The 57671-nt window shown below is 43.7% G+C and carries 54 protein-coding genes (2 of these 54 only partly in view); 19 read left to right on the plus strand and 35 right to left on the minus strand.

The annotated features are described in order from the left end of the window. From FM019_RS03275 to rimK, 7 genes are all read right to left on the minus strand, one after another. On the minus strand, nucleotides 1–136 hold the beginning of the coding sequence (locus tag FM019_RS03275) for a group 1 truncated hemoglobin (protein WP_185969170.1). 284 nt of this gene lie to the left of the window's left edge; the window shows 136 of its 420 coding nt (coding positions 1–136); its start codon is at nucleotides 134–136; the stop codon falls past the left edge of the window. A gap of 5 nt (nucleotides 137–141) precedes the next feature. Then, nucleotides 142–987: a DUF3034 family protein gene (locus tag FM019_RS03280; RefSeq protein ID WP_143834473.1), complete on the minus strand. Its 846-nt coding sequence runs from the start codon at nucleotides 985–987 to the stop codon at nucleotides 142–144. Next, on the minus strand, nucleotides 984–3224 hold the full coding sequence (locus tag FM019_RS03285) for an EAL domain-containing protein (protein WP_260681537.1): 2241 nt from the start codon (nucleotides 3222–3224) through the stop codon (nucleotides 984–986). The genes FM019_RS03280 and FM019_RS03285 overlap by 4 nt, the downstream gene beginning before the upstream one ends. A gap of 87 nt (nucleotides 3225–3311) precedes the next feature. Beyond that, a complete protein-coding gene (locus FM019_RS03290) occupies nucleotides 3312–4007 on the minus strand; it encodes a methylamine utilization protein (protein WP_143834475.1) in 696 nt (231 codons plus the stop codon). Nucleotides 4008–4015: 8 nt separating this feature from the next. Continuing rightward, nucleotides 4016–4459, minus strand: coding sequence for an ATP-dependent zinc protease (locus tag FM019_RS03295; RefSeq protein WP_143834476.1), 444 nt, complete (start codon nucleotides 4457–4459; stop codon nucleotides 4016–4018). A 5-nt stretch (nucleotides 4460–4464) separates the two neighbouring features. Next, a complete protein-coding gene (locus FM019_RS03300; protein WP_143834477.1) occupies nucleotides 4465–5502 on the minus strand; it encodes a succinylglutamate desuccinylase/aspartoacylase family protein in 1038 nt (345 codons plus the stop codon). Beyond that, the gene (rimK, locus tag FM019_RS03305) at nucleotides 5502–6407 is read right to left on the minus strand and encodes a 30S ribosomal protein S6--L-glutamate ligase (RefSeq protein WP_143834478.1); all 906 of its coding nucleotides are present in this window, start codon (nucleotides 6405–6407) and stop codon (nucleotides 5502–5504) included. The genes FM019_RS03300 and rimK overlap by 1 nt, the downstream gene beginning before the upstream one ends. 95 nt (nucleotides 6408–6502) lie before the next feature. Here rimK and FM019_RS03310 point away from each other — a divergent pair, with 95 nt between their 5' ends. The 5 genes from FM019_RS03310 (at nucleotide 6503) to FM019_RS03330 (ending at nucleotide 15113) form a co-directional block, all read left to right on the plus strand. Then, nucleotides 6503–7330 (plus strand): mechanosensitive ion channel family protein, encoded by an 828-nt coding sequence (locus FM019_RS03310; protein ID WP_143834479.1) that lies wholly within the window; start codon nucleotides 6503–6505, stop codon nucleotides 7328–7330. Between the two features lie 196 nt (nucleotides 7331–7526). Then, nucleotides 7527–8393, plus strand: a complete 867-nt coding sequence (locus tag FM019_RS03315) for a mechanosensitive ion channel family protein (RefSeq protein ID WP_143834480.1) — start codon at nucleotides 7527–7529, stop codon at nucleotides 8391–8393. A gap of 5 nt (nucleotides 8394–8398) precedes the next feature. Beyond that, complete coding sequence (locus tag FM019_RS03320) at nucleotides 8399–9385, plus strand: zinc transporter ZntB (protein WP_143834481.1); 987 nt, start codon at nucleotides 8399–8401, stop codon at nucleotides 9383–9385. Between the two features lie 296 nt (nucleotides 9386–9681). Then, nucleotides 9682–11385: an autotransporter assembly complex protein TamA gene (locus FM019_RS03325; RefSeq protein WP_143834934.1), complete on the plus strand. Its 1704-nt coding sequence runs from the start codon at nucleotides 9682–9684 to the stop codon at nucleotides 11383–11385. Continuing rightward, nucleotides 11382–15113: a translocation/assembly module TamB domain-containing protein gene (locus FM019_RS03330; protein WP_143834482.1), complete on the plus strand. Its 3732-nt coding sequence runs from the start codon at nucleotides 11382–11384 to the stop codon at nucleotides 15111–15113. Before FM019_RS03325 ends, FM019_RS03330 begins: the two co-directional genes overlap by 4 nt. Here FM019_RS03330 and FM019_RS03335 read toward each other — a convergent pair. Next, nucleotides 15105–15530: a DUF2177 family protein gene (locus FM019_RS03335; RefSeq protein ID WP_143834483.1), complete on the minus strand. Its 426-nt coding sequence runs from the start codon at nucleotides 15528–15530 to the stop codon at nucleotides 15105–15107. The genes FM019_RS03330 and FM019_RS03335 overlap by 9 nt on opposite strands. 171 nt (nucleotides 15531–15701) lie before the next feature. Here FM019_RS03335 and FM019_RS03340 point away from each other — a divergent pair, with 171 nt between their 5' ends. Next, the gene (locus FM019_RS03340; RefSeq protein ID WP_143834484.1) at nucleotides 15702–16640 is read left to right on the plus strand and encodes a phospholipase A; all 939 of its coding nucleotides are present in this window, start codon (nucleotides 15702–15704) and stop codon (nucleotides 16638–16640) included. A 5-nt stretch (nucleotides 16641–16645) separates the two neighbouring features. Here the strand turns inward: FM019_RS03340 and FM019_RS03345 are convergent, their stop codons facing one another. The 5 genes from FM019_RS03345 to FM019_RS03365 form a co-directional block, all read right to left on the minus strand. Further along, nucleotides 16646–17998: a CoA transferase gene (locus FM019_RS03345; RefSeq protein ID WP_143834485.1), complete on the minus strand. Its 1353-nt coding sequence runs from the start codon at nucleotides 17996–17998 to the stop codon at nucleotides 16646–16648. 3 nt (nucleotides 17999–18001) lie between these two features. Further along, nucleotides 18002–19432, minus strand: coding sequence for a hypothetical protein (locus FM019_RS03350; protein WP_143834486.1), 1431 nt, complete (start codon nucleotides 19430–19432; stop codon nucleotides 18002–18004). Nucleotides 19433–19618: 186 nt separating this feature from the next. Further along, nucleotides 19619–20971, minus strand: coding sequence for a DUF2254 domain-containing protein (locus tag FM019_RS03355; RefSeq protein WP_143834487.1), 1353 nt, complete (start codon nucleotides 20969–20971; stop codon nucleotides 19619–19621). Nucleotides 20972–21176: 205 nt separating this feature from the next. Then, a complete protein-coding gene (locus FM019_RS03360; protein ID WP_143834488.1) occupies nucleotides 21177–21371 on the minus strand; it encodes a hypothetical protein in 195 nt (64 codons plus the stop codon). A gap of 51 nt (nucleotides 21372–21422) precedes the next feature. Beyond that, nucleotides 21423–21599, minus strand: coding sequence for a DUF1328 family protein (locus FM019_RS03365; RefSeq protein WP_143834489.1), 177 nt, complete (start codon nucleotides 21597–21599; stop codon nucleotides 21423–21425). A gap of 256 nt (nucleotides 21600–21855) precedes the next feature. On the opposite strand from FM019_RS03365, the gene FM019_RS03370 reads away from it, so the two are divergent. Further along, entirely contained in the window at nucleotides 21856–23064 is a 1209-nt protein-coding gene (locus tag FM019_RS03370) for an MFS transporter (protein WP_143834490.1), read from the plus strand. A gap of 50 nt (nucleotides 23065–23114) precedes the next feature. On the opposite strand, the gene hemB is transcribed toward FM019_RS03370, so the two are convergent. The 7 genes from hemB to tatA are packed head-to-tail and all read right to left on the minus strand — an operon-like array spanning nucleotide 23115 to nucleotide 28705. Further along, nucleotides 23115–24116: a porphobilinogen synthase gene (hemB, locus tag FM019_RS03375; RefSeq protein ID WP_143834491.1), complete on the minus strand. Its 1002-nt coding sequence runs from the start codon at nucleotides 24114–24116 to the stop codon at nucleotides 23115–23117. A 19-nt stretch (nucleotides 24117–24135) separates the two neighbouring features. Beyond that, nucleotides 24136–26034, minus strand: a complete 1899-nt coding sequence (locus FM019_RS03380; protein WP_143834492.1) for a diguanylate cyclase — start codon at nucleotides 26032–26034, stop codon at nucleotides 24136–24138. Beyond that, nucleotides 26021–26818: a TatD family hydrolase gene (locus FM019_RS03385; protein ID WP_143834493.1), complete on the minus strand. Its 798-nt coding sequence runs from the start codon at nucleotides 26816–26818 to the stop codon at nucleotides 26021–26023. The genes FM019_RS03380 and FM019_RS03385 overlap by 14 nt, the downstream gene beginning before the upstream one ends. A gap of 1 nt (nucleotide 26819) precedes the next feature. Then, nucleotides 26820–27380 carry a hypothetical protein gene (locus FM019_RS03390; protein ID WP_143834494.1) on the minus strand — a complete coding sequence of 187 codons (561 nt, stop codon included), beginning with the start codon at nucleotides 27378–27380 and terminating at the stop codon, nucleotides 26820–26822. Then, nucleotides 27377–28123, minus strand: a complete 747-nt coding sequence (tatC, locus tag FM019_RS03395) for a twin-arginine translocase subunit TatC (RefSeq protein ID WP_143834495.1) — start codon at nucleotides 28121–28123, stop codon at nucleotides 27377–27379. Before tatC ends, FM019_RS03390 begins: the two co-directional genes overlap by 4 nt. Beyond that, nucleotides 28116–28448 (minus strand): Sec-independent protein translocase protein TatB, encoded by a 333-nt coding sequence (tatB, locus tag FM019_RS03400; RefSeq protein WP_143834496.1) that lies wholly within the window; start codon nucleotides 28446–28448, stop codon nucleotides 28116–28118. The genes tatC and tatB overlap by 8 nt, the downstream gene beginning before the upstream one ends. Before the next feature lie 20 nt (nucleotides 28449–28468). Then, nucleotides 28469–28705: a twin-arginine translocase TatA/TatE family subunit gene (gene tatA, locus FM019_RS03405; RefSeq protein WP_143834497.1), complete on the minus strand. Its 237-nt coding sequence runs from the start codon at nucleotides 28703–28705 to the stop codon at nucleotides 28469–28471. A 118-nt stretch (nucleotides 28706–28823) separates the two neighbouring features. Here tatA and FM019_RS03410 point away from each other — a divergent pair, with 118 nt between their 5' ends. Both FM019_RS03410 and FM019_RS03415 read left to right on the plus strand, forming a co-directional pair. Then, the gene (locus tag FM019_RS03410) at nucleotides 28824–29741 is read left to right on the plus strand and encodes a hypothetical protein (RefSeq protein WP_260681512.1); all 918 of its coding nucleotides are present in this window, start codon (nucleotides 28824–28826) and stop codon (nucleotides 29739–29741) included. A 98-nt stretch (nucleotides 29742–29839) separates the two neighbouring features. Beyond that, entirely contained in the window at nucleotides 29840–30682 is an 843-nt protein-coding gene (locus FM019_RS03415; RefSeq protein WP_185969171.1) for a cytochrome c, read from the plus strand. A 68-nt stretch (nucleotides 30683–30750) separates the two neighbouring features. Here FM019_RS03415 and nhaR read toward each other — a convergent pair whose 3' ends face one another. Beyond that, nucleotides 30751–31647, minus strand: a complete 897-nt coding sequence (nhaR, locus tag FM019_RS03420; RefSeq protein ID WP_143834499.1) for a transcriptional activator NhaR — start codon at nucleotides 31645–31647, stop codon at nucleotides 30751–30753. Nucleotides 31648–31774: 127 nt separating this feature from the next. On the opposite strand from nhaR, the gene FM019_RS03425 reads away from it, so the two are divergent. Both FM019_RS03425 and FM019_RS03430 read left to right on the plus strand, forming a co-directional pair. Beyond that, the gene (locus tag FM019_RS03425) at nucleotides 31775–32242 is read left to right on the plus strand and encodes an HPF/RaiA family ribosome-associated protein (protein WP_143834500.1); all 468 of its coding nucleotides are present in this window, start codon (nucleotides 31775–31777) and stop codon (nucleotides 32240–32242) included. 172 nt (nucleotides 32243–32414) lie between these two features. Beyond that, a complete protein-coding gene (locus tag FM019_RS03430) occupies nucleotides 32415–33386 on the plus strand; it encodes a glutathione S-transferase family protein (protein WP_143834501.1) in 972 nt (323 codons plus the stop codon). A gap of 14 nt (nucleotides 33387–33400) precedes the next feature. On the opposite strand, the gene FM019_RS03435 is transcribed toward FM019_RS03430, so the two are convergent. The 6 genes from FM019_RS03435 to prlC all read right to left on the minus strand — a co-directional run bounded on the left by FM019_RS03435 (nucleotide 33401) and on the right by prlC (nucleotide 39987). Then, the gene (locus FM019_RS03435; RefSeq protein ID WP_143834502.1) at nucleotides 33401–33766 is read right to left on the minus strand and encodes a VOC family protein; all 366 of its coding nucleotides are present in this window, start codon (nucleotides 33764–33766) and stop codon (nucleotides 33401–33403) included. Between the two features lie 17 nt (nucleotides 33767–33783). Beyond that, entirely contained in the window at nucleotides 33784–35412 is a 1629-nt protein-coding gene (ubiB, locus tag FM019_RS03440; protein ID WP_143834503.1) for a ubiquinone biosynthesis regulatory protein kinase UbiB, read from the minus strand. A 6-nt stretch (nucleotides 35413–35418) separates the two neighbouring features. Further along, a complete protein-coding gene (locus FM019_RS03445; RefSeq protein ID WP_143834504.1) occupies nucleotides 35419–36042 on the minus strand; it encodes an SCP2 domain-containing protein in 624 nt (207 codons plus the stop codon). After that, nucleotides 36042–36869 (minus strand): bifunctional demethylmenaquinone methyltransferase/2-methoxy-6-polyprenyl-1,4-benzoquinol methylase UbiE, encoded by an 828-nt coding sequence (gene ubiE / locus FM019_RS03450; protein WP_143834505.1) that lies wholly within the window; start codon nucleotides 36867–36869, stop codon nucleotides 36042–36044. Before ubiE ends, FM019_RS03445 begins: the two co-directional genes overlap by 1 nt. Before the next feature lie 339 nt (nucleotides 36870–37208). Continuing rightward, nucleotides 37209–37910 carry a DNA-3-methyladenine glycosylase I gene (locus tag FM019_RS03455; RefSeq protein ID WP_143834506.1) on the minus strand — a complete coding sequence of 234 codons (702 nt, stop codon included), beginning with the start codon at nucleotides 37908–37910 and terminating at the stop codon, nucleotides 37209–37211. Between the two features lie 22 nt (nucleotides 37911–37932). Then, entirely contained in the window at nucleotides 37933–39987 is a 2055-nt protein-coding gene (prlC, locus tag FM019_RS03460; RefSeq protein WP_143834507.1) for an oligopeptidase A, read from the minus strand. Between the two features lie 284 nt (nucleotides 39988–40271). Here prlC and gorA point away from each other — a divergent pair, with 284 nt between their 5' ends. From gorA to FM019_RS03480, 4 genes are all read left to right on the plus strand, one after another. Beyond that, complete coding sequence (gorA, locus tag FM019_RS03465; RefSeq protein WP_143834508.1) at nucleotides 40272–41618, plus strand: glutathione-disulfide reductase; 1347 nt, start codon at nucleotides 40272–40274, stop codon at nucleotides 41616–41618. 270 nt (nucleotides 41619–41888) lie between these two features. After that, nucleotides 41889–42683, plus strand: a complete 795-nt coding sequence (locus tag FM019_RS03470) for a hypothetical protein (RefSeq protein WP_143834509.1) — start codon at nucleotides 41889–41891, stop codon at nucleotides 42681–42683. A 314-nt stretch (nucleotides 42684–42997) separates the two neighbouring features. Continuing rightward, nucleotides 42998–43822: a helix-turn-helix domain-containing protein gene (locus FM019_RS03475; protein WP_185969172.1), complete on the plus strand. Its 825-nt coding sequence runs from the start codon at nucleotides 42998–43000 to the stop codon at nucleotides 43820–43822. Nucleotides 43823–44058: 236 nt separating this feature from the next. Further along, a complete protein-coding gene (locus tag FM019_RS03480) occupies nucleotides 44059–44412 on the plus strand; it encodes a hypothetical protein (protein WP_143834511.1) in 354 nt (117 codons plus the stop codon). A gap of 124 nt (nucleotides 44413–44536) precedes the next feature. Here the strand turns inward: FM019_RS03480 and FM019_RS03485 are convergent, their stop codons facing one another. The 7 genes from FM019_RS03485 to FM019_RS03515 all read right to left on the minus strand — a co-directional run bounded on the left by FM019_RS03485 (nucleotide 44537) and on the right by FM019_RS03515 (nucleotide 52390). After that, nucleotides 44537–45526, minus strand: a complete 990-nt coding sequence (locus tag FM019_RS03485; RefSeq protein WP_143834512.1) for a haloalkane dehalogenase — start codon at nucleotides 45524–45526, stop codon at nucleotides 44537–44539. Continuing rightward, complete coding sequence (locus FM019_RS03490) at nucleotides 45516–45851, minus strand: DUF1330 domain-containing protein (protein ID WP_185969173.1); 336 nt, start codon at nucleotides 45849–45851, stop codon at nucleotides 45516–45518. Before FM019_RS03490 ends, FM019_RS03485 begins: the two co-directional genes overlap by 11 nt. 76 nt (nucleotides 45852–45927) lie before the next feature. Continuing rightward, a complete protein-coding gene (locus tag FM019_RS03495; protein WP_143834514.1) occupies nucleotides 45928–46512 on the minus strand; it encodes a TetR/AcrR family transcriptional regulator in 585 nt (194 codons plus the stop codon). Nucleotides 46513–46704: 192 nt separating this feature from the next. After that, nucleotides 46705–47988 carry an acyl-CoA dehydrogenase family protein gene (locus FM019_RS03500; protein ID WP_143834515.1) on the minus strand — a complete coding sequence of 428 codons (1284 nt, stop codon included), beginning with the start codon at nucleotides 47986–47988 and terminating at the stop codon, nucleotides 46705–46707. Between the two features lie 18 nt (nucleotides 47989–48006). Then, nucleotides 48007–50502: a TonB-dependent receptor gene (locus FM019_RS03505; protein WP_185969174.1), complete on the minus strand. Its 2496-nt coding sequence runs from the start codon at nucleotides 50500–50502 to the stop codon at nucleotides 48007–48009. 34 nt (nucleotides 50503–50536) lie between these two features. After that, nucleotides 50537–51718, minus strand: coding sequence for a thiolase C-terminal domain-containing protein (locus FM019_RS03510; RefSeq protein ID WP_143834517.1), 1182 nt, complete (start codon nucleotides 51716–51718; stop codon nucleotides 50537–50539). A 96-nt stretch (nucleotides 51719–51814) separates the two neighbouring features. Further along, nucleotides 51815–52390, minus strand: a complete 576-nt coding sequence (locus FM019_RS03515; protein ID WP_143834518.1) for a TetR/AcrR family transcriptional regulator — start codon at nucleotides 52388–52390, stop codon at nucleotides 51815–51817. A gap of 124 nt (nucleotides 52391–52514) precedes the next feature. Between FM019_RS03515 and FM019_RS03520 the strand changes: the two genes are divergently transcribed. From FM019_RS03520 to FM019_RS03535, 4 genes are read left to right on the plus strand one after another with little or no spacing between them, the layout of a single operon-like run. After that, nucleotides 52515–54074, plus strand: coding sequence for an AMP-binding protein (locus FM019_RS03520; RefSeq protein WP_143834519.1), 1560 nt, complete (start codon nucleotides 52515–52517; stop codon nucleotides 54072–54074). Nucleotides 54075–54083: 9 nt separating this feature from the next. Next, a complete protein-coding gene (locus FM019_RS03525; protein WP_143834520.1) occupies nucleotides 54084–54560 on the plus strand; it encodes a DUF3237 domain-containing protein in 477 nt (158 codons plus the stop codon). A gap of 25 nt (nucleotides 54561–54585) precedes the next feature. Continuing rightward, nucleotides 54586–55698 carry a DUF5938 domain-containing protein gene (locus tag FM019_RS03530; RefSeq protein WP_143834521.1) on the plus strand — a complete coding sequence of 371 codons (1113 nt, stop codon included), beginning with the start codon at nucleotides 54586–54588 and terminating at the stop codon, nucleotides 55696–55698. Continuing rightward, nucleotides 55698–56465 (plus strand): glucose 1-dehydrogenase, encoded by a 768-nt coding sequence (locus FM019_RS03535; protein ID WP_143834522.1) that lies wholly within the window; start codon nucleotides 55698–55700, stop codon nucleotides 56463–56465. Before FM019_RS03530 ends, FM019_RS03535 begins: the two co-directional genes overlap by 1 nt. A 158-nt stretch (nucleotides 56466–56623) precedes the next feature. Here the strand turns inward: FM019_RS03535 and FM019_RS03540 are convergent, their stop codons facing one another. Next, nucleotides 56624–57671, minus strand: partial view of an NAD(P)/FAD-dependent oxidoreductase gene (locus FM019_RS03540; RefSeq protein ID WP_143834523.1) — the 3' portion only. It continues 356 nt past the right edge of the window; 1048 of the gene's 1404 nt are visible here — the last part of the coding sequence; its start codon lies off the right edge, out of view; it ends in the stop codon at nucleotides 56624–56626.

Below are 57671 nucleotides of genomic sequence, written 5' to 3' on the forward strand. Positions count from 1 at the left end.
TTTGAATCACGAAATTTTCAACAATTTGATTGACTTTTTCAGCCCCTCCTAATTCCTCATAAAGAGATTGTTGCTGAGTTGCGCAACCACTGATAAACAAGGTAGTTGCCATAAACACGAAAAAAGTCCTAAACATGATTTTCACCACAATTGGCCGTTAACCGATAGATATAAACCTGATTGATCGGGCGCTCCGGCAATAGATCCCAGATTTGCGTAAGCAAGAGTAAAATTAAAGTTCTTACTTGGTATATAGCTAATGAAAAAGTCCATCCAATCATCTTCACCCAATCCTAAGTTATCAGGTTTTTGTCTGTACTCAGCGCCAACAGCGAGATGTCTTGATAAAAGTATTCCAAAACTCGCTTCAAGCATAAGCTCATAATCTTGCTGAACTGGACCTCCAAATCCTAATAAACCTAACTCGTTGGCCTTTGTGGCTCTTGCAGTGAGATTCCAAACGGCATTGAAACCGGCAATAGCACCAAGATGTACCTTAGTTGCAGCGATATAAAAATCAGTGCCACTTGAGCTTGATCCTGCTCCTAATGCACTAGCAATCGTGCCATCTTCGAGTTTTTTGTGTTGAATTCCCAGACTAATCTGAGGTAATTGAGAGAAAACTACATCTCCATAAAGCTTGAATTTTGCTCCGACAACATTCTGCTTTATCTCTCCCCCTAAACTTTTTAAATCAAATCGCTGGTGAGCAATGCTAAGTTCAACCCTGTCATATAAAGAAAATGCCCCAGCTAAAACGTTTAACCGGTAATCATCAACATCTACTTGAGTTGTCGCAACTGAAAATGAGGTTTGATCTTGACTGTCATACCCTGCAAGTGTTGCCCAAGGAACAATACCACCGCCACCACTGCCCTCTACTTGCATCAGGCCAGCGGTACCTATTAATTTTCCTTCGGCAGCAAACAGGTCAAATGACAAAAGCAAAAACGTGACCAGGCTGATGACACATTTAATTTGTCTCATATTTCAAACCAATTTTTATCTTTGTTTTCTTTGCACCACGGCAAAAGCTTATCCAACGGCATTGGACGCGCAACATGATAACCTTGCACATAGTCACACTTCCAAGTTTTGAGCATCATTAACGCCGATTGATTCTCTACCCCTTCGGCGATAATACCTAAATCAAAATTATGCGCCAAATCTATGATAGTTTTAACAATTTGCTGATCACTATCATTGCTATCCAAAGCTAATACAAAACTCTTGTCAATCTTAAGGTGCGAAACCGGTAAGGATTTAAGATAAGCCAAAGATGAATAACCGGTGCCAAAGTCATCAATAGCCAGTGTAAACTTTGCATCTCTGAATTTTTGCAATACTTCCACAGCTTTTTGTGGATCCGAGACAAGATCACTCTCTGTAATTTCAAATGACAGCTGAGCGGCATTGACACCAATATCAACCAAATATTTGTTGATAATCGACAACAAATTTTCATTCAATATATCTTTAGCTGACAAATTTATCGCTATACATATATCTAACCCATTATCTTGAAGACGTTTGGCATCAAATATGGTGTTGCGAATGACGTAATCGGTGACACTTCCAATAAGCCCGGCTTGTTCTGCAATCAAAATAAATTCATCGGGAGGAACAAAACCCAGTTTACTGCTGTGCCAACGAATTAATGCTTCTACATGCGAAATATCACCGATTTCCAAGTCAAGCTTGGGTTGATACGCCAAGCTTAACTCTCCGTTGTTCTCAACCAGGGCTTTCTTGAGTTCAGATATGATTGATAGCCGTCTCGTATACCTGGCCTCAAATTCTTGTTGATATTTAGCCAACCTTCCTCGAGTTTGGCGCGCTTCATCCAAACAAATATTTAACCGTTTTAATAGGCTTTCGGTATCGCTGCAATCTTGGGGGCAGTTTAAGACAGCTAGACTAATTTTAATATTCATCACCACGTCATCGACATGAATTGGGCGCTCAAGCTCTGTTTGAATATCCCGTAATGTAGAAAGTGAAACTGGTTCTTTGGGTAGCCATATAAATTCCCCGCCGTTGAGGCGAGCGGCTTCTCCACCTAACGTTTTAAAACGTTTAGCCACTTCAATTAAACACAGGTCGCCATTGCCATAACCAAAAACATCATTAACGCCTCGAAATCCGAGAATATTGGCGCCCACCGCCTGAAAACGATGATTTTGCGAAAACCGTTCGTCAATAAGCTCACTAATACGATAGCGATTTTGTAAGTCGGTCAGTAGATCATGACGAGCTTGATAACGGATGCGTTTTTCCCTTTCCTGCACATTGTTGTGCATAGATTCGAAGGATTCAGCAAGCTCCTTGACCTCAGTCGTTTTGGACTTCACGACGATTTCCTTATCATAACTACCACGGCTGATTGTATTGGCAATGGCTGCCAGTTTTTTCAAAGGGTCAGCTAGATTTTTTGAAAAAACAGCACCTACTAAAATAGATAAAATGACACTTAAAAATGCAATCAAAGTAATTTTTATTTGTAGTTGGTTAAAGTCGCCCAGAATCGAATTGATGTCTTCGAAAAGCACAACCTCAACGACTTCTTCGCCATATTTGTTTAATAAAAATGACCGAGAAATAAATCCTTTTTGAGTAAAAAGTGACAATTGTAACCACGAAACGTCTTCATTTAGGTCGATTGCATTTTGCTGTTCCAGGGGATTCAAGGACGATGCGGAAAAAACAAGTTGGTTGCCGACAGACGCTTTTACAGTGGTATCGAGAAGCGTGATATTTTTACTGCGCTCAAGCAAGTCTCTGTTCATTTCGAAGCCAATGACAGCAATAGTCGGTGCACCGGGCACGTCAACGGCGACTAATATTGTTTGATAAAGCTTACCGTTCAACAAGATAATCTCACTTGCTCCTCCCTCAAGCAAAGTTCGCTCGATCAAGGCTTGATGGGGAAAGGATTGTGCTGGTGATAAATCTTCTGTTGTAGAATTTAAAACCAAGCCATCTGGGGCAAGCAAGATCATTAAATCTGCGTCGATACGGTCTGACTGGTTTAACAACGCGCTGTCAATCGTCGGTGCGTCTTGACTGCCTATTGCCGCTTTAAACCCAAAGTCAGCCGTGAGAACTTCTGCTGAGTTAAACAGCTCGGCCTCTCGGGAAGCCAATACTTGAATAAATACCGACTGTGCAATCCTTAAGGTTTGTTCTAGTTGCTTTTTCGCATGGTTGGTGGTTGACGTCCACACGTTCAAAATGATTACGGAAGAGCAAAGTAAAATCAGGCTCGTTGTTAGCCAAAAAATATTTTTATTTAATGTGCGTACCGACAATTTTTAACCTTTACTGCCAAATTTTCGCGAGCCAAAGGACCGACTCTTAGCCTCGACACGACGAACTAACTCTACGGTCACCACAGCTTCACTATCAACCCAGCTTACTGGCACCGAAACCCTTTTGGTTTGTTCAAAAGACAGGTCTTCATGCCAAATTTGAATGGTCTTCGGCAATGTCTCATCAAACATAATTTGCCCTGACGCATTAGTCACTTTTGCGATTTCATTGTCCGTAACGTAAATATAACCCACCATACCATCATGAATGTTGCATCCCAATACACCAATACCGGCTTTATCATAGAGAACCGGGGGCTCATCTGATCCTTTATAGAGTTTTATTTCAAAGGGCTTGATGCTAGAAAAGCTATAAACATGGTGGCGAATGTCGTCACTATTTGGAAACGAGACATACTGTCCTTTGTCAACAACGAGTACCCTTGGAAGAAACTGTTTATTGACCTGATCCATGATGGCAATTCCCTTGCTCTTGGGTAAAGCATCGTTCGACATTGGAAAGCTGACAACAGCGTTTTCAACAGGTTTACCATGTTGATCGACAACAGTTAGTGATTGTGCGAACGCTGGGCAGCACAAGAACAATATCAGCAAAGAACTTACAAGCTTTCGCACTAAATATTGCAAACCAAAGACATTCTTTACAATAAAATAACGACGCACTACGGGATATCTCAAAACTTCTCCTAGTTGCCTTTACCCAATAGGTACTCATGTTCTGGATCAACAACAAATTTGCCATTCATAGCTTCACGGCCAAGTAACATTAAATAAGTCATCTCTGATCGGTCGGTTAAGGTTATGTGAATGTCCCAAGTCATGCCCGCTATACTTATTGGCGTTTTAATAACATAACGACGCTCACGAGTTGCAGTCGAGCTTTTTACTTTTTTTACCGCTTCGACTTTGGCGTCACGACGGACAATTTCAGAAACATCGTGTATATCTGGATGAATGTCAAAACTCACCCAGGCAGCCCCATCTTTTTCATATTCTTCTATGTTGTCTACATGCAACGAAGAGGTAGTGGCTCCGGTGTCTACGCGTATGTTTAAGTTCTCAATCTCCAAGTCCGGCAAATCGCAAAGCTCCAAAGCTCCCACAACCGGTTTATCCTCAAATTTAATCATCGAATTTACTCAGGTTTTACAGTGGCGTTGTTTTCTTCCGAAACCAGATTGTCTTGAAGCAATTCAACATGCTCCGCGACTGAATTAGGCGTCTTAAAATAAGCAAGGTGGTACATTGCCTCACCTTCTTGTGCAAGAGGAATATTTTGTTTGCCGATCACCACACTTTCCGCTGGGCAAAGGACTTTGCCCAGCTCCGTTCCATAGGGGTCTGAAATAGTGGCCAACACATCGCCTTTCATTACATGATCACCCAATTGCGCTTGATGATGCACAAAGCCGCTCTCGTGGGCGCGGATCCAACCACTTTGATTGGCAATAAATGGTTCGATGGCATGCCCCTTTTTGCTATTTCGCTTGTTCAACATACCGACTTCGCGCATGACGTTAATGATGCCTTTGAGGCCAGCGCGAATTGAAAATTCGTCATAACGCAGTGCCTGACCCGCTTCGTATAAAATAACTTTTACACCCAAGTCCGCTGCAGCCTGGCGTAACGAACCATCGCGAATGTCCGAGTTTAAGATCACGGGTAATCCAAACGCTTTACACAATGAAAGAGTTTGTTCATCGTTTAGATTGGCGCGCAATTGTGGCAAATTACTGCGGTGAATTGCACCTGTGTGCAAATCAATTCCGACATCACATTTGGCAACGATTTCGTTTAAAAAAGAATGCGCCAACCTACCTGCTAGCGACCCTTTTTTGCTGCCTGGGAAGCTACGATTTAGGTCTCTGCGATCGGGAAGATAACGACTTTGATTGAGCACACCATAAACGTTAACCATAGGCACCGCAATCAAGGTTCCGCGCAAGTTTTTAATAGATTTGCTATTGAGTAAGCGCCCGACTATCTCTATCCCGTTTAACTCATCTCCGTGAATGGCTGCACTTACAAATAGCGTAGGGCCAGGCCGTTTACCTCTTTGCACATGCACAGGAATTGACATGTGCGTGTCTGTGTACAGCGGAGGCATGGCAATTTCTAAGCGTTTGGTCTCACCAGGTTTAATACTTTCGCCTGCGATAATTAATTCTTCCATTAGCCTTTACCCTTGGTACGCGTTCGATTCGGCTTAGCATTTTTCTCAATAAATTCGAATATCATGCCCGCGACGTCCTTTCCTGTTGCAGTTTCGATTCCTTCCAGCCCAGGAGACGAATTAACTTCCATTACCATCGGGCCATTTTTTGAGCGTAACAAATCAACACCACACATATTCAGCCCCATGGTTTTTGCTGCATCGACGGCTGTTTTTCGTTCTTGCGGAGAGAGTCTTACAATTTTTGCTACGCCACCGCGATGCAGATTAGACCTGAACTCTCCCTCTGCGGCTTGTCGTTTCATTGCAGCAATAACTTTGCCTCCAACAACTAGACAACGAATATCCGCACCACCAGCCTCTTCAATAAATTCCTGCACTAGTATGCTGGCATTCAACCCCATAAAGGCTTCAATAATTGCCTCAGCGGCTTTTTGAGTATCAGCTAATACCACACCTATCCCCTGTGTCCCCTCCAACAATTTAATGACAACGGGTGCCCCGCCAACATTTTTAATCAAGTCGTCTATTCTGTCAGGATGGTTTGCAAAACCTGTCCTTGGCATACCAATCCCTTTTCTCGACAAAAGCTGCAAAGAGCGCAATTTGTCACGAGAGCGACTGATGGCAACAGACTCATTAATGGAAAAAGTCCCGGTCATTTCAAATTGCCTGACAACTGAAGTGCCATAAAATGTAACCGACGCTCCAATACGCGGGATCACTGCGTCATATTTAGGAAGCGCTTTACCTTTGTAGCGTACAGAGGGTCGACTGCTTGTAATGTCCATGTAACAATGCATGGTATCGACAACATCGACGGTATGCCCTCTCGCCATTCCGGCCTCTACCAGACGTTTTGTTGAATATAAATTGGGGTTTCTTGACAATATAGCTATACGCATGATGTTCTTAAATATCCTATGTTGAATGACAGTATTGCTCCGCAAAAAGAAAACTACAATCTGAATCCATATAAAATATTGCTAAGGCCAAGACTATGATCGAACTGATCTATCAACATCGCTTGATCGCGACCCTTTCGATTTCGACGTTGATTATCTCGTTCAAATACTTGCTGGTAACGTTAATCCGGTCACGAGCTAAAAAGAAAAGGCAGGACAAACGTTACTTAGTTAGCAATGTAAAAAATTTGCTGAATTTTATATTGATCGTGCTTCTGCTAAGCATCTGGATAAACGAAATACAAAATTTTGCGTTATCTATTGCCGCTTTTGCTGTAGCAATCGTGCTGGCCACCAGAGAATTCATACAATGCATTATTGGATTTTTTTATTTGATGTCGAGTCGACCTTTTAGAATAGGAGACTGGATTCAAGTGGATGGCTTTGCAGGCGAAGTATCGGCGACAGACTGGATTAAAACAACACTTTTGGAGGTCGATATTTCCCGCTACGAGTACACGGGAAAAACCTTGTTTTTACCTAACAATAAATTAATAAACAGTCCAATTAAAAATCTTAATTTTCTTAAGCGCTACGTTACTCATCACTTCAGTATTACTCGAGATGAAGACGTCAATCCGTATCTGATTATAGAAAAGCTTAGGCAAACGGCAAAAGAGCATTGTGCCGACTTTTATGACGTCGCAACCCGTTACAATCAGATCATAGAACGTAGGTTGGACGTGAAAATTTCTGGGCCGGAACCTCATATTGAAGTAACAACCAGTGAAATTGGTCACACCGTAATTAAATGCACAATTTTTTGTCCAACGGAACGCGCCATTGAAATTGAGCAGAGCATTATGGCGGCTTTTATGGAACTGTGGTTCACGGAGTTCAATAAACCTTCCCGCGTCGATTAGAGTAAATACGAAGTAAAACCTTTTATGAAAAACAACCGTTTTAATCTTCAAGTAAGTTATTATACCAATCCACACAAAGAAGTGATCAGTCAGAATGCGCCCAGCGGTTTTTGACTGATCACTTCTTTGTGTGGATTGGTATTATATTGCAAACAAAAGAGCTTACGCCTGTTGTAACTTTTAACTGGGATTGAATATGGAATCTTTGTGGACGTTTTTAAATTCGGACGCGTTCTCTATTGCTGGCCAAGCGTTCACGTATGGTGAATTAGTTTATGTTCCGATCATTGTTCTTTTTGGGATATGGCTGATCCGCAAACTTGCGAATATTGTAACCACCAAACTTATTTCGCAAGGTACCAATCCAGATGTTGTGCATCTGATAAAGCGCGTCTTATACATTCTTGGTTTAGTCGTTCTCATCATTACTACCCTTGACTTTCTTAGTGTGCCGATTACCGCTTTCGCGTTTCTTTCTGGTGCAATTGCGATTGGTTTTGGCTTTGGCGCGCAAAACATCATCAATAACTTTATTAGTGGCTGGATTTTGATGTGGGAGCGACCTATACGTATTGGGGATTTTCTCGAGGTTGATGGGGCCAGAGGTCGGGTTGAAGCCATCAATACTCGCTCCACCCGGATCCGGCGGGTAGATGGCGTGCATATGCTAATTCCCAATAGCAAGCTATTAGAGAACACAGTGGTCAATTGGACGTTGGTAGACCGTCTAACCCGCACATCAGTGCGAGTTGGTGTCGCCTATGGCTCTGATTGTAAAAAGGTTGCCGAGCTGATTTACCAAGCAGTTAAAGAACAAGAGGAGGTGTTGCCCGACCCCGATCCTTTAGTAGTATTTGACGATTTTGGCGACAATGCTCTGATGTTCGAGGTTTTTTTCTGGATTAACGCCACCATTGAACGAGATCTGCGTAAAATACGCAGCAATATCCGTTTTAGAGTTGACGAATTATTCGCCCAAGATAGTGTAGTGATCGCCTTCCCACAGCGCGATGTACATATTGATGGCGCGATTACACTTAACCGCAAAGCGCCAAATGGGTAAATTGCATGCAAACAGATACTACGAATACGCTACCACGTAGCCTTCTCTGGTCAATAAAAGTAGATGACTCAGGAGAGGCAGAAACTATTTCACACCAAGACTTTAGTGATACGGATTTTGCATCGGGCTACAAATGGGTACACATGCAATCCGACATGGCTGACTCTTGGGATACTATGACGTCAATGGGTTTGAGCGACTCTATCTGCGATGCAATGTGCGCGCTGGAAACTCGTCCAAGAGCTTTACAAGTGGATAATGGCACTTTGATCTATTTGAGGGGGATCAATCTCAATCCTGATGCCGACCCCGAAGACATGGTCTCGTTGAGGATCTGGTTTAACGAAAGCAAAGTGATTTCGGCACGTCGTAAAGATCGCAAGCTGCTCTCCATTCAAGATACAAAAGCGTTAGTGGATGAAGGCAAAGGTCCACTAACAACGGCCGATTTTGTCTTGCAATTAATTGACAAGGTCGCACATCGCATTAGTGAAGTGGTTGATGCGCTAGATGATGAGTTAACTGAATTTGAAGCTGCTGGTGCCACACAAGAAGATGCAAGATTAACGTTGAGTTTGATTCGTCGCAAAGCTGCAGCCGTTAGGCGTTATTTGGCTCCGCAACGTGACGCATTAGATACACTTTACAGGTTCACAAAGATATTCGACCAAAACCAAGCATTCGAATTGCGCGATTTGACTGACCGAATGACGCGATATGTCGAAGATTTAGATCTCGCTAAAGAGCGCGCCATGGTTCTTCAAGACGAATTACGCAACCGAATCGCTGAGCAACAAGGGATGCGGATGTATGTATTATCTCTAGTCACCGCAATCTTTTTACCCTTGTCGTTTCTAACTGGCGTTTTTGGCATGAATGTCGCAGGGTTACCAGGCACAGAAAATCCTGACGCTTTTAGTTACCTTGCAACAGGAATGGTTGGTTTAGCCGTCGCTATGTTCATAGCAATGCTTTGGAAAAAGTGGTTTTGATTTTTTAACTAAACGCGGCATGGCAAGGCAGTATTTGGAACGTATTCGAATAAATCTCTGGCATAAAATAAATAGCATCAGCACCCCGACACTTCAATGCGGAGTATCGGATAAAGCAAACAATTTAGAGCTGGGTACTAGCTCAAGGCATTTTAAGACGTGATTAGGATAATATTTTTTATCGGCATATTTACTTTCCAAGGATTGGGGGCATTATTTTTACTTTGAATTCGACTGCTATTGTCAGTTGCAGCCTTCGTTATTTGAAAAACACCCTCAAAGTTACGTCAATTGTGATGATATTGTGCGGGGTTTCATCTGCTTATGCTGCTATCGATGTTGAAATTCTTGGCGTCAGTGACACACAAGTTAAAGACAACATCAAAATCCACTTAAGTAATTTAAGTCTTCCTAAAAATTGTCGAATGAACAATGATCTGAGTTCAACTCTCGATGAAAAAATCTCTGAAGCATCTCGCGCATTTGGTTATTACAACGTCGATGTGCTATCAACACAAATCGCAACGATGGAAAAATGTAAAAAGTTACGTGTCTCACTGAACATGGGGCCCAGAGCCACTATTGCTAAATTAAACCTCAAGGTTGAAGGAGACGGTGCTTCCGACCCTGATTTTATCAAGGCATTGAACGCAACTTCATTACGACTCGGCGCGCCACTTGAGCACAGCAATTACGAACGTTTAAAAAGCACTTTGCGATCGATTGCGCTAAACAAAGGCTATTTCGATAGCGCCTTTACAAAAAACGAAATGTTGGTTGATGTCAGCTCGAATCAAGCGACGGTCAATTTATTGTTTGATAGCAAAAAGCGATACCAATTTGGCGAGCTAAAGATCCCCGATGACTTAATTGCTGCTGAGCTCGTCAAAGATGTTGTGCCTTTCAAATTTGCCGAACCATATCGTGCCAGTAAGCTGGGTGAGTTCAATCAAAATTTAGGACAGACCGGCTATTTCCAACAAGTCGTTGCGCGCCCCTTGGTAGTTGAATCGGAAGATTTAAAAGTTCCCATAGAAATTGTTGCGGTGCCAAAACCACGAGATATATTTGATGTCGGTGGTGGTGCCTCCACTGATACAGGTCCTAGATTTCGCTTTGGCTGGCATCGGCCATGGGTAAATCGCCATGGGCACAGTATGCAAGCCGATGCTTACGTCTCGGCGCCCAGACAAACGGCCAGTCTCGAATACAAAATACCTGTTGAGGATCCGCTAAAAAACTATATCAATATGCAATTGGGCTACGAAGCCATCGACGATAATGATTCGAATATCGACACCGTCTCGTTGGCGATACAACGGCATTGGGCAAACCCCGAAAGCCCATGGAACAAAATTGGTTCTCTACAGTACCGCCAATCAACCTTTGTTCAAGCCAGCGAACCTGAAGTCACTACCCGTTTGTTGATGCCAGGCTTCACCCTATCGCGATTGCGTTCTAGAGGTGGGCTTGACATCAATTGGGGCGATTTACAACAAGTGACCATCGAAGGTGCCTCGAAAGATTTGTTGTCTGATATTGATTTAGCGCGTATCACATACCAAACCAAGTGGCTTCGCAGTTTTGGCGAGCACCGATTTTTGGCTCGCGCCGAGTTTGGCGCGTTGATCACTAACGAATTTGACAGTGTTCCTTCAGATTTGCGTTACTTTGCAGGCGGCGATCAAAGTGTTAGAGGACATAAGTACCGAACTCTGGCCCCAAAAGAGCAAACTGGAGACATGGAATTGTTGGGTGGTAAATACTTAAATGTCGCTAGCCTTGAATATTCATACCCGGTTGCCGATGAATGGCGTGCTATCGTCTTTTCAGATGTTGGTGGTGCGAGTAACGAGCCATTTGAACGTCTGGCTTACGGATTTGGCATAGGTGCCAGTTGGTTATCCCCTGTTGGCCCCATCAGATTTTACTTAGCAAGAGGCACAGGCGATTTTGGCAATGACACGCAATTTCACTTTTCGATGGGGCCGGCATTATGAGTTGGCTAAAACGTATAGGCATAGTACTAGCAGGACTGCTTGTCTGTTTTGCACTGATGCTGACCCCTTGGGGAACCGCGTTTTTGCTCACGATTGCCGATGGAGTGTCTGACGAATTATCCATTGAGCATGAGAGCGGTGGGCTGTTAGGTACACTAAAATTGGCTGCGCTGCAGTGGCACTCAGATGATATAGCCATAGATGCTACTGACGTGGTGCTCGACATTGATTGGACGTGTTCCCTATCGTTTAATGTCTGTGTAGAGCGCGTTGATACCCAGAAATTAACGGTCAATGTATTGTCTAAACCGCAGGCAGACAATCCGCCGGCTGACCCAATCGCAAAAATCACTTTGCCAATCAGTGTCAATGTTCAGCAAATTAACATCGAAGATTTTAATTTAAACATCGACAAACAAATATCGGTCAGTTGGGGATCGTTAAATACGGGTTTCACTTTTTATGAGTCTCTGGTGATTGACCACTTTGACTTGACCCAATTACAGGTCAAGTTGCCGGATGGACCTGAAAATGAGCCGCAAGCCGAACTCGATATCGCGGCAATTTCAGGGTGGCAATATCAGGTTCCAGAGCTTCCTCGATTTGTTATCCCTATTGATGTCAGAGCCAAACAGTTGAGTTTCACTGAAGTATTTGTTTTTCAAGGAGACGCTGAGACTTTTAGCTTTAATAAGCTTAACTTAGATTTAAGCATATTTGACAACCAAATCGACATCACAGACATGCAATTGCAACACGAGCTGGCGAGCGTGCAACTTAAGGCCCGGGTAGATAACAATTACCAAGTTGATCTCCAGTTGCAAGCGCAAAGTTCCCAAACGCAAACTCGTGCGTTTTCACTTTCTAGCAATATCATTGGCTCACCGGAACAATATGAATTTAGTTTGACCTCAACTGGCATTTTAGAAGCTACCGGTGATGGGAAAATTGGGATTAACTCTACAAATTTACCCATGCAAATGAATTTGTCTTGGTCGGAATTTGAGGTTCCCACGGACCAAACTATATTCATACAGCAAGGAAAACTGTCCTTAGCAGGAAACCTGGAAGAATATCGGCTTAAGATGGAATCAGGTGTTTCGTCTAATGAATTGCCCGACGCCGAGATAAATATCGATGCAAGGGGCAACAATAAAGCGGTGATGTTAGACAGGGCATTGCTCTCGTTGCTCGGGGGCGAAATAGATATCAATGGGCGGCTGGCACTCACCGACCAGGCATCGTGGAATGGGCAAATCACCGCAAAAGACATCCAACCTAATATGCAATGGCCACAACTTAATGCATTACTTAATGGTAGAAGTACCCATTCTGCCATATACAGCAAAGACCGGATAACGGCTGAGCTAACGCAATTGAAGGTTCAAGGAACTTGGCAGTCTTTCCCCGTGCAGGTTGACGCATCGGCGAAATATGACTCAAGCAAGGGGTTTACTCTATCGCGGTCTGTAATGACAACCGGTGACAATCAGCTTTCGGTAAGCGGAACCTTAAATGAACAACACGAAATTAGTGCAAAAGCTGACCTCAAGGCAAACGACTTTTCGCAACTCTACGCTACGTTGCAAGGCTCTGCTTTGGGCAATGCGCAGCTGTCCGGCACACTATCTCAGCCACTTGCCTCGTATCAATTGCAGGCGCAGCAGCTCAAGTTTGAAAATCTTGCTCTAAATGCTTTAACCTCTGATGGTACAGTCAATTGGGACGAAAACAAAACCGTTGAAATCATCACAACATTTGAGCAGCTTGATATCAACGAACAAACTATTGAATCTGCGCGCATAGAATTGTCAGGGACTCAGGACAACCACAAACTGGTGACTAAAATCTTCTCTGACGCAGTCAATCTGGACTCATTGTTGGTGGGTAAATTATCCGAACATTCATGGCAGGGAGAATGGCAAAGCGCTGAGTTTCAAAGTGCATACGGCGATTACGAATTATCAAAACCCAATACCGAGATGTTAGTTGATTGGCAAAATCAGCGCTATCAAATCTCACCTCACTGTTGGCAAGAAGACATTTCAAAACTTTGTATTAATCGCGCGCAACTCGTTGAAGAGCAAATCGACGTGGATATAGAAGGAAACGACCTTGCCTTGTTGCAATGGATCAACCAGTTTGCGCCACAAACCCAACGTATTGAATCGGATACGAATTTATTTTTCAATATTAAAGGCCAATGGCATAAAGACGCCCTACCAGTAGCGCAAATTAACGGCTATTTAACTCCTGCTTTGATCAATATGGAGAAATTCGCCAGCCCGATCGATATGCAAAAATTAGTGTTTAGTGGGCAGGTAGACGGCTCAACTGTAAACACTCGTTTTGAGTTAGTTACTCGAAACACTGGCAACGTAGAATTGGAATTGGCCATATTAGATATCGCTGAAAATCGAAATCTTCAAGGTCAACTTAGCATCGAGAAATTTTTGCTCGCTCCATTTGCCCCTTTTGTCGCAGAGTTGTCTGAACTGTCTGGCGAGATCAACGGTAAATTAGAGCTGCATGGCACTATCAAAGAACCTCTTCTTGCAGGAAGTTTAGCGCTCAATCAAGTGGCTATTGCCGGAGATGCAATCCCAGGTAAGTTGGAACAATGGGATCAGAAGATTGAATTCAAGAACCAATCTGCCCGCATGGCAGGACAATTTAAATTCGGCGGTGGAGTTGGGCAAAGCGACGGTGAATTTGATTGGTCTAATGATGTTATTGGTCACTTGAATTTGTCTGGTGAAAAAGTTGAAATCGAATATCGCGATACGGTTAGAGCGAGGTTTTCGCCTAAAATTCGTTTGAATTTGCTGGCTGACGCGATTGAGCTAGGTGGTAACGTCGATGTTCTGTACGCACGAGTAAAGGTCAAGGAACTACCGCCTAGCGCCCAATCTCCGTCCGACGACGAAATCATTGTTAACCAGCCAAAGCAAGATAAACAATCCTCGAGTAGACCATTACGAATGGCAATTCAGGTCAACATTGACCCGAATCAAATGAACGATGTAAAGCTGGATGCATTTGGGCTAAAAGCAGATCTTAGAGGCTCATTAGAACTGAGGAAACAAAAATCCCTGGAGGGCTTTGGTGACTTGCAACTGGTAAATGGCACCTACCAAGCCTACGGACAAGATCTGGTGATCCGAACAGGCGACATTTTGTTTTCAGGCCCTATGGATAATCCACAGCTAAATATCGAAGCTATTCGTTCCCCAGAGAAAACTAAAGATGATGTCATTGCAGGGATCCGCGTATCTGGTCCGGCGGAAATACCTCAAATCGTAGTCTTTTCTGAACCCGCTTTCAATCAGTCGCAAACCTTATCTTATTTGATTAGAGGTCAGGCCTTAGAAGATCAAAGCGCACAGAATTCAAACGGGCAACTGCTGGCAAATGCTCTGATCAGCGCTGGATTGGAACGTGGTGAAAATCGTGTTGATCGGCTCGGACGCAAGTTAGGGATAGAAGATTTGACACTCGGCACGGCAAGTTCAGACGACGGTACTCAGGTCTCTGTATCCGGTTATATTGCCCCTGGCGTACAACTTATTTATGGCGTAAATGTTTTCGATTCTACGTCGGAAATATCGTTACGTTATCAGTTACTTCCTAAGCTATATTTTGAGGCCACCAGCGGGGTAGAAAGTGCCCTTGATCTGTATTATCAGTTTACCTCGGGCACAGTCGAAGGGACTGCTAATTCAGACTGAGCGGTCGTTACTTACAAATTTTTTCACCACTAAAGCCCCTACCCCGGCGGTTGTTGCGGTTAAGCAGGTTCCCCAAATCCAATCTATTAACGTGATTGGCAAAGGCCATCCAGCGAGTATTGCATAGTTGGTAAGATTGTAGGCGCCATATGAGGCGAGTCCAAGCAGTGCGCCGTCACGAATACTCGCCCCTACTCCCTTATTGAGGTTAGACATTACAACGAGGTGGGTAATGACAAAACTATACATGATGTAAAAGGTAACCCAGGGTGCTACCGGATATTCATCGCGCAACATTCCTTGCATTGATTGGATATAAGTATCTTTTGCAACAAGTCCGAGCCAGATGCCGTCCAGGATAAGATATGCGATCATTACCGAGGCCATCGCGACAATGTATAGGTTAACTTTTTTCATGTTAAGGTCCTTATAAGGTCACTCCATTTCGATATGCGATTGATGGAATGGTTTTACCTATCCGCCTGAAATTGATTGAAAAAGTGCGTAAAAAATAATTTTGAGCGAATACTAATAGAAAACAAATCGGTATACTAATAACGCCCATTTTGCCAACCGGATCAGAATATTATGGATATTGTGAGAAAATTAGCCGTATGTTTTTTATTGTTAAGTGTCCCTCAATTTGCCGTTGCAAAGGTTCAAGAACAAGAGACGACCGAGCAGGAAGAACAATCAGCCTCTTCTCAGCAGACAACAGCAACGGATAGCGTTTTAGAGGAACGAGAAAAAGCCGAAACAAAAGCGCTACAAAATCCGTTTTCTATTTCCCAGTATCGTCCAAACTATATACTGCCCATTTCGTACATAAAAAATCCTAACCCCATTGGTGTTACCGAGCTGGACTTTGAAAATGTCGATAACAAAGAAGCCAAATACCAAATCAGTATGAAGTTACCCGTGTATTTGAACGACGATCACGATTCGGGTTTATATGTTGGCTTCACTGCCGTATCATTTTGGCAGGTCTACAACAGTGAGGTATCTAAACCTTTTAGGGAGACCAATTACGAACCTGAAATATTTTATTCCTGGCAAACTGATTATCGTTTTATAGGTATCAAGTTTAATCAGGTAAATCTAGGATTCAATCACCAATCTAATGGGCAAAGCGGGCTGAAATCGCGAAGTTGGAACCGTTTATTTGCCTCCGCCGTTTTTAGTGATGAAGACTCCGTTTATTATCTAAAAACGTGGTACAGAATTAAAGAAGACGAAAAAGAAACACCGACCAGCCCAACCGGAGATGACAACCCTGATATCACCAACTTTTTGGGTCACTTTGAAATTGGTTATGGTAAGAAGGTAGGTAATTTCAATGTTATGACTTTGGTGCGGAACAACTTAAAGTCCGACAACAAAGGGAGCTTTGAGCTTAATCTGACCTACCCCGTTACAGATAGGTATGATATCACCTTGCAGTATTTCAATGGCTATGGGGACTCACTAATTGACTACAATCGACATCAGCAGAGAGTGGGTTTGGGCATACAGTTAAAATTCTTGTAACGCTGTTACCAATTCAATGGATAAGCGCCTAATTCACTGGCTGGTCGTTTCCAATGCAGCTTCACGTTAGACATCTTTAGTGGACTTTTGAGTCGATTAGCCCTTCCCCACGGCGTGTGTTCAACGACTTCATTGGCATCATCTGGAGTAAAAGTTGGGTCAAGCTGCTCACACTCGCACTGAGCAAAAGCTTTTAGCAGTTCAGCTGTTTTAGCTAATGACAAACGTGCTCGATTGTATTCGCCATGAGTAATGGCTAACTCAAGCGCTTTGATGACAGCTGCTGCCATCAAATAACCCGTTGCATGATCTAATGCTTGAACAGGTAAGGGGGTGGGATGCTGTGATTTGGCCCACTGCATCCCTGCTTCAGCAATGCCACTGCTCATTTGAACTAGGCTATCGAACCCCCTTCGATTTGCCCAAGGACCAGACCAGCCGTAAGCATTCAAACTGACTTCGACCAATTCAGGATTCAATAACTCCCTGTACTCCTTTGTAAAACCCAATCCATCCAAGGCATCTGCACGATACCCATGAACAAAAACATCGGCTTCAGTGATAAGATCTGACAATATTTTCATTCCATGCGGTTTGCCAAGATCCAAAAATCCCGAGCGTTTGCCCAGCATAATGTCGGGAACCACATTATCTTCCTGCCAGTTTGGTGGATCGATACGCAGTACGTTTGCGCCTAAGCCAGCCAACGTTCGGGTAGCAACCGGCCCTGCCAAAACCCGCGTCATATCCAATACTTTTAATCCTTTGAGCGGCCTTTGTGGGGTTCCTTTCCAAGCTTTAGAACGCCCACTTGTGCCGTGCCAATCAACTAAAGGTTCGTCTTTGAGACAACTTCCATGAGGATGATTCTGCCATTGAGCATTGCTGCGCATAGCTGCGGCAACGCCGCCTTTTTCAACAATGGCAGATTCCAGCGCGTCTTTCTTCCAGTTTAACAAAGCCTGCTGGACATCATCTCGAACGGCTTTTGTGCCAATCACCTGAAGCGCCGCTTGTCGATGATGAGCCAAATTGGTGTGCAGCCTTATCCAGCCATCGCTACATTGATAAATTCCTGCGATTGCATCCCATACCGGTGGTAGTGGCCAACCGATTGGATACAAGGATTGAGCAAACCACATAGATGCTAATCGACGGTCGACCCCGGGTGGTCCTGAATCAATTTGTGCAACAGATTGCAGTAAATCGCCCAAGGCACAACCCACTGCCGCAATTGAAGCGACGGCCAAATCAGTGACGGCAAAACAAGAGTGTAATGACGGTCCAGGCGAGAGCTGAAAATCTTGTTTGATACCCAGCGCAGAAAAAATCGCTTGCTCGATTTTTACAGTGCTCATCAATCACAAATCGCCAGAAAATGACGTGAGGTTTAAGGCTTGGCGAAGTTTAACAATATGCTCAGGACTACCAAGTTGATCATAACTGCTGTGCCACTTCCAGTAATTCGTATGAGTGAAAAAACCAGGCATGGAGCCAGGTTTGTTAGCCTCTACCGCAATATCTAATACTGGCGTGACCGGTTGGGACTCGGCTTTTTGTTCAGCTTTGGTAATTTGAGGATTGGCAAACGCCCGACTAACTGGGCCAGAAATGATATCCCCGCAAAATATCTTGCTTGATGGTGAATAAATATTGGTCCACCGCACAGGTGCAAACACTGCGCCGTGATGAAGGAACTGTTTGTTATCCGTCTGATAATAATAGTGCTGGTTTTCTTTTACCGGTGGCGCGGTTGGATATTCTCTGTCTAACTTGCGTTCTACAAAATGTTTTTTGTCTTTAAACAACATAAAGTCGGCATAGGTCAAAGGACTGCCCAGAGTCACTAAGTCGGAAATTAACCAGGGACTGTGTTTTACCCTCGTTGAAGCCGCTTGTGCTACATCTTGTTGCAGCAGCAAAAATAGCTGGTGTTGAAGCTCGCGATAGCGCGCCATGTTTGCTGACCCATCAATAGATTCCATTTCGTGGATCAGGGCCAACGCCTCTTTCGACAAAGGGAGCGACTTGCCAGTATTACTTTTAAACTTATTACTTCGTGCCCAATATTGGGTCAAAACGTCATAGGCAATGACTGAACCTAAACTGTGCCCAACCAGCACGATACGGTCATATTTCCCTGTAGCGACTATGCTTTCAAGTAATTTCACTCCACCATCACGTATGGCTTGTCGTACTTTTATATTCGATGGGGAGGCTGTGATATATCGCGCTACATCACCCAGATAATTGACGATAATGCCTAGCAGTGCACCTAAACCTAGAATGAGTACAGGTTTTAATATCGTGAAATAGAACCAAGACAACTGATTAACAGACTCGGATGTCGCCGTTGGGTCGGCAACATCATCGTTACCAGACGTAAACCAAAACAACATGGCGATAGCAAAAATTAGCGTCCATACAAGGTAGATAATAGGCCGTAGCGCAGAAGGAAAATCAGAAGGTTTACGCAGCAACATCGACACCAGCCAGGATTTAACTTGATCGATGGTTGTGCCAACGGTGTGATGGGCCCAATAGTATTCGTAAAAATCCACCCGTGAGGTCTTTTGAGCTGATTCAGAGCTTTTAATGACCGCGTAATCGGTGGTCAGACGGCGGTGTTCAAAAGACTCAGATACCTCGCTAGGTTTGTTCCAAAATCGCGTGTTCTGCAAACTCTCGTCTTTAACCCAAACGGATTTGACAAATTCCCTTACCGTTTCCATGGGCCGCTGTTCGCCAATTCCATGCACTAAGATTACAGCTTGCTTTTTTGGGCTATTCATTGGCACCTCAATGTTTTTATCTGAACATCAGCAATTGGACTGCACAGCTCTCGCCAAACCATTTAACGTTATTGTTACCCATGCTACTGCAGCTGACAACAATAGTTATCCTGGTCGTATCAGACTTATACCAATCCACATAAAGAAGTGGTCAGGTTTCGTTTACCAGTGAGCTTTAATGGAGTTTTACTCAGGTTTGGCGTTCAATTGATGTAACGATAACTCGAGGGACTCTACGCAACATTGAAAATCGTTTAGATCGACGCCTTGGTATGGCTGGAGTGCATGAAGGCGCTTAATTGCATCAAGTTGTTCTTGGGCAAATTGCCGGGTAGCAGATCCACTTCTAAGTTCAACCAGATGAGTCAAACCCTCTATTAGTCTAATTGTTACCGCTACTGAGGAAATTCCATATTGACGAATCTGATCATAGGCAGTACTCGCCAACCCTGCGAAGGAGTGTGGGCACCCCTCTAAACGACGTACTCCGTTGTCATCACAACTAATCTGTTGGTCTATGTCAATTTGGGCAATTTGGCATAGGATTGTCGTCAATTTGTCTACACAAGTTATTGCGGTATAAGGATCATTAACCCCAGGAGATAATGCCCTCACCGCAACTTCTACCAACTGGTGGATGGCATATTCTGGATCTTGAATAGGGGTACGTTGGCTGCCGATGACCATGCTTTCAGTCAAATCGTGCTCATCTTGAGATGAAAGGCTATGGTTTGATCGTATTTCGGCCAAAATCATTCCCTCGATAATCAAATTTCCAGGTCGCTTTTTAAGTTTAACGAATAAGCCTTGTTCAACAGCTTGTTTAAATAGGCTGTCTCGGTTCACCACCTGAAGATAACCATTTTTAGTTGCCGAAATGAATGACAGCTCAGTAAAGGCAGGTTGTACTTTAGCTGGTGTTCTTTCACTTTCTTGCAATGCTGTTTTATTGCCAGTTGAATCTTCGCCTTTAAGCTGGCCAATTGTGTGATCAATTTCACAATAAACGTCATTGACCACATGATCTGCACGAATAGACAACGCTACGTGATGGATAAAAAATATTAATACTAGGACACAAAACGCGGTTGACGCTAAGCACCAAAGTACACCAAGGCGAAAACCGATGTCTTGGTTTGATGCCAAACTCATAGCGTAGAGTAAAATAACGCAGTATGAGAAATTGGAAATAAAAGTGCCAAGGACAAACTGGGTGCCGGGATCGTTCATAAAATTTCGGATGAGGCGCGGTCCGAATTGTGAAGACGCTAAGGTCAACACAACGATCGTGATCGAGAATGCAATACTAGTGACAGTAATCATAGATGCCGCCACCGTGGATAAAAGGGTTTGCACGGTTTCGTGATCTAACGCGGACAGTGCATTGTACCAGCTAGCGTTTTTGCTATGCATCACCCCATCGACATGAACAAGAACCCACGCAACAAAAACTGACAGAATGACCATTAACACAGGTATAAACCAAAAGCTGGTTTTAACTGCATCGATCGTTTTGATTAGTCGATTGGATAGCTTCAAATCGAGTCCACGAGTATTAACATTAGATTGCTTCCGATAGAAACGATAAATAAACAGTAGCGCACAAATCTTTTTTCAGCATGTATTTTTAGAATCTAGATTATGAAGAAAGAGGAGAAAAGCGCTGCTTCGGTGTGCCTTAGAGAGTTTTGCCCAATACGCCCGCAGCGCAAAAAGAGAGCCGAAGCTCTCTTTGCAACGAGACTTAACAGTCTTTATCTTTAGCGTCTACGCCTTCTTTGACCTCTTCACAAGCATCTTCGACAGCATTCCCGGCGTCAGTCACGAGTTCATCTACAGTTTCTCCCGCCTCCTCTGCGCTGTCGTCTCCGCAAGCAGCTAAAGATAAAGTGAAAAAAGCGACTAGTGATAACTTTGATAATAAATTTAGATTTTTCATGACGATTTCCTTATTTAGTAGAAATTTACTTATATAGAGTTTTTACTGCATTTAAATTCTAGGCGATTTTCCGCGAATAGCCTGCGCAATGAGTGAAACAACCAGCAGGACAACAAACAAAAAGAATACAAACTTTGCAATTCCTGCGGCGGCACCTGCGATACCACCAAATCCAAAGACTGCAGCGACGATTGCGATAATGAAAAAAGTTAAAGCCCAACCCAACATTGTTTTTTCCTCCAGTTTAAAAAGCGAGAACACTAACAATCACTTGCAAATTTACGTGATACTTCTGGAAGTGCAGTTTCAACGATTAGGTTGCGAATTATGCGCCAATCTTTCAGACTTATTTAACTATATGTTTTTAATCACTTTTAATAAACATTTTAAAAAAATCTCAGAATGAACTTTTGATTAGAATTGCAAGTATTACACTTAACGGCGTAATAATTTCATAGCCGTTGGCAATTTTGAGAGAGTAATAATGAGCAGTGAAGGAAATTCAAACAGTCGCGTTTACAGATTATTGTTAGGCATTTCCAGCTCGACTAAAATTGCAGACCTACTTGTCTCTCCCAAAACCACATTGCCCTACATCCTAACCGCGAGCGGTGCACCAGGTTGGCTAATTCCACTTCTGGTGCCCATAAAGGAATCTGGTTCACTTATTCCTCAGTGGTTATTAAAAACGACCGTTTCAAAAAGATTTGGTAATCGCACTAGCCTGTGGCGTATAGGGGCACTCACTCAAGGTTTGGGGATCCTTTTTCTTGTCGCAAGTATTGCATTGTTTACCGAGCAGTTACTCGCAGCAAGTGTGCTTGGACTCTTGATTTTGATAAGTTTTGGCCGATCGATTTGTTCGTTAAGTATGAAAGATATACAAGCTGAAAGCATTGCTAAAGGCGAGAGAGGGAAATTGATTGGCCTCGCCTCCTCCATTTCAGGTGGGCTGACAATGGTCTCATCAGCGGTTTTTTTATTGTCTGACCAACCCCTAACGCAGGGCATAAGCTACGGGCTACTAATCGTTGGTGGGTTATTATTTTTGTTATCCATGTTATTTTCGTTGCCACTTTCTGTTCGTTATTCTCCAGAGTCCTCTGAACAGGAAAACATGCAACATTTCTGGCGGACAATTACAGAAGAAAAGAATTTACGCCATATCATTCTTAGTCGAATTCTAATGCTGCACAGTGCCTTGATTGTACCTTACATCGTCGCATCTGCTGTCGACAGTACCTCGACTACCTCTCAACTTCCTTTCTTTGTTGGCTTGTCGGCATTTGCATCACTCATCTCTTCATACATTTGGGGGATGTATGCAGACAAGGGAGCCATTACCACTTTGCGTATAGCCGCTACTGTTTGCATCTTAAGCGCATTAACCTTTGCAATAGGTCTCGATGAGTTAACCAATACAATGAAACTGATGCTGTTCTTTTTGTTAACCTTAGGCCATGCAGGGATTAGGACAGGAAGAAAGACCTATTTATTGGATATAACCGAACGTTCAAACCGAACCGGCTATGTCGCTGCGGGCAATACATGTGTCGGCATTGGGCTATTGTTATTGGGTGGTTTCTACGCACTGTTATCAAACTATATTGATGCAAATGTTGTGATGGTGATGACCATCGTTATGATTTTAGGGCTTGCTCATACTGTGAAGTTGAAAAGCGTCAAATCCTAGTCAGCTGCCCCTGTCAGGCAGCGTTGGGCTTCCAAGACATCTAGTAATAGTCATTTCCGATTTAAAATCTGCGCGGCCTGTTTGGCAAAGTATGTCAAGATACCATCGGCCCCTGCTCGTTTAAACGATAGCAGCGATTCCATAATGACGCTTTCTTCTTCTAACCAGCCATTCGCAAATGCAGCTTGATGCATCGCATACTCACCGCTCACCTGATAAGCAAATGTCGGCACCTGAAAACTGTCTTTACAGCGCCTGACGATATCCAGGTAGGGCATTCCTGGTTTCACCATAACCATGTCTGCACCTTCTTGAATATCCATAGCGATTTCATGCATGGCTTCATCAGAGTTTGCAGGATCCATTTGATAGGTTTTTTTATTGCCACCTTTTATATTTGCTGCAGAGCCGACGGCATCACGAAAAGGACCATAATAATGCGACGCATACTTAGCCGAATAAGCCATAATGCAGGTGTTAATATGACCGGCTTGCTCCAGCGCTTGGCGGATCAAACCTACTCGACCGTCCATCATATCTGATGGGGCAATAACGTCCGCCCCAGCGTCTGCTAAGGACAAGGCCTGTTTAACCAATACTTCACAGGTTTCATCATTCATTACGTATCCCTCGGTATTGATCAGTCCATCTTGTCCATGGGAAGTGAAAGGATCAAGTGCCACATCAGTAATGATGGCAATGTCTGGTACCGCTTCTTTGACCGCTCGAACAGTCTTTTGTGCTAATCCACTTGGATTAAACGCTTCGCTGGCACAATCTGATTTCAATTCCATCGGCGTAACAGGAAAAATAGCGATAGCAGGTACGCCAAGCTCAACTAACTCCTCAGCTTCTTTGATAATTAAATCGATGGAAAGTCTTTCGATTCCAGGCATCGAAGGTATCGCCTCTTTGCGATTGATACCTTCAACAACAAACATTGGATAAATTAGATCACTGACCGTCAGCCTATGCTCCGTCATCATATCTCGGGTAAATTTATGTTGACGCATTCGACGCATGCGCGTGGCGGGGAATTGTTGGTTAAGCATCTGTCACAACCTTCATTAGTTAAACGCTATCACGAGCATGAACATGATCGGCGACCACTTTGTTTCTTCCACCTCGTTTTGCCTCGTAGAGAAACTTATCTGCGGTTTCAAGCAAGTTTTTCTCGTCTTCAGCCGATGTCACGACTGTGGTCGCCACTCCAGCACTAATTGTAATATTCATCACGATGTCATCGACTTGAATAGGCTTATCTTCGATCTGTTTTCGCACTGTTTCAGCGACTAACGTGGCCCCGGGCAAATCAGTATTGGGCAGGATCAATGCAAATTCTTCGCCACCGTATCGACACGCATCATCAGTTGTCCGCTTAAGGTTTTCTTTTAACGTTTTTGCTACGTTAATGATCACTTCGTCTCCCACTACATGACCGTGGGTATCATTGATTTGCTTAAAGTTGTCTATGTCTAACATCACCACAGACAACTCCGTTTGTTCTCGCCGGCAACGTCGCACTTCGGCCTGATATTTTTTATCAAAGTGCTTGCGGTTGCGGATACCTGTCAGACTATCGGTCAAGGTTTGTTGCTCAAGCTCATTGTTAGTATCGGATAATTCCCGCAACGCTATCTCCAACTCCAACGTGCGTTCTTGTACTTTGTATTCCAAGTCCTCTTGGGCTTCTTCTTGCAAACGTAATGTTTTTTCTTGTGACTCACGCGCCATCCGCTCTTCAAGCAATGCCAGTTCCTGAACTTTAAATTGCTCATCCCGTTGTTGCCCATAAGCTATCGCCAGAGCAAACGCCAGCATGAAGGTTTCAATGGCAGCACCAAACATTAAAAGGTAATGTGCAGGGAGTTCGACCTTAAGAATATCCGCACTTTCAATGCTCGATAAAAATCCGCTCACTAACAATGCCGACCAGGCAAGTAAATAAAAACGCGCTAACTTAACACCCTTGATCCACAGCAGCGCTCCCGTGGCAAAAACCAGAGTCACACTCAGGCACAATAAAACCAGGTATAGCATGATGTAATAGTGATATGGAACGATAAAGCTGGCGACTAACGCGATACTCAGGACAACTTTGGAAATATTTAGCAGCCGCTCCATGATGCGACTATGAGCTTTAACATTGAGTAGCTGTTGACTAAAAATCATCACAAACAAGATGGTACAGGTTGCAAAAATACCGATACTACGACTTTGCAGCCAAATCCAATCTGGCCATAAATATTTGAAGCCCAACCCGTGCATTGTGAGCAAGGTTAACGTCATCGAAACGACGTAAATACTATAGGTTAAAAACGTATTTGAACCGGTTGTTACGTAAAAAAACAAATTGCTTAAGGTCATAGCGGCCATAAAACCAAAAAACAATCCTAAGACCAGGTTGTGTTCGCCGTTGTAGATCAAATAATCACTTTCATGCCAAATTCTGATTGGCAGCTTAACGGTGCCAGCCGTTTGAATCTTCACGATCACATCAAGTTGAGTAAGCGATTGCGGCACCGGAAACAACAATTTCTCGCTTTTAATTGCACGTTCTTCAAATGGCTTCTTGTCACCGCCATGATATTCCGCAACCAGTTCACCGTTTTGGAAATACCAGATTTCAACCACGTCCAACACTGCGTAATCAACTTCAAGCAAACGGGGTTCTGGGTTGATCGGCGGGGGGATGATGAATTTAAACCAATACGGATTTGGGTTCATGCCATAGGATAAAAGCTCATTCGACTCTTTTTCCCACTCTAAATCTGGCAATGCCCGCATGTTTTCGATGGTCAGATCGTCATTCTTATCCTCGATAAAAAGCGTGCCTTTTCCTACCTCAAAAAGATAGTCGGTGGCTTTTCCCATTTGCGCAACACTTATGATGCAAAACAGCGCCAAGACACACACCAAGCCAACTGACCAAGTCTGGTTAAAGCGAACTGTTTGGCTATTCAGAAGCAAAATCAGGCTCCAAGTTCAAAACACTGAGTGTATTTCGCCAACAATGATGCTTCAAGTACTGAACGTCCACATCGAGTAATTCAGCAACAAATTGGGCAATGTGAGGAATAGTTGCCGGCTCATTGTTGCGGGATTTGGTTTTTAGTGTTTTAGGCTTTAAATACGGTGCGTCGGTTTCTAGCAAGAGTTTATCGATGGAGATATGCGGCAGTGCTGTCCGAAGATCTTCACCTCTTTTTGGATCGCACACCCATCCTGTAATCCCAAAATAACATCCCAATGAGGCGTAAGCTTGCATCTGTTCTAGGTTACCAGTAAAACAATGCACGATGGCTGCTGGAAGGTCTTTGTGATATTTCTCCAGCAGCGCGAATTGTTGCTCAAAAGCGTCTCGTTCATGCAAATATACTGGCAATTGAATTTCGCATGCCAACTGTAATTGTTGCTCAAAAACGCTTAATTGCTGGTCAGCGGGTGAAAAGTTTCGATTAAAATCCAGACCACACTCACCGATTGCCACGACTTTGGGATTCGTCGCCAAATGCCTGAGTTCATCGATGAAATGACTCGACACATCTTTAGCATTGTGTGGATGCACGCCCGCAGTACTTAACATGTTTATCGGGTATTGCTCGGCAAGTTTAGCTGCTTCAGCACTGTGCGGATACGAGGTACCTATCAACAGCATATGATGCACGCCCTTTTCAAGGGCATGCTGAAGGGTAGTTTCTGGATCTAGACGCTTATCGGGCATGTTTACCCCTACGTCAAACCAAGCTTCCAAATTATTTGACTCGACTAACCCGGATACGTCGATTAACAGAATCTTTGCTCATATGAAAAGAACCAATAGCCCCGCGCTCGACATAAATCACATCATTTTCTTTAATTGACAATGAACTTCCATCTGCTTCTCGCCATACATGTCCGTTATCGAGAGTAAACAGGCGTTTTTTTCGGGCGTCTTTTTTAATACTGACAACAGTCGCGTAAATTTTATCTTCTGTGTCATCACGAAGATTACGCTGCTCCATGCCAAAATCCTGGTTCCTCGATGGTGACGCACTGACCGCAGGTTGCTGAGGCGCCGAGGTTTGAGGAACCGATGCAGATGGAGTATTTGCCGAAGTGGCTGGCAGAGGCGCTGGCACACTCATTAATTCATCGAGGCCGCCATATTTGTTTAAGTCGTTTACGATGCCGTCATAGCACACCAGTCTTTTTAGACTGTTCTGAACTTGACCACATTTTTTTAGAGCTTGAGAGATACTTTCAGCTTGCGCAGGCAAAGATAGCGAAGCGCTAACTACAACAAGGGACATTAACGCACTTTTTATATTTTTCATGAAACTTCCTGATGTTCTTCTTTTTCTTCAGTTTTACGGGAATATAGACTTCCAATGATCACCCCTACCTCAAATAGGAACCACATCGGGATAGCCAGTAAAGATTGTGATATGACGTCTGGTGGAGTCAACAACATGCCGACTACAAAAACACCAACAATGACAAAGGGACGTTTGGCCCTGAGTGTGGCTGCATCAGTAATACCTGCCCAGCACATCAGAATAATCGCTACGGGGATTTCAAACGCCAATCCAAAAGCAAAAAACAGTTTTAATACGAAATTTAGATAACTACTAATATCGGTAGTAAAAGCGACACCGGTAATTTCAATTCCTGCGAAAAACGCAAAAATAACCGGAAAAACAACAAAGTAAGCAAATGCGATACCCGCATAAAAGAGTAAGGTACTCGACAACAGCAGCGGCGCAATAAGTTTTTTTTCATTGCGATAGAGGCCCGGCGCAATAAATCCCCAGATTTGATACAACACAAACGGAATAGCAAGGAAAAAAGCCAGCACCAAGGTTAGTTTAAACGGGGCAAAAAAGGGTGCCGCAACGTCGGTCGCAATCATTTGCGAATTATCTGGCATAGCATTAAGTAGAGGCGTTGCCAGAAGGTGATAGAGATCCTGAGCAAAGAAAGCCAGCGGAACAAATACCACCAAGACACTAAGCAATGCTTTGAGAATTCTGCTGCGCAGCTCGATAAGATGCGAAATAAAGCTATTCGGTTCAGACATCTTTGTGCCCATCTTTTTTGTCGAGCTCAGGTTTTTTATAGGGTTGATTAACTGAATCTGCGGCAGACTTTAATTCTTCTACCGTTTTTTGCAAATCAGGAGACAGGTTATGCATGCCCTGTTGTTCGGCTTTTTTCAGATTTTCATGCAGTTCGTGAACACGCAACTGCTCTTCCACTTCGTTTTTGAAGCCAGAAGCCATGCTTCTGACGCTCCGGAAGGTTTTGGCCAAACTTCGCATAGCTCCGGGCAGCCGCTCTGGACCCAACACTAAAAGTGCTAGGACCCCGACGACAAGAATTTCCAAAAAGCCAATATCAAACATACTGATTCAAGTACGCAAAGTTATTCGGTTTTTTCAGACTGTTTAACAGACTCACTTTTTTGTGCTGTCTGTTCGGTTTTGTCTTCAACTTTTTTGCTTTCTTCTTCAAACTCAGCATCTTTGTCAGATACTGCTTTTTTGAATCCTTTAACAGCAGACCCCAAATCTCCGCCAAGTGAGCGAAGTTTCTTTGTTCCAAACAACAACAATACAATTACTAATACTATGAGCAGTTGCGCCCAACCGATGTTTCCCATCTCATTACTCCAGTCTAAATACTTGGGCTATTATACGTAGCAAATCGTAAACGTCACTGGATTTGATACGCAGAAAAAAAAAGAGCATGATTTATTGACCTAAATTGGAGTGTTTAGTTTGCAAAAAATTGGATTTATTGCACTTTTTTCTGTCCTAAGTGGGCTAATTCCTTATGCTGAGGCAAATCAGCAGGACGATGTGTGGCTTGATACCATGCATAAAAGCATCTCAGAATCTGTCATGGACTCTGCGCAGTGGTTTGACGACTTTTTTGCAAATCAGAATGTAACAGAAGATCAACAGGCCAAAGGAGAAGTAAGGCTCAGGCTTGGCTGGGAACCACGCTCAAGAGAATTAGACGAGTTTGAAGCAAGGCTCAGAGTCAGGGTGAAGCTACCAAAACTTAAAAATCGCGTTGACCTAATTCTATCTGACTCAGACGAAAATATTGACGATAAAGTCCGTGCTGGCCGCCAAGAAGACATAAATCGGCAAGACGACTTAACCATTGCGCTGCGCTATAAAATCAAACCAGACAGCGGCTTGTCACATAGAATTGGTTTTGGACGACGTTTCCAATATTTCGCCAAATCCCGCTATCGTGACAAGCACGACATAACTGATAAGCTCGAAATGCGCTATGACGCTTCAGTTTACTATTACAATCGCGACAAATTTGGCACAGATGCAGGATTGGGGTTTGATTATGAACAATCCAGTAGCACCTTATTGCGTTTCGAAAACCGTTTCTATTATCGTGATAAAACCGATGATTGGTTGTGGCAACACAGCTGGCAAGCCCTGCATCAACTCGATGAAAAAAGTGCCATTGTTTTTGGTTATTTTATTGAAGGTCTTAGCCGTCCCAATTACCGGCTAGAGGAATATCTATTGAGCGTTAAACTGCGCAGAAACACACTTCGAGAATGGCTGTATTACGACATAGAACCTTTTATTTTATGGCGCAGAGACGAGGGGTTTTCTGCATCCTATGGCATAGCATTAAGATTAGAAGGATTCTTTGGAGAGCGTTAAGGATATCAACTAAAATATTAGGACAAAATTCCTCAATCGATACCCTGAATACATTCAAATTGGCAAATTTGAGTATTCGAAAGTCTGGAGCGATGTTTATGATTTCAATCATCCGAAATCTTCTTATGTTTACAGCGTCGGCTGTAGTCATAGGTTACATAGCAGTTTGGGCACTGAGTGAATACAAACTAAGTAACGTAGACGTGCCTGCTCCTTGGTCCTACTCTATTGTCAGAGACGATACTGCGCTTGACCATGGCCGACATATTGCCAGAACCCGAGGGTGTTTCGGCTGCCATGGCCAACAATTGGAAGGCAGGGTATTTACTGATCAGTGGCCATGGGTAAAGCGCGCTGTTGCACCAAACTTAGCGGCTTTTGCCAAACAACATTCCTCTGAGGTGCTCGAAGCCTCGATCCGTCATGGCGTCGGCTATTCAGGAAAGGCTCTATGGTCTATGCCGTCGTATAATTGGGTGCATTTACGCGACATAGATCTCGCATCATTGATTGCTTTTTTACAAGCGGCACCAATTGTTGAAAAATCCTTACCCGATCCCGAATTAGGTTTTCAGGCAAGATGGGACATGCTTTTAGGGCGCGAACAAAACATGGTTGAATGGGTTGCCAAGGAGTCGTCACTAAAATACGAAACCAGTGCAAATTCATTGTTGAAAAATGGAGAGTATCTGGCAAAGACCACATGCAACGAATGTCATGGAACAGATTTAACAGGAATGTATCAGGCACCTAGTCTTGCCATTATCGCAGCGTACAACAAAACGCAATTTAGACAATTAATGAAAACAGGTACGTCTCAAGATGGTAGAACGGATTTGGGTTTAATGACAATGGTTGCCAAAGACAGGTTTGCCCACTTTAGTGACACTGAAATTGATCAATTGTATGCGTATTTAAATCAAGTTATCGCAGCCCAATAGCTCAAAAATATTGGTCCAACTGCACTTATCGACAATACACACAGCTGTCGTTTTACCTCTTTGATATCCTATTTGAATACAACTTCCCGAGCGGTATCGAGTATCGATGCGATTGCCGGATGTTTGATTTTCCGTTCTGCAGATATTGCGTAAAATCGCTGTTTGATTTCCTCCACCCTGCCGATGCATTTAACGTTAAAGGTCGTGCATATATCGTGTTCTATCGTTGATGGCATGAAAAAGACACCCAACCCAGATTGACCAAAACTCTTCATCAATGCGCTATCGTCAAATTCGCCGGTAATTCTTGGGAACAAATTGGATTTTTCTGCCCAGGCATCAAATTGTTGACGCACGGCGTATTGTTTTGTGGGCAACAGCATCGCAGTGCCATTTAAATTCGCAGGAAATTCCCCTGATAAGGTATTCGCTAATTCATCACTTGCAAAAAAACTTAATGGCGACTCTCCTAGATAGTGATTGTGTGCCTTAATACTAAATGCAGAAGTTATAGGGGTATCGCTAAGAACCAGGTCTACTTCGTGGATAGCCAGCTCAGCCAAAATACTCTCTACCGGCCCTTCTTTGCATCGCAGCCGCAAATCTTTTGCAACGCCTAAACAAGGCTCAATAATTTTGTGCACGATGGTCTTCGGCAAGGCACTGGCTGCGCTAACTATAAATTCGCTGGAACCACTTAATATTGAGCCTCGAAGCACATCATTCAGCTCTTTACCTAAACTAAAAATCTCTTCAGCATAACGCATAACAAGATGTCCGGTTTCGGTAAGCTCCAGAGAGCGCCCCACTTTGCTAAATAGATCATGCCCAAGCCTGTCCTCTAACAGACTGACTTGACCGCTAATGGTTTGCGGCGTGATATTGAGTGCTTGGCTAGCTTTGGAAATTCCACCCTCTTTAGCGACCCGCCAAAAATAATAGAGATGTTTGTAATTAATTTGCATGGAATTCACATTTAATTGCTGATGATATTAGTTCGAAAAATTCGAGCTTTTGGCTCACTATTTTCGATTTTTTTTAAGTTATTTTACTTGTTAAGGTTCATACAGTTTTGAAAAGAGGGTGTTTACGATGAATATTGATCTGCAAGCAAGAGACTTCAATTTGACCAATGCACATGAACTGCAAATACGGCAGAAGCTTAAGGTTGTTCTCAGTCGTTTTAGCCACAAAATACGACTCGCTCGAGTTGTTTTGTCGGATATCAACGGACCTAAAGGAGGGAAAGACAAGCGCTGCGCCATTTGTGTTGAGGTAAATAACCACAAAACAGTAGTAGTAGAAGAAGTCTCGGAAAACATGTTCGAGTCGATAAACCGCTGTTCACAGCGAGTCAAACGAACATTGACACGGATGTTAAATAAACGCCGAGTCAATACACGAGAAGACATTTTTATTGCGACAACCTGGACAAGTGATGGAAAGCAACATCGCGAAGTCGATGAAAGTTTTGACGAACGAAGAGAGCACCGCCGAGACTACGAGGCGATGAACGACTCGGAAGAATTTTACGGGGAGTATCCTTCGTTAAGAGCCTAAAAATGATGACTAAATATTGAAAGTAACTCCAACGCCGGATAGGGCTTATTAACCTCACCTATCTAGCGTTGGTACTGGCGCCTCATATGGAAAACAATGACTAATTTGTGAGACTAAGCTAGGCTACTATGCGATATAAAAAAGTATCAAATAGAATTATTTGGAGGTGAAGATGGGGTTATTGCAAAACGGTGAGTGGGTAGACCAGTGGTACGACACCAAATCAAGTGGTGGTAAATTTGAACGTCAAGCTTCACAATTTAGAGACACCATTTCTCTAGACGCATCAGCAAAATTTAAACCTACATCTCAGCGCTATCATCTCTATGTCTCACTTGCTTGCCCTTGGGCACACCGCGCTCTGATCTACAGAAAACTAAAAGGACTTGAAGCTCACATTGATGTTTCTGTGGTAGCACCTGACATGCTAGAAAATGGTTGGGAGTTTGCTGACTTTCCAGATGCTACAGGTGACAAATTATTTGGTTTTGACTATATGCACCAGGTGTATACCAAAGCTGACCCCAAAATTACTACCCGGGTGACGGTTCCAGTTCTATGGGACAAAGAAACTGAAACAATTGTTAATAATGAATCTGCTGAAATCATCCGTATCTTCAATACTGCATTCGACGAGTTAACCGGAAACACCCATAATTATTACCCTGAGGAGCTACAGGCGCAAATAGACGAAGTGAATGATCGGGTCTATCACAATGTTAACAACGGCGTCTATAAATCCGGCTTTGCTACTAATCAGATGGCCTACGAAGACGCGGTAATTCCATTGTTTGAAACCTTGGATTGGTTGGATCAACGCTTAAGTCAACAACGCTATTTAGTCGGTGATAAAATCACCGAAGCAGACTGGCGCTTATTCACCACTTTGGTTAGGTTTGATGCAGTGTATGTCGGGCATTTCAAATGCAATATACGGCGTATTGCAGACTACCCCAACTTATCGGGTTATTTGCGAGAATTGTATCAATATCCTGGTATTAAGGAGACGGTCAACTTCGTGCACATTAAACGACACTACTATTTCAGCCATGGGCACATCAATCCAACTCAGGTGATACCTGCAGGGCCAGTTTTAGATTTGGAAAAACCCCATGGACGAAAAGAAATGGAGTATTCGATTTAAAAGCAGTTTTTTTGTTACTTGGGCGAACGTAAACCTATCATATTGCCCTCAGTATCAATTACCAAGGCTACGAAACCGTATTCACCTATTTGCATTTTTGGTCGTTGGAGTGTTCCTCCGGCGGCTTCAACTCTGGAAGCTTCAAGAGCACAATCATCACAAGAAAAGTATATCAAGGTGCCGTTTCCTTCAGGTTTATAACCTTCCACACAAACTAAAGCACCGAATCCCTGGCGATTCTCATCGTTTGACGGAAATGCCCACATTTGCACTTGAGGAGATGGGATTTTATCCAAGGTGATATCAAGCATTTGCTCATAAAATGCCTTTGCTCTGGGCATATCTTCTACATAAATTTCAAACCAGCCAATCGGATTCATCTTTCCCCCTTTTTTCGCTATGGCGTTTTAAGCCAGGCTACAAACCAGGACACCAGGCCTGCGCCCGCTAAGCCCGCGCTCGGCCAAACACTACCAACATAAAGCGGCAAAATGCTAGCTAAAACCAGAAAGGTCGAACCGGTCAATATATAAAAAAGGTTCTTTTGTGAGCGCTGCTGTTGTAGCTGTTGCTGTTCAAAATGCTTTTGTTGCAACGCTGGCAGTTGTTTCACCTGACGCAAACTGTCGTAGATAAGATCAGGCATCTCTGGCAGCTTTTCTGACCAAAATGGTAGATTGGCGTTGATTTTTTTAATCATGGCAGTAAAGCCAATTTGTTCTTTCATCCAGCGCTCCAAAAAGGGTTTTGCAGTCTGCCAAAGGTCTAGCTGTGGGTACAACTGTCGGCCCAAACCTTCAATGTATAACAAGGTTTTTTGCAACAAAACCAGTTGAGGTTGCACCACCATATTAAAACGTCTAGCGGTGTTGAACAGCTGCATCAACACATTACTGAAGGAAATTTCTGCCAGTGGTTTTTGAAAAATGGGTTCGCAAACGGTGCGAATCGCAACTTCAAAGGCCTCTATGTCTGTGTCGGCAGGGACCCAACCAGAATCCACATGCAGTTCAGCAACTTTTCTGTAGTCGCGATTGAAAAAGGCGATAAAATTTTCCGCCAAATAGCGTTTATCATCACGATTTAGTGTGCCGACGATACCAAAATCGATGGCAATGTATTTCGGATTTTGCGGGTCCTGTTTGGACACAAAAATATTACCAGGATGCATGTCAGCATGAAAAAAGCTGTCACGAAAAACTTGGGTAAAAAACACTTCTACGCCGCGCTCGGCGAGTAATTTCATGTTGGTATTTTGTGCTTCTAATGATTCTACATCGGAAATGTGGATCCCATAAATACGTTCCATCACCATGACATCTTTAGCACAATGGTCACTGTATATTTTGGGTACATACAATGAATCAGAATTATCAAAGTTTCGTCTAAGTTGGATACCGTTTGCCGCTTCTCGAAGCAAATCCAATTCTTCGACAATGGTCTTTTTATATTCCTCAACCACTTCCACAGGGCGTAAACGTTTGCCATCGGGTAATAGCTTTTGCACCACAAACGCAAAGGCCAGCATAAGTTCAAGATCAGCATGTATCGTATGGGCGATATCAGGGCGGATAACTTTAACAATCACTTCTTTTTGATTGTGTTTTAAAATCGCACTGTGAACCTGGGCGATAGACGCAGAAGCAAGAGGCTCTGTTTGGAACTCCTCAAACAGATCTTCCAAATCATTGAGCTGCAATGATGATTTGATGATATCGATTGCTACCTGGCTATCAAATGGCTCAACCTTGTCTTGCAACTTGGCCAATTCATTCGCCACATCGGGTGTTAACAAGTCCCTTCTTGTTGAAAGCATTTGGCCGAACTTAACGAATACCGGTCCTAACGTCTGTAAAGCAAGTCGAATACGGCTACCTAGTGATTTATCAGGGTGTTTGTTGCGTAACCAAAACTGGCATTTTCTACCAACCTTTGCATACCAAGGCAACCACTTATCTGGAATGAGTTCATCCAGGCCATGTTGCAACATAACCTTATTGATTTTATACAGTCGCAATGCCCGCATGCTGAGTTAATCCTGCCCTAATTGTCGTTCGAGACGTTGGATCCTGGCTTCCAATCTCGCGGTGTCGCTGCGCAACACATTGATCTTATCGCAATAATCTACAACTAATATTTTATGCGCTGCAATTTGCTTTTCTTCGATAGCACCTTCAGCTAATACTGTTGTCAGTGTCGATATTCGATGATTCATTCGAGCAATGACAGACTTGCCCGTTTGCATCAGTGTGTGCGCGGCAACATCTCCAGTAACCTGAGACAAATGCTCTTCCCAATCGATATCCATTTCTGTGATCAACTGACTGAACGCCTGTGCCACATGAATATCACCGTCTAACACCAGATCATTGTTTTGAATCAATCGGGTAATTTGACTACTATCTTTTAAAACGCCAAGGGTGTTGATAGACAACTTCATTTGGCAATCTGCTTGGCTTTCTTCATCTCGATTGGCGATCAACACGTCTACCCTATCTGAAAAGCTAAAAACGAAGGGCCAGGGCGACTCAGTAATGTCGACCAGCATTTGCTTTCCTGACAATTTAGCCAGTTTGTGCTCCGATGTAGGATCCATATCAAGCAACTTATTCAGAGTTACTTCAAGCGCAGCACTGACGAGTTGGGCGGCTGGCATTAAAATTTAAATCCTCGATGCAGAGCAACAATGCCACCGGTCAGATTGTAATAACTTGTCTGCTCGAAACCCACAGCATCCATCATACCTTTGAGGGTTTCTTGATCTGGATGCATGCGAATGGATTCTGCTAAGTATTGATAGCTCTCGCTGTCGTTAGCAACCAGTTGGCCCATTTTTGGCAACAAATGGAAGGAATACACATCATAGGCTTTGCTCAGGAGTTCGTTTTCCGGTTTAGAAAACTCCAACACCAGTAGCCGCCCCCCTGGTTTTAGTACTCGATACATTGACGCTAGGGCTTTGTCTTTGTCGGTGACGTTTCGCAAACCAAATGCAATGGTGATGATATCGAATGTATTGTCTGGAAAGGGCAGCATTTCAGCATTTGCCTGGACGTAATCGATGTTGCCGACAATGCCCAAATTGCGCAATTTGTCGCGACCGACGTTGAGCATCGCGTTATTAATATCTGCCAATATCACTTGACCATTTTCACCAACAATTTTGGAGAATTTGGCTGCAAGATCACCGGTACCGCCGGCTAAATCGAGCACTTTATGTCCAGCTCGTGCACCAGAACAATCAATGGTAAATCGTTTCCACAGGCGATGGATCCCCATCGACATTAGATCATTCATTACGTCATATTTTGCTGCGACTGAATGAAATACCTCGGCCACCATTGAAGCCTTTTGGTTTTTTTCAACCTGCTTGAAACCAAAATGGGTCTGCGCTTCTGCGTCGCTTTGCTTATCACCTGCGACGACTTCCGCTCCTTCAGTTACTGCGGTGTCATTGGAATCGGAAACTTGGCTGTTGCTCATGCTTAATCCTTGTAAATTTCTGCGCCAAGTTTAACTAAATAACGCGCTGATGCCTAATAATACCAATCCACACAAAGAAGTGGTCATGCAGCGAGAAAGTAAATGGGCGTAATCAAGGCGCTTGAATGAATCAAGAGTGGGGCTCTTTTAAGTTCAAGCAACGCTGAGTACGCCCATTTAAATCTCGCCCGAAGGGAATGTCCCAGCGGCTTTTAACCGGCATTGTCGCTATTTGAAAGGGAACCACCCTTCGGGCATAGCGCCGCTTTGTTCAAAAACCGCTGGGCGCATTCTGACTGATCACTTCTTTATATGGATTGGTATAACAATCATAGAGTTCTAATTGTCAGCTTGAATATGATTGTCACCGACACTAAAAGAAATGATTTGGCTTATTTCCTGAAATGAACGATCACTTTGTTGGTGGAAATGATTAAACGCAGCCTGAATTGCATTGAGACTACGTTTTGATGTCGCTGAGCCGCTGATCACGTCTCGCTTGGTAAAATACCCGACGACATCCTGACTAAGTAAAAACGTATCTTTCCCCACAGCTCTAAGACCGTAGGCTCCGGTATTGCCACCAAGTCGGGAACCGTGCTTTTTAAGGTATGCCCATAATCCAACAATGTCATGACTTGGCCACTGGGCGACAAATTTTGCAAAGCTGCCATGCTCTCTGCGCACCGCATCGATCATTAACGCATTGTCTCGAATGGTTTTGACTTTGTTGTAGTTACGGATAATCGACGGATCAGTCGCTTTGCTTTCGAGCATCTCATCAGGCATTAGCAATATTTTGTCAATATCAAACTGAAAAAAGACGCGTTCAAAATCAGGCCATTTGTCTCGCACGACACGCCAAACAAAGCCCGATTGAAAGACCTTCTTAGTAAACTCTGCTAAAAATCGGTCGTCAGTGATTTTTTCCAGTTGCCTTGGAGATTTAGGTTTGCCCAACAACACCTCAAGCTTGCCCGGTCCACCTTTGCGTTCACATGCGCGCTGAAATAAATGCTCAAAACTTTCTAAATGAGCCATGAATTGCCTCTTGTGTCTAAATTTAGGCTGCTATGCCTGAATGCCTTAGCAATGCGTCGACCTGGGGTTCGCGTCCTCTAAATGCCACGAACAAGTCCATAGGCTCTTTACTTCCACCCATCTCAAGAACGTTATGCAAGAAATCTGCACCAACATCTGGGTTAAAAATACCTTCTTCTTCAAAGCGGCTGAAGGCATCAGAGCTTAACACTTCCGCCCATTTATAGCTGTAATAGCCCGCAGCATATCCACCAGCAAATATATGTCCAAAGCTGTTTTGGAAGCGATTAAATTCTGGCGGCACGACAACTGCGACTTGTTCTCGAACTGAATTCAATACGCTCTGAACCGAAGCGGGCTGCGACGGTTGGTAGTGCTCGTGCAAAGTAAAATCGAATAAGCTGAATTCCAGCTGTCGTACCATTTGCATGGCAGACTGAAAATTACGTGCAGCAAGCATCTTGTCGAGCAGGTCCTGAGGCAAAGGTTCATTAGTCTGGTAGTGACCAGAGATAAAAGCCAGAGCTTCGGGCTGCCAGCACCAATTTTCCAAAAATTGGCTAGGCAACTCTACCGCATCCCAAGGGACGCCATTTATGCCTGACACGCCAGACACATCAATCTTGGTTAGCATGTGATGAATGCCATGTCCAAACTCGTGGAACAATGTGATCACTTCATCATGGGTGAACAATGCCGGATTGTCGCCCACTGGACCATTGAAGTTACAGGTCAGATAGGCCACTGGGAATTGCTCACTCTGATCAATTCGCGTGCGCTTCACCTGGCATTCATCCATCCATGCTCCCCCACGCTTTTTCGGCCTGGCGTATAAATCGAGGTAGAAACTACCTCTTAAGGCACCTGTGTTGTCGATAATGTCGTAATAATTGACATCTGCATGCCAGGTATCCACATTTTCGCGCTTAACAATATTTACGTTGTATAGACGATTGACCACTGCAAACAACCCAGCCACGACTTTAGGCTCTGGGAAGTATGGGCGTAGCTGTTCATCGGAAATGGCATATTGTTGATGTTTGAGCTTTTCACTGTAGTAGGCCAAATCCCAAGCTTCTAGGGTGTCGACTTGATACGCATTGGCCGCAAAACGACTGACTTCTTGCAAATCTTGCTCGGCTTGAGGTTTAGAACGTTTTGCCAAGTCGGTCAAAAAGCTGGTGACCTGTTCGGTTGTTTTCGCCATTTTGGTCGCCAACGAGCGCTGAGCATAATTATCAAAACTGAGTAAATTTGCCAGTTCGTGACGCAGAGCTAAGGTTTCTTCAATAATTGCTGTGTTGTCAAACTCACCACCGTTTGGCCCCTGCTCTGATGCGCGAGTAGTATAAGCGATATACATTTCTTCACGAAGTTCGCGGTTGTCTGCATAAGTCATTACCGGCAAGTAGCTTGGAATGTCCAGGGTAAATAACCATCCGTCTAGGTCTTTACTTTTGGCTAATTGCGCTGCCGCCGCGAGTGCAGAATCAGGCAATCCAGATAATAGTGATTTGTCGTTGACATGCTTTTGCCATGCAAGTGTGGCGTCCATCACATTATTGCTGAAGGTTGAGGACAACTCAGAAAGTCGGCTCTTAATTTCACCATAACGACGCTTTTTCTCACCTGTTAGTGCAATTCCGGATAATTTAAAATCGCGGATACCGTTTTCTATCACTTTTTGCTGAGCTTCGCTCAAACTAGAGAATTGCTCTGAAGATTTGATGTGTTGATAAGCTTCAAACAGACCCTGATGCTGTCCAACCCAGGTGCCATAGTCTGATAGCAAAGGTAGGCAGGCGTCGTGTGCCTCTCGCAGCTCATCAGAACTGACTACAGAATTCATATGGGATACTGGTGACCACAGACGACTTAGCGCATCATCAACTTCATCAATAGGAGCCACGACATTCTGCCAATTTGGTGGCGAAACGGATACCGCCTGATCGATAGTGTTTTTACATTGTTCAATTGCCTTTTTAACCTGCTCTACAACAGCACTGACATCGATTTTCGAAAACTGAGGCAAGGCACTGATATCGGATTGCGTTACCTTCGCAATGTCTGTATTCATAATTTTCCCAATGGCTACTTTACATGGTGATGTAGTGTAGGTGTGGTCAAATCCTCAGAATTACAAGGTTGCTTTTCACAAAACTGCACATAGATTGTTAGCCCTATTGAAAGATTTTCGTTACTCCTGAGTTCTTTTGAATTTAATGGAGAAGAGCGTAATGCAGTTCAAATTGTTCTGATGCGGGTTAGTCTTGTTTCTAGATAAACATCGAGTTCAGGTTAATATTTCACTGGCACGGATTTGTGCTAGTGTTAGTTTTGTCGTCAACAATGGGATAAACAATGGCAGATTTTGATTATATATGTATCGGTGCGGGTAGTGGTGGTATAGCATCGGCAAACCGAGCGGCAAAATACGGTAAAAAAGTCGCAATTATTGAAGCGAAAGACATTGGTGGCACCTGCGTAAATGTTGGGTGTGTACCGAAGAAAGCCATGTGGTACGGGGCACAAGTTGCCGAAGCTATCAATTTGTATGCACCGGATTATGGCTTTGATGTCACGGTCAATAATTTTGACTGGAAAAAGCTGATCGAAAGCCGTGACGCCTATATCGAGCGTATCCATGCATCTTATGATCGCGTACTAGGCAACAACAATATTACCGTTATTCAAGGATTTGCCACCTTTGTTGATAAAAACACAGTTGACGTCAACGGCACACAATACACCGCCGATCATATTTTGATTGCCACCGGTGGTCATCCGAATATCGACAATGTACCCGGCGCTGAATACGGTATTACGTCTGATGGATTTTTTGCCCTGCAAGAGCAGCCCAAGCGCGTAGTGGTGGCAGGCGCAGGATACATTGCTGTCGAACTGGCCGGTGTGATGCATAGCCTTGGCAGTGAAACCCATTTGTTAGTTAGAAAAAATGCGCCATTACGAGATTTTGACCCCATGCTCAGTGAAACGTTAACTGAGATAATTCGTGATGACGGCCCAACGCTTCATACACATCACATTATCGAGGAAGTAGAAAAACACGACGACGGAAGTTTAACGGTTGTCATGACTAGTGGAGAGCGCATTGATACCGACTGCCTGGTTTGGGCAATTGGTCGCAGCCCTTCAAACGACAATATTGGATTGGACAAAATCGGCGTTGAGCTGGATGAAAAAGGCTACATCAAAGTCGATAAGTACCAAAATACCAATGTCGATAATATTTATGCCGTAGGTGATTGCATTGGCAAAGTCGAATTGACCCCAGTCGCGGTAAAAGCAGGACGACTGCTTTCCGAGCGCTTGTTCAATGGCCAGTCCGATGCACATATGGACTATGATTTGATCCCGACCGTAGTATTTAGCCATCCGCCAATTGGCACCATGGGCTTAACCGAACCTCAAGCCATTGCAAAATACGGCGAAGAAAATATCAGAGTCTACAACTCCAGTTTTGCCGCCATGTACACAGCGGTAACTTCACATCGTCAGATGACCAAAATGAAATTGGTTTGTGCGGGTAAGGAAGAGAAAGTTGTTGGTTTGCATGGCATTGGATTTGCGATGGATGAAATCCTTCAAGGCTTTGCCGTCGCCATTAAAATGGGTGCAACCAAAGCGGATTTCGATGCTTGTGTGGCGATCCATCCTACATCGGGTGAAGAATACGTTACGATGTAATTTTTTTAGCAAATTAACTAGCTCCAATATTGCTGCTTAGTAAAAATTGGAGCTAGTTTGTTTTTAGTTGTTCTACCCTGCACATTTAAAAGATTTTTCTGCCTGTTTTCCAAATCGAAAAAAATCCTGTAAATATTCAATTTTTTGTGTAACGAAATTGTAGTGGATTAGATCCTAAATCAATAAAATCTTGTCCGTCTAAAACGAAAAGGACAAGTTGTTCTGCTGCTGCTGTCATATTGAAGCCTCATTTTAATTGAGGAAATGACTATGCATATAAAAAAATCTCTGAGTACATTCGCACTCTTATTCACAACTTTTTTCATGATCAATCACGCAAGTGCGAAAGACGTATTTCATGGAAAAACGCTAGTGCTGGTAGTTGAAGCCGTGGCGGAAAATTCAACCTTGCACCCATCTCAAGGAGCCATTGTCCAGAAGTATGATAGGAAGAAAGTGCTAATTCAAAGCTTTGGCGACGATATTGAGTTAACAGCAAACAGTCGTTATCGTATTACGCGTAATAGAGCGCGCGTTTTGAAAGAAAGATTTGAAGACAACAATGGCAACGAACTGATAACCAAATATGTCTTCACATCTAAATACAAAGGAGACTGGACACGATTCACCGACGACAACGAATATTTGTCTAGCGGTCACTTTTACAGCATACCAGCCAATGCAACTGATTTTGCTCCGGAATCCCACGACGAAAAAACTGTAGTGCTCAGTTTACTGCTCGCGAAAAGTGATGTCTTAGAAGAAGGCACATATCCAAATCAAGGAACTGTTGTATTGCAAAGTTACCAAAATGATTTAACTTACACTGGTCAAGGATTCGGGCCGGGTACAGTATCCCACGAAGGGACTTTTAGTTTGAAAAAAATAGCACCAAACACGTTTATTGAGGAAACCATTCAAACCATCCCCGATTTTAACTATACCGCACCTTATGTCATGGTTTACCACTACGACAACTCATTTTCAGGGACTTGGTATCAAATGTTTGTAGACGGTTTAATACGCTTTGGTGGGAACTTTACCACTTATACAACAGCGCCTTAGAAGGAAAATATGAATAAATCAAAACAACCGTTTTCTTTATTCTCATGATCGAACTCTACAAACTTATATTTGTTTTTTGCGCAGGCTTCACCGCTTGCGCGCTCGCGAACCTTGTGTTTGTAAGACGCGGGGACAAAAAACTTAAATTACTTCAATGCACCCTAATTGTTTTGCTTTGCCTTCCTTCAATAAGCGCTTATTTCAAGCTGTTGGGGTTGCACGAATTGTCTGCTTTGCAGAGGATCAGCCAATCTCTCACTTGGACCTATGGCCCATTATTATATCTAAGCGCGCGACTAATTGTCGGAAATGCCGTGTCATGGGAACTACTGGGAATTCACTTATTTTTTCCGCTTTTTACACTTTTTTGCATTGGGATGGGGATCTCAATTCTTCCTACTGGTTTAATTCACGTTGTGGTGATGTTGCTTTTTCTGGTCGCTTACGTCAGTGCCACTATACGCCTGTTTACACAACACAAGGCCAGGATCCAAAAGCTGATAAGCGGACACCGCTATAACACATATTACTGGCATTTGTTTCTGATAGCAGGGTTGGTATTTTTAATCGTGTATGATTTGGTATTAATAACGATGTTTTACCAAAATTTATTAAAAGAATCGTTGTTTATCACCCTTATTTCTTCAGGACTTTGTTTGTTGGCCAGCATTTCGGCGCTTTTGTCCTTATTTCAACCAGGTTCAGAAAGTATTGCCACTATTAATAACAACCATAACGATTTGAAGTCAGAGATCGAGCCTGAACATCGTGTGCATCAACTTACTGCACAAGCAGCCAATTCTCTTAAAGCCCAATTGCAAGAATTAATGGAAAATGAAAAACTGTTTTTAGATGAAACACTAACCCTGGAATCACTGGCGAATTCGCTAGTGATATCTCGATATTGGTTGTCTGAGCTACTCAATATCCACATGAAAACATCATTTTATGAATACCTGAATGAAAAGCGATATGAAGAGGCTGTCAAGATGCTGCGCGATCCAAATTTACAGTTGAGTATTTCAGATATTGCTTACAGCTCAGGGTTTAACAACCGAAATAGCTTTTATCAAACGTTTAAATTAAAAACCGCAATGACACCCACTGAATTTAGGAAACAAGCGGCCAAGCAAAGTTGATCTTACGCTTATACCATCCTAGTTATTAAACTTGCTTTCACCAATAAAGGATGTCCAATCCATGTTTGTTCGATACTGGTACTCTCTCCAGCGACTGATTTTCTGGTTCTCGATTTGAACAATAACAATACCGTGAGTCAGTTTACCTTTATACCCGTTGTGGAACAGAGCCGACATTACAAGGCTTTGTATCGCGCGGTTTGTTACCGGCACGTGCGCAAGATTTTGGTGACAAGATGTCCGAATTTTTGCTTGCAATGGATTCTGGAACCTCACCTTTAGTTGGTCATCAGGTCATGCTTAATAGCAATATTCAGGCTGACGAATCATTGTTGATCAATGCAGCTGAAGCTGGACGAATTGAGTTGATCGCTTTTGTTTATGCTGAAATTAACCTTATGAGCTTCAAGTACCAGCCCGGCGATCAACTTTGGCAACCTAATAGTGGTCAGGAACAAGCTATATCACTAGACAGTTTGCGCCAACAAGCAACAAACGCATCAGTCCTGTTAATGGGAGTGTACCCCGGCACTGCAAGACGTTTGGCACTGGACTATGACCAAGACGATTGGATGAACCGATCACAGTAGTGAGAAATAGGCCATTTCCGTCAATGGCCTTTGTCAATCTGTGCTTTGTATTCTTTGAGTTTGTCATTGGGTCGGCAACGAACTCTAAGTCGTTGCCAACCACCAAGAAATGAAATTTTAACACTCAATTAATCGAGGCCAACCAATTCCTCAATTGCTCTCCAATATTGCTGGGCTGGGTTTCTTGTATATAGTGGATCCCACTGCCAACATGACCGACTTTTAGATCTGGAATATCAGCCTGTAATTGCATAACGAAGTCTTCGGTGAATATGAGGCCCGGAGAAGCATGTAGTGCCAATTTAGGAGTAGAAGTTGACTTCAACCATTGATAATTCGCACCGACCCGACCGGCATTGTCTTTTGGCGTGTTGTCAATTGGGATTTCTTTTGGCCATTGTGCCACGGGTTTTCTGCTCTCAATCGTTGGGTACGGCGCTTTGTAGTAGGCCATTTCATTTTCGTTCAAGTCACGACCTGACATCATAGGCAGCATTTTTTCCACAAAGAAATTGTCTACAGCAACAATATTGTGACCGTCTTGATCGTCTCTCAAACGTTTGAACAAGTAGGTGGTAACCATATCAGCTTCATCCCAACTCATGGGTCTGACTACGGCTTCCATTACAGCAACGCCAGTGACGTTATTTTCATGATTTGCGGCATAGTCCAAGCCAATGGCACCTCCCCAGTCGTGCATGACCAAAGCGATATCTTCAAGCGCCAGCGCCTCCACAAAGCCCTCAAAATATAGAATGTGATCGCTTAGGCGATAATCAATATCGGGTTTATCGCTTTTACCCATTCCAATAAGATCAAGCGCGATTACACGGTAGTTTTGCTCCAGCGCAGGGATAATATTGCGCCATAAATAACTGCTCGTGGGATTGCCATGGAGCAAAACAACAACAGGCCCACGGCCTGATTCTACGTAGTGTATTTTGCTGCCAAGCACATCGATATATTTGCTTTCGAATGGAAACGCATCACTGATATTGGCTTCAGCATCATCGACTTTAGGTGCAATGTAAGGCATCACCGACAAGCATCCTTGAATGCCTATCATCACAAGGATAAAAAAAAGTATTTTCGTTAACGTAAATTTAGTTAGCATCTTGTTGTACCTCCATACCAGGGTTTATGCAGATTAACGACGCCGTTTTGGGATCAGACAATCGCTTGCGGATTTTAATTAGCGGTTGATATTCGTCATCTGCATACCATGCATCAAACACTTGGCGAGAAGGAAATTTTAGTATGGCGGTCATGTTGTGGTGGGCATCTCCTTCTATCACGTCGATATCAAATGACGCACTCACAACCTCGACTTCATGGCGCGAATTTATCCGTTGTAGCGGTTTTATGTAGTGTTCCATAAATGTTTCTTTGTCCTCAATTCGAAGCTGTGCCAGTACATGCACGGGGTGTTGCTGAGTCATTTTATTCTCCTTTCGCATCTATCAATGCGGTTTTGATACTTAGTTCACCGATTGGTGAAATAAAGAGTAAATTTTTTTAGTTAGCTAATTTTTTAAGCGACTCACTGGCGATAGTGCGTAGGGTATCAGAACTTACTTCTGCCCGACCTAGCACACATATACTCACATGGATCCCCATGTAAAACGTCGCGAGCTTATCGATATTATGTTGCATTGAAACCTCATCAAGAGTTTGTGCGCGTTGCAAAGCTGCCTCATAACTACGTTTAATCTGATCAAAAAATTGATTAACGATTTCTGCTACCGGCGCCTGCTGCATGATAGGATCACGAGCTGTATTACACATTAAGCAGCCAAATCGGCCTTGGTCTTGATCGGCCATATCTGTCAGCACAGTAAAGACTGTTTTAATGTCACTAAGGCCTAAATCTCCCTGTCGTAAAGGAGATAAAAACGCTTTATCAGCTCCGGTTGCGAAATCTCTTAGTGCGGACAAAAACATTTGGGTTTTGTCACCAAAATTATTGTACAACTGACGCCGATTCAATCCTGTTCTAACTTCAAGATCGGCGAGTGATGTATCGGAAAAAGATTTTTGATGAAACAACGCCATTATGTTTTGACGTACAAGGTTTTCATCATAAAGTCGCTGTCTACTCATCTACTATTTTCATCTTTTAAAACTTCTTACACTTTAGTTCACCAATCGGTGAAAAACAAATGTAATTTTTTTTTTGGTTTTCATACAACACCCCATAGTCAATTAGCCAAAAGTAATGTCTGGGGCAGCAATGTCGAACAGGTGCGTTCATCCGTCAGTATCTACTATGCAAAATAGTTAACCTGAGGTTAGTTAGAACTCAGGCTTTGCAAATCCTGTATGGGCCCAGGACAAGTAAGTGCCCGCTTTTAATGATAACAAATGATTGTCACCATCTTCGGTAACTGAGGCACGGGCATCTCGTAACAATTTCTCCATCGGACACGACTTTATCAGTCCTTTGCCACCAAATAATCGCATGCACTCTGATATGGCTATTACCGCGTTTTCTGTGACATGCACTTTAGCGACAGTTGCTGATAACAAATGTGGAGCTTTCGCCAGAGCGTTGTAATCAAAAGACTGTTTGGTCACAGCTCGCATCGATTCTATGCGCCTGAAAATATCAAACAGTCGTAAATGAACTGCCTGATGTTTTACAATGGGAACACCACCTTGAATACGATTATGCGAATATTCCATGGCTAATTCATAAGCCCGTTGCGCGCAGCCGGTAAATACAGCAGCCATTGTGTGATTACCCTCACATAGTGCTGACAGCATGCTTGCCCGATAATCGTCAGGCCCTGCAATGATGTGATCAATAGGCAAGCGGACATGATTAAATTTAATCGAACCTTGCGGTAGCGTGCGTTGCCCCAATTTTTCAAGGGCCGCGCCCTTACTTACGCCTTCCGAATCCAGAGGCACAAACACACCTATACCTTTTGTGGTTCCATCCTTGTTGAATAGTGGACGCTGCTTTTCGCGAAGTGGGAAATATCCAATCGCAATACTGGCTACCGGTGCCAGCGATACCCAATCAGAAGATTCACCATATAAAATAACTTCCGAATCATTAATCTGTGCATACATTTCACCAGGCTGGTGTCTTGATTCATTTGGTTTTTCGGTTCCCTCAATATCGCCAACATCGCTTCCTCGAGAGGGTTGGGTTGCAATCCAACAGCCCATTTTTCCTGCAGCCTTCTCGGCGAGATCATGTCTTCCAAGCAAACGGCACATGACATAGGGGTAGTTAGCGACCATCAATCCTATCGCAAATCCTGCATCACCTCGGCCCAACTCCTGGTAGGCAATGGACTTCAATCGATTCGCTTTCAACTTATCCGTGCTGAGGTACAAATCATCCACATTTAAACCCAAGCTATTGAATGAAGAATACATTTCCCAAAATAAAGCATTTTTTCCCACCGCTGATGCGGGAAGTTGGTCAATTAGTTTTGCCGCAGGGTTCACTACAGCATCACAAAAATCCCTCAGTTTAAGTTGAAGCGATTTTTCCTGTTCAGAGAGCCCAAGCTCTAATCCGAGTGACGACAATTCCGGTTCGGCGACTTCAGATATCAAACGCATAAATCAAATCTCCTATATTCAGAATAGATACTCTACCGACAAGCCGACCGTTCTTGGTGGGGCCAGATTACCCAACCCTAGCTGTCCTGAAACGCCACCGTTGAACACGCCATTAGTCACGACTTCCTCATCGCTGATATTGTCGGCAAACAACGAAACGCGCCAGTCATCCTCAAGGCTTTCCCATGTAATGCTAGCCTTAAACCAGTCATAACTTTCCTGGCTTAAGGCTTCGATGTTAAATTGATTGAAGTAGATATCGTCCTGGAATGACCAATCAACTCGGGCGACAAGGTAGCCAGCGTCATTTAAATCGAAAGTATATTGTGCGCCAAGCGCAAATTGCGACTCCGGCGCTTTGGGCAGCTCATTACCCGCTAAATTTAAAGGACCTAAAGCAGGTCTAGCCGGATCTTCAGTGACAAATTCCAGGATCTCCGTGTCTAACCAGGTCGCTGAATAATCCACTACAAAATCGTCAGTAATCCTGAAAAATCCACTGATCTCCAACCCGCTGATCTCCGCATCTGTGGCGTTTTCCACACGAATATTATTGTTTTCAACTGTTTGTACTTGCAGGTCGGTGTAATCGTAGAAAAAAGCGGTCGCGTTGAAACGAAATCGATTGTCGAAAAAATCACTCCGCAATCCCGCTTCATAAGACACAACGTACTCTTCATCAAAGTTTTCATTCTGCAAAGATCCTATATTGTAACCTCCACTTTTAAAACCAGTGGACACATTGGTATAAAGAAAAACGTTGTTACTGTACTGATAGTTCACGCCAATTTTTGGTGTGAACGAGGCGAAGGATCGGTCTTCAAATTCCGTAACATTAAAGAAGGGGTCGTTCTGTGGGATAGGCGCCTGGGTGAATAGGTCGTTACTGCCGCCTCTTTTCTCATAGGAATATCGCACACCACCGCGGATAGTAAGCTTTTCGGTGTGTTGATAAACCGCATCAACGAACGCCGAATAGGCTTTGGTTTGCAGCGAACCATTTAACTCAAATGTGCAACAAGGCGCAGTATTGTCAAAGTTGGGTAGCAGATTGAGTGATTCAATCGGATCAAACCCCGTTGCTAAAAACACCCCCATAACAGCTAATGTGCTAGCAATTGGGTATTCATTTTGAATATCGTTTTCTTCTTCAAAATACGATAAACCAGCTATCCAATCGAGTTTTTCGCCGAGGGTCGATGCGACTTGGAACTCCTGAATGAACTGCCATTGATCTTCCGCACGATACTGGCTACCTGCAAACGCGGTAGATAAATCAAAATCAGTAAAGTTTTCAGGCTTGGTCTCTCGATAAGCGGTGAGCGAAGAAAAGGTAAAATCATCTTTTTCATAATCAAATCGTCCACTGATACCAAAGATTTCCGGCGTATTGAACGGCACGGTATCGGCATATTGATCGTCTCGAGAGCGCAACTTACTCGGCGTACCCGGCGTTATCGCCCCATTGTAGGTATTTGGACCAAAAAACAGGTCGGCTAGCGAACGCCCCACATCAATAACGAATTGACCAGTATCTGGCCCCAAATCTCCTCTCTGGGCAATATAAAAGGGATTGATCCCCCGAAAACCTTCTGGAAAAACATCACTTCCAGTAAACACACCAAGTGGTGTCACCGCCGGCTCTACACCTGATCCTCCGGGCAGAATAAAAGGGTGAGCTGTGGGATCAGTCACAAAAAAACTGTCCGCAATAGAAAAGAAAATATTGTTGCGGTCATCTGCCTTGTAATAATCTGCAGCTAAAGAAAACGTCAGGTGCTCAGATGCCCGATATTCCAGCACACCTCGCAAGAATGTCTCATCCTTATCTTCCGCCTCAATAATATTGCCGTCACCTGTTTGCAAATCAGTGAATCCATCTCGATCATTTTTTTGAGCAGCCAATCGATACAACAACACGTCTTCCACGATGGGTCCGCTAATCGCAGCAGATATTTCCCGCCTGTTGTAACTACCGATTGTGCCTTTAAATTCTCCAGTGAATTCTTCTGTTGGCTTTTTCGAGGTGATGACAATTGAACCTGCCGTAGCATTTCGACCATATAATGTCCCCTGAGGACCTTTTAGGACTTCTACTTGTTGCACATCAAAAAAACCGGGAATGGATGCTGCCGCTCTGGATAAGAATTCGCCATCTTTGTAAATGGCTGTCGAGCCTTCTGTCCCCCCAACGGTAATGGGTGTTCCTATGCCGCGCATAAACACTTGAGCCTCACCTTGATAAAAACTCACTTGGAGGCTGGTATTGCTAATGCCTAGATCTTCGACATCGTCTATGTTGCGCTTTTTCAGATCATTTATTCCCAGCGCACTAACAGAGGCGGCGGTTTGTTGAAGATTGGTTGCCCGTCGTTCAGCAGTGACGATGATTTTTTCATAGTCTTCTGTATCAGGAGTATCAGTCTGCGCATAAGCTATTGCAGGAATACCACATAGGCTAGCCAATGTGATCGCGATGAGTGTGTGCCCAAAAGGCTTTTTGTTAGTATTCATATTAAATCCCACCCGTGTAAAGTTTTTGGTAATGTCAGTTTTTAACCAGCACGCTAACCACGGCGGCACCGTTGAGACCAACGTTGTGCTGCAAAGCCGTTCGTGCATTAGGAACTTGACGCGCCTGCGCTTGGCCGCGCAATTGCAATGTAAGTTCAGTGATTTGAGCAAGACCCGTTGCGCCTAATGGATGGCCTTTCGACAAAAGCCCACCCGATGGATTCACCACGACTGATCCGCCATAAGTGTTGTTGCCATCAACAATAAATTTTTCAGCGGTTCCCTTGGAGGTCAGTCCCAGTGACTCATAGCTGAGCGCCTCATTAATAGTGAAGCAATCATGCAGTTCGACTACATCGATTTCATTTGGACTAATGCCCGATTCGTTGTATGCGTGCGACGCTGCTCGTGCGGAAATATCGTATCCAACCATTGAAATTGCACTTCCAGAAAAAGTGCTATTGGTATCACTGGTTAAACCCATACCCTTGAGCTCAACGTCTGTAGATAAACCATTTCGTTTGGCGTAGCTAGCGGAACAAATGATGGCAGCAGCGGCACCGCTAGTTGGTGGACAGCACTGCAATTTCGTCAGTGGAGATACGATTGCACGGCTACTTAGCACTTCTGCTATGGAGACTGGATTTTGATAGGCGGCCTTTGGATTTCGCGCCGCATGAGCACGGGCTTTGACCGCAATCATTGCATAGGCTTCGGCGCTTATTCCATCTCGGCGCATATGCTCGACACCCGCGGCGGCAAATATTCTTGGAGTAAGCGGTCCGGAAGAAGGGTCTATGGTTTTATCGGCGATAGCCGCATGCAATTCAAGAACAGAACTACGATCAATAAAAAATAATTCCAGAGCACCCGCGGGCATTTGTTCAAACCCAACTACCAGTGCGCAATCAACTGCACCATTTTGAACGGCCTGTCTTGCTAAATATAAAGCGCTAGATCCTGAAGAGCATGCATTGTTGACATTGAAAAAAGGAACGCCAGTGGCCCCTAAACTTGCTAATGCTCTTTGCCCACTTGTTGTATCGCCGTAAGCCCATCCGGCATAGATTTGTTGGATGTCAGTATATTCTACGCCCGCATCAGTTAATGCTAATTGCACTGCTTGTGGCGCAAGCTGTTCGTAACCGATAAGGACGCTAGGTCGATGAAAGGGTGTCATTCCGACACCCGCAATATAGACGGGTTGTAGAGGCATTTTCTTTGTCTCGCTGCATACTGTTAACACTATGTTAACTATTGGTAACGAAACTAAGAATATATTACCTTTTAAGGTAACGCAAGCTGATAAATATTACCGATGCAATAATCCAAACCTCAACAACTTGCTTAACTCTTCTAGACTCTCGGAAAAAGTCATCCCTGATTTAGCTAGAAAATCAGGTTCGCGGACACGTCGAGTCACCTGAATCATCACTTCGGCGACGAAATAGGCGTGGTACTTTTCAAACTCACCAGATTCTATCCCCTCCTGAACCAGTTCTTTTAATCCCGAAATACGTTCTTTTTGTAAACTGTCAAACAATAGCTGCCCTGCTTTCGTGCTGGCGATGTCCCGATTAAATCCGTCTCCTGCACGAGATGCAGCCTGTATACCTACCTGCAAATAATCGGTGACTCTTGTTGTCAAAGGTTTGCTAGTTGATGACACGGCCCAACCACTCTTTTTCATGGCATTAAAAAACCGATCGATTACCAATAAAAATAGCGATTCTTTGCTGTCTGCAATGTTGTATAAACGGCGGAATGAACACCCCAAACGTTTAGCTAGTTCTTTTTGTGTAATGTCACGATAACCTTCTGCTAAAAAGATTTCCTCTAGCGCATCCATTAACGCCTCATCGCTCATTTGTTTTTTTCTTCCAACCATAACCTTTCCATTATTGGTAATTTTTTACTTGATATGTTACCCAAACTGATCTAAAAATATAACACAGCGTTAACAAAAGTCGACATATATTCCAATCGGCACGATTAATTATAAGGCATTTAATATGCGATCAGACTCATTGATTCTGCGTGACCATTTTTATCAAGCACTTAAGCGCCATCAAGACAAAGTGGCCGTTACTGCCCCTGATGGTAAATTAACTTACAGAGAATTGCTTGTTCAGGCTTCAAAACTTGCGAATGCACTCAACGCCTTGGGTGTCGGTCGCGGTGACAAAGTTGTATTACTATTGCGCAATAGTGTTGATTATGTGATTGCCGATATTGCAATTATCTTGGCGGGTGCATGCAAGGTCCCGCTAAATGATATGTTGGCTGCCAATGATGTTGGCTATATGATCAACCATGCCGATGCAAAGGCGGTTATCTCACATACTAGTTTCGCACCCACAATTAACGCTATTCAGTCTGAATTGTCCGCGGTGAAAGTCAAAATAAGTTGCTCTGATACTAAGGACGTATTAGAAGGTTTTGTCAGCGTTGATAATGTGGTCGCAAAGACGTCTTCGACACTGAAAAGTGGGGACACTCCGGACGCTAAAGATCCAGGGCTAATTATTTATACGGGTGGTACAACGGGCAAACCAAAAGGTGTTTACCATACGCAAGAATCCTTATTGGTGAATTTTCTCAGTCATCTGACTTATGCAGAAATTAGACAGGACGAACATTTACTTATTTGTTCACCCCTGCCGCATTCCGCACAACAATTTGTGCTTTCAGCATTACTCATGGGGGCGCAGATAACCATAGAAAACGGCTTTGATATCACGCGCGTTCTAAATCTGATAGAAACGACCAAAATCACTTGGTGTTTTATGGTCCCAACCATGATCTACCGCCTTTTAGATGCTCCCAGACTTGGCGAAATAAATTGCAGTTCGTTGCGCACTATAGTTTATGGTGCATCGCCTATTACTGCTGCCCGATTGCGTCAGGGATTGGAATATTTTGGCCCCATTTTTCTGCAAATCTATGGCCAAACAGAGGTCCCCAATTTCGTCACCGTATTATCCAAACAAGATCACCTCAAAGAGCAGTTTCAAACGTCTTGCGGTCAACCTGTTATGTTCTGCAATGTGGCGATCAGGGATGAATCCGGCACTGTTTTAGAGTACGGCGAAGTCGGCGAAATTACAGTTAAAAGTTATTATTCCTTAGAGCGTTATTATAAAAACCCTGCAAAAACAGAAACATCCTATATTGGTTCGCATCTACGCACCGGTGATGTTGGGTACCAACATGAATCTGGTCACGTTTTTCTCGTTGACCGTGCCAACGACATGATCATCTCGGGCGGCATGAATGTTTATTCAACTGAAGTTGAAAACGTGGTAAATGAAACCATCCTGACCGGTCAAGTCGTTGTGATTGGTGTACCTGATGATGACTGGGGTGAAGCGGTAACGGCTTTTATTGTGGGTGTCGAAGAGCAAGTGGATGAAGATAAAATCATCAATCACTGTAAGACCAAACTGGCCAAGTACAAAGTCCCGAAACATATCAAATTGGTCGACGAAATCCCTCTAACCCCCTATGGTAAACCAGACAAGAAAGCCCTGCGCGCACAATTTTGGGGTCAGCAATCTAGGCAAATTAATTAGGGGACTACGATGCAATCAATTGAATTAGAACTCTTATTCACTATCCAAGGACAACTTGGTGAAGCACTGGATTTAGGCAACACCCCTGAAGGTAATCGTATTATTTTCCCGGTAATTGGAGGGTCGTTTAAAGGCCCAAAAATTGAAGGGGAAATTGTTCCTGGTACGTGCGCAGATTGGGGGCGAATGAGAAGCGATGGATCCCTTTCCATCGATGTTCGTCTTAGTCTTCGGACTGTCGAAGGTGATTTAATTTTTATGTCTTACTTAGGAAGAGCAGGCGCTGATCATCCAGAGGGTTTGGCTGCTGCCTTCGATTTTGCCAAGCCGGACCCAAGTGAGAATAGCGATACCTACTATTTCAGAATATTACCTTTGTTTGAGACCAGCAGTGATAAGTATGCCTGGCTCAACAAAATAGTAGCCGTAGGCTCCGGTATGACCGGTGCCGGAGGTGTTATCTATACCGTATACACGGTTAAATAATCATTATATCCATAGGAATCAAGACATGAGCACAACGAATGAAGTCGTATTATACGGAGCAAGTGGATACACGGGACGTTTAGTCGCAGAGTTTTTAAGAGAGTACAGTATCTCGTTTACCGCAGCCGGACGTGATAAAGCCCGGATTGAACAGTCGCTAGCAACAGTACCTGGCATTGATACTGCCGACTACGATATCGCAGAAGCCCCTATGGAAAAGGCTGCGCTCACTGAGTTATTCAAAGGTGCAAAAGTCGTTTGCAACGTGACAGGTCCATTTGTAGATTACGGAGACATTGTTGCAGAAGCGGCACTAGATGCAGGAGCCCACTACATTGATACGACAGGTGAGCAACCCTGGGTTATTAGATGTCAGGAACATTGGGGACCATTGTTTGCAGAAAAAAACTTGGTATGTGTGCCTTCAATGTCCTACATGTATGCCACCAGCGAAATAGCTGCACAATATGTCCTGGAAACACCTGGAATAGACACACTAGACGTATTAGTGCTGTTTAAAGGAATTCCTACCTACGCTTCAACACAGAGTTTTTTCTCTGTACTTCAGCATGATGCATTCTATTTGCAACAAGGTAAGTATGAAAAATGGCAGCCTGGCACAAGCTTCGAGGTTCCGATTCCTTCTGAAGTCATGACTGCGTTGGCTTTGCCATGGGGAGGCATGAGCCATCCGGTATGGTTCAAAGATGATCACCGTGTATCCAATGTACGGGCAATTGGTGGCAATCATAGTCGAGAGTTAATGAACATGGTGTTAGCAGCAACCGAAGATTTTGAGCAAAACATTCGTCCGTTACCTCAGGACGAGCAAAAAACAATATTGCTGAGTAAAGCGGATGCGATGCAAAGCGGCATGCCACCAAGAGAGAATAGACGAATTCACCGCACTATCGATTTGGTTAGAGGTCGCGGCAATTTGTCACAAAAAAGTGTATTACTAAATGGCACGGGTGCTTATTTGCAAACAGGTTTGTTACAGGCCGTCGGTGCATTTCATCTGCTTCACAACGCACCGTTTAAAACGGGTTTTGCGTCACCGTGCCAGGCATTTGGACATAACGAATTGTTCGGCGCGCTGGAGAGTTACGGTCTGATCAAAATGGAAGAGAATATTTAATGACTCTCCTGGCTGAAAACAAAGTTACTATCGTAACAGGCGGGGCTCGTGGTATCGGTCGTGCTACCTCATTATTGTTCGCCAAAGAAGGCAGTAAAGTTGTGGTATCCGACATACTCGAATCAGAAGGAATGGAAACCGTACAAATGATTCAAAATGCTGGAGGCGAAGCTCAATTTATAAGTTGCGATACGGCGAGTGAAGAGGATGTAGCGCTAATGGTCGAGCGAACAATTTCCGTCTATGGTCGCGTTGACAATTTGGTTAATAACGCAGGCGTCGAGCATATAAGCACAATTATTGATATGGAGCGCTCGGATTTCGACCGTTTGTCCAGTATCAATTTACGTGGCGTATGGTTGTGCATGAAGTACGTTATTAAGGCCATGTTGAAGCATGGGAATAAAGGCTCAATTGTAAACATGTCTTCTTTAGCCGGAAATGTCGGCTATGCAGGATTAGGCGCTTATGTAATGAGTAAACATGGTGTAAATGGATTGACTAAAGTTGCTGCTATAGAACATTCAGCGGACGGGATTCGAACTAACTCTATCTGCCCTGGATGCATTCAAACTCCCATGATAGATAATTTAGCCGCGGCCATGGGGAACCCAGAAGCGAAGGAACAACTCGCGGCCATGCACCCGATTGGTCGGCTTGGCACCGCAGATGAAATTGCTGAAGCCATAGTTTGGGTGTGTTCAGAAAGAGCTTCATTTGTCACCGGCAGTATTTTTACAGTGGATGGTGGCTGGGTCGCGCAATAACGCGCAATAATAAAATAAACGCCAAAGGATTTTAAAAAGCCTTCTGTGCCAAAATTCAACGCAGAAAGGCGTTTGAGTCCTTGATGTCTACGGCCGAAAAACAGCACTCAATATGAGTTGAGTGCCGCTCTCCCTATGGAAAAGTTGTTTTTTTAACCTCAATGGCCTTTGTCAATCTGTGCTTTATATTCTTTAAGTTTAGCAATTGCGGGTTTGGCCGCTTTTCTCATTCGATTTAGAATTTTGAGGTTCTCGAACTCGTAGAATTTTACGCCAGCAACCATTGCCATAAAGCCGTCAAGACGGTTGTTCTGCAGCCACTTTTTTAATCCTGGTTCTTTAGACCAAAAAAACTGATTCATCATGTTGCGATAGGTCAGTTCGACCCAATCGTAATCGTGGTTAGGCAATGGAACAACACGACATAAATCGTTTTTCTTTTTAATATCGTCATAGTTCAAATCGATGTGTGCGATAAACGAGGCGCTAAAAACGGGTTGATAAGATCTGACGGTTTGCAGTGTTATCGTGTTCTCACTGAATACCGGACTAATCTCCAGGTTAGTGATTGCACTGGCAGTGCAATCTACAACGATCTCATTATCAGGTAGCGGAATTTCACCTTCAACCAGGACGATTCTTGACGCTTCCACTGCGCTAACCCTGCCGAGTCGCACCACTTTTTTTATTTTACCCAGTTCTTCAAGTTCCATTTTACTGACCGTTGCTCCATGGAACATTTTCGGCAACACATTTCTATCTAGGCGCAGAAAAACCCCCGCTTGCTCTAATCTCAAAAACATGTCTTCCATTGAAGTAGAGTTGGCGATGGCTTCCATTTGCCCAGCTTGCGCACCTATGGTGTCGGCAAAGAATTCTTTTGTAGGCTGGGTATTTCTTCGATCAATTAACCAAGCATCTCTTGGCATGATCCAGCGAATGTTATCTGCTGGAACACCTCGTTCCAACAACCATAGGCAAGTATCTATACCTGTTTTACCACCACCGATGATAGTGACACCGTCAATCTTGGTTTGTAGTTTAGGTAGATTATTAGGTGGCATGAAATTGACTGAATCATCAATGCTAAATACTGGCGTGTGCGTCGCAGGAATGCTGGTTTTGTAATAGGTAGAGTCAACTATTTTGTTAGCCTCCACGTTAAACGTTTGCCCGGTGAGGATTGAACGGATCACCCCATCACCT

The sequence above is a fragment of the Aliiglaciecola sp. M165 genome, assembly GCF_007197995.1.
Classification (GTDB): Bacteria; Pseudomonadota; Gammaproteobacteria; order Enterobacterales; family Alteromonadaceae; genus Aliiglaciecola.

Coding starts and splice junctions, on each gene's coding strand:
- FM019_RS03280 (WP_143834473.1), bottom strand. CDS start 987: ATGAGACAAATTAAATGTGTCATCAGCCTGGTCACGTTTTTGCTTTTG.
- FM019_RS03295 (WP_143834476.1), bottom strand. CDS start 4,459: ATGATTAAATTTGAGGATAAACCGGTTGTGGGAGCTTTGGAGCTTTGC.
- FM019_RS03300 (WP_143834477.1), bottom strand. CDS start 5,502: ATGGAAGAATTAATTATCGCAGGCGAAAGTATTAAACCTGGTGAGACC.
- rimK (WP_143834478.1), bottom strand. CDS start 6,407: ATGCGTATAGCTATATTGTCAAGAAACCCCAATTTATATTCAACAAAA.
- FM019_RS03310 (WP_143834479.1), top strand. CDS start 6,503: ATGATCGAACTGATCTATCAACATCGCTTGATCGCGACCCTTTCGATT.
- FM019_RS03315 (WP_143834480.1), top strand. CDS start 7,527: ATGGAATCTTTGTGGACGTTTTTAAATTCGGACGCGTTCTCTATTGCT.
- FM019_RS03320 (WP_143834481.1), top strand. CDS start 8,399: ATGCAAACAGATACTACGAATACGCTACCACGTAGCCTTCTCTGGTCA.
- FM019_RS03325 (WP_143834934.1), top strand. CDS start 9,682: ATGATATTGTGCGGGGTTTCATCTGCTTATGCTGCTATCGATGTTGAA.
- FM019_RS03330 (WP_143834482.1), top strand. CDS start 11,382: ATGAGTTGGCTAAAACGTATAGGCATAGTACTAGCAGGACTGCTTGTC.
- FM019_RS03335 (WP_143834483.1), bottom strand. CDS start 15,530: ATGAAAAAAGTTAACCTATACATTGTCGCGATGGCCTCGGTAATGATC.
- FM019_RS03340 (WP_143834484.1), top strand. CDS start 15,702: ATGGATATTGTGAGAAAATTAGCCGTATGTTTTTTATTGTTAAGTGTC.
- FM019_RS03345 (WP_143834485.1), bottom strand. CDS start 17,998: ATGAGCACTGTAAAAATCGAGCAAGCGATTTTTTCTGCGCTGGGTATC.
- FM019_RS03350 (WP_143834486.1), bottom strand. CDS start 19,432: ATGAATAGCCCAAAAAAGCAAGCTGTAATCTTAGTGCATGGAATTGGC.
- FM019_RS03360 (WP_143834488.1), bottom strand. CDS start 21,371: ATGAAAAATCTAAATTTATTATCAAAGTTATCACTAGTCGCTTTTTTC.
- FM019_RS03365 (WP_143834489.1), bottom strand. CDS start 21,599: ATGTTGGGTTGGGCTTTAACTTTTTTCATTATCGCAATCGTCGCTGCA.
- FM019_RS03370 (WP_143834490.1), top strand. CDS start 21,856: ATGAGCAGTGAAGGAAATTCAAACAGTCGCGTTTACAGATTATTGTTA.
- hemB (WP_143834491.1), bottom strand. CDS start 24,116: ATGCTTAACCAACAATTCCCCGCCACGCGCATGCGTCGAATGCGTCAA.
- FM019_RS03390 (WP_143834494.1), bottom strand. CDS start 27,380: ATGAAAAATATAAAAAGTGCGTTAATGTCCCTTGTTGTAGTTAGCGCT.
- tatC (WP_143834495.1), bottom strand. CDS start 28,123: ATGTCTGAACCGAATAGCTTTATTTCGCATCTTATCGAGCTGCGCAGC.
- tatB (WP_143834496.1), bottom strand. CDS start 28,448: ATGTTTGATATTGGCTTTTTGGAAATTCTTGTCGTCGGGGTCCTAGCA.
- tatA (WP_143834497.1), bottom strand. CDS start 28,705: ATGGGAAACATCGGTTGGGCGCAACTGCTCATAGTATTAGTAATTGTA.
- FM019_RS03415 (WP_185969171.1), top strand. CDS start 29,840: ATGATTTCAATCATCCGAAATCTTCTTATGTTTACAGCGTCGGCTGTA.
- nhaR (WP_143834499.1), bottom strand. CDS start 31,647: ATGCAAATTAATTACAAACATCTCTATTATTTTTGGCGGGTCGCTAAA.
- FM019_RS03425 (WP_143834500.1), top strand. CDS start 31,775: ATGAATATTGATCTGCAAGCAAGAGACTTCAATTTGACCAATGCACAT.
- FM019_RS03430 (WP_143834501.1), top strand. CDS start 32,415: ATGGGGTTATTGCAAAACGGTGAGTGGGTAGACCAGTGGTACGACACC.
- FM019_RS03435 (WP_143834502.1), bottom strand. CDS start 33,766: ATGAATCCGATTGGCTGGTTTGAAATTTATGTAGAAGATATGCCCAGA.
- ubiB (WP_143834503.1), bottom strand. CDS start 35,412: ATGCGGGCATTGCGACTGTATAAAATCAATAAGGTTATGTTGCAACAT.
- FM019_RS03445 (WP_143834504.1), bottom strand. CDS start 36,042: ATGCCAGCCGCCCAACTCGTCAGTGCTGCGCTTGAAGTAACTCTGAAT.
- ubiE (WP_143834505.1), bottom strand. CDS start 36,869: ATGAGCAACAGCCAAGTTTCCGATTCCAATGACACCGCAGTAACTGAA.
- FM019_RS03455 (WP_143834506.1), bottom strand. CDS start 37,910: ATGGCTCATTTAGAAAGTTTTGAGCATTTATTTCAGCGCGCATGTGAA.
- prlC (WP_143834507.1), bottom strand. CDS start 39,987: ATGAATACAGACATTGCGAAGGTAACGCAATCCGATATCAGTGCCTTG.
- gorA (WP_143834508.1), top strand. CDS start 40,272: ATGGCAGATTTTGATTATATATGTATCGGTGCGGGTAGTGGTGGTATA.
- FM019_RS03470 (WP_143834509.1), top strand. CDS start 41,889: ATGCATATAAAAAAATCTCTGAGTACATTCGCACTCTTATTCACAACT.
- FM019_RS03480 (WP_143834511.1), top strand. CDS start 44,059: ATGTCCGAATTTTTGCTTGCAATGGATTCTGGAACCTCACCTTTAGTT.
- FM019_RS03485 (WP_143834512.1), bottom strand. CDS start 45,526: ATGCTAACTAAATTTACGTTAACGAAAATACTTTTTTTTATCCTTGTG.
- FM019_RS03490 (WP_185969173.1), bottom strand. CDS start 45,851: ATGACTCAGCAACACCCCGTGCATGTACTGGCACAGCTTCGAATTGAG.
- FM019_RS03495 (WP_143834514.1), bottom strand. CDS start 46,512: ATGAGTAGACAGCGACTTTATGATGAAAACCTTGTACGTCAAAACATA.
- FM019_RS03500 (WP_143834515.1), bottom strand. CDS start 47,988: ATGCGTTTGATATCTGAAGTCGCCGAACCGGAATTGTCGTCACTCGGA.
- FM019_RS03505 (WP_185969174.1), bottom strand. CDS start 50,502: ATGAATACTAACAAAAAGCCTTTTGGGCACACACTCATCGCGATCACA.
- FM019_RS03510 (WP_143834517.1), bottom strand. CDS start 51,718: ATGCCTCTACAACCCGTCTATATTGCGGGTGTCGGAATGACACCCTTT.
- FM019_RS03515 (WP_143834518.1), bottom strand. CDS start 52,390: ATGGTTGGAAGAAAAAAACAAATGAGCGATGAGGCGTTAATGGATGCG.
- FM019_RS03520 (WP_143834519.1), top strand. CDS start 52,515: ATGCGATCAGACTCATTGATTCTGCGTGACCATTTTTATCAAGCACTT.
- FM019_RS03525 (WP_143834520.1), top strand. CDS start 54,084: ATGCAATCAATTGAATTAGAACTCTTATTCACTATCCAAGGACAACTT.
- FM019_RS03530 (WP_143834521.1), top strand. CDS start 54,586: ATGAGCACAACGAATGAAGTCGTATTATACGGAGCAAGTGGATACACG.
- FM019_RS03535 (WP_143834522.1), top strand. CDS start 55,698: ATGACTCTCCTGGCTGAAAACAAAGTTACTATCGTAACAGGCGGGGCT.